This is a genomic window from Candidatus Competibacter phosphatis (assembly GCF_012939995.1).
Classification (GTDB): Bacteria; Pseudomonadota; Gammaproteobacteria; order Competibacterales; family Competibacteraceae; genus Competibacter; species Competibacter phosphatis.
The window spans coordinates 1-57,671 of the sequence record NZ_SPMZ01000025.1 but is presented as its reverse complement, the minus strand read 5'-3'; the positions used below and the strand labels follow the sequence as shown (position 1 = coordinate 57,671).

Sequence of the window (57,671 nt, the reverse complement as noted above, 5' to 3'; positions counted from 1 at the left end):
GCATCGACCGTCGCCTCCGCCAAATCGGTCAGATCGCCCAGCGTTTCCGCTAAACTCGCCAGCCCGGCCAGATCGCGCCAGGCGATGCGGATCATTTCCCGACGGCGGAACTGGCGCAACAAAACCCCGAGTTGAGTCTCGTCGACCACCTCCGCCAACTGTCGTTCCAACCGTGCCCGGCACTCGCCCGACGCCTGGACCCGCGCCAGCTCGCCGCTGGTCCACAACTCCGCCAGCAACGCCGGCTCGCCGATGCAGGCGCGGGCGACGAACTCGCTGCCGGCCCAGACCGGGACCAATTGCCTCGGCAGCAGCCCGTCGGCGGGCGGCTCCAGACCTGCCGCGCGGGCGGCGGCGGCGAATGCCTCCCAGTACTGGCCAACTTCGGGTCGCAGCCCAGGCGGTAGGCGCCGCAACTCCACGTCAATGCTGGTCATGGCCGCTGCGGCTCATTGCGGGGTCGGTTTTTCCTGGGACGGCTTTTCGGCGTCACTACCCGGCGCCGACGGCATTTCCTCTTCCTTGACGCCGTCATCCGGCATCAGCGGCATCGTTTCCACGTCATTGGAACTTTCCTGGTCCACCGGAGGCGCCAGCGGAATTTCCTGATCGTTCACAAACAACTTGCCACCCTCGAACCGCGCGGTGGTTTGGTAGCGATCGCCTTCCAGTCGAACGAAACCGGCGGCCATCAATCCCTGAAGCTGCTGTGCAACCTGCTGCTCGGCCATGGTTTGCACGGCCTGTTCGCCCGCTTCCTGACCCTGTTCCTTGAGCTGCGCCTGCAAGTTCTGTTTCGCCTGACCGATCAGCATGGTTTCCACCAGCGGCTTGGACGCCGTGATGTCGGCCAATCCCTTTTCCAGCGCACCCAACAAGCTCATCGGATCTTGCGCCGGATTGATCGCGCCAGGGTCCTGGAAATTCAGCGTCAGCTTGCCTCGCCACTCGCCTTGGACCAGGGTGGCCTGAGTGTCGAGCACGAATTCCGGCTTGCCGCGCAGCAACGCTTTCATCAGTTCCAGCAAGTCGTCGAGCGCCTGCGGATCGTCGAGCTTGCCAGCGGTTTTTTGCTGCCACTGTTCGATCCGGGCAGCGGTGGCCCCATCCAGCTTGCCTAACGCCAGCCGCACGCTGCCGGTGCCGCTTTGCTCGCCCACGGTCACCTTGTCGGCCTTGAATATAACTTCGCCGGCTACCTGTTCAGGAGTCGTCTGACTCAGATTCCCGGTCACGCTCAGGTTGTCGATCGCAAATGGCGTTTTCGCTGGTTGATCCTGGCCACGCAGTTCGCCGATCTTGAGGCTGGACTCACCGAACATCAGATCGAAGGCTCCCTTGCGCTGATTCACCGTTAGGGTGAGATTGCGCAAGCCAAACTGGCCGATCCCGACCGGCTGATCAGCGCCGGCTTCCATCGGTTTGCCGACGACTTCCAGGCTGTCGGCGCTCATGCCGCCCTGGATCGCGGCGTTATGAGGGGCAACCTGAAACTGGCCTTGCAGCCCGGAAAACTTCAGGCTTTGCAGATCGTCGCCCACTTGTTCGAGATTCAGCGGCGGTACGGTGATGGAGGTATCGCTGGCGCCGTCGAAACCGACTCGTGAAATGGCCACCATTGGCTCTTGGTCGCCATACCACTTGGCCAGTTCGCGGGTCCAGGCGCTGCTGTTCGGGTCCAGCGTGGCGCGCACCACCGCGCCGCCCCATTGCATCGGCACCCCCGGCACACCCCGACCCGCCAGCGGCAGTGGGCCGTGATAGACCTCCTGCCGGATCGTGAAAGAGGGGTCCGGCTGGTTCGGATCGTGCTCTTCCGGCAGCGTAAACTGGACGCGGGTTTCGATTTGCGACGAGAACAGGCCACGCTGGTAACTGGCCGTGCTGAGCTTGATGTCGGGATTGTTCGTGCCTTGCGCCAAGGCATCCTGGTACCAGCGTTCCGCCTGCCGGCCCGACCAGTAGGCCGCGCCGACGAAGCCCGCCACCGCCAGTATCAACACGACCACGATGATGCCGAGTAACTTTTTCATGCCTGTTGTCCTCCAGGGTTCCAATGGGCGGCATTATTCCACAAACCGCCCATAAAGCAGCCCTGACGAAGCAGGGCGTTTTCGAATTTCGCTTGCGGCGGGCAGGGCGTCAACCGCATCGCCGACGGCCCCGGCTCGCTCCATCGCCCGCCAGTGTCAGATGGCCCCGCGCCAGCAACCGGCCATCCTCTCCCAGGCAGTCGAAGCGGACCTCATCGCCGCCGGATTCCTTCAGACGGATCGTGAATGGCTGCTCCGGGCGCAGCGGCGCCAGAAACTTCACCTGTGGGACGCCTGTCGGTCGGTCGGCCGGTCGCCAGGCCGCGAACGCCCGCAGCACCTCATCCAGCAGCACGACCCCCGGCACGATCGGGTTGCCGGGAAAATGCCCGGCCAGACCAGGGTGATCGGCAGCGATCAGACCGCGCCGTTCGAAACTCATGAGCGGCCTCGGCGAACGGTCGCGGCCGAACCGAGCGCCCGCAAGGCATCCCGCGTGACCTTGCCGGTTTCGTTGCGCGGCAGGCGATCGACCTTGAGCAGCGGGCGCGGCAGAAACACCGGATCGAGGCGCTCGGCCAAGGCGACAAGTATCTGGCGCTCGCTCAAATCCGGCGCGACGGCTGCGGCCACGAGCCGCTGAACCTCGCTTCCGGTGTCGTCCGGCAACCAAAACATGCCTTCGATCACGCCGGCAATCTGGTTGAGATGGTGATTGAGATACCCCAGCGAAGTGCGCTTGCCGGCAATGTTGACCAGATCCTCAATCCGGCCGAGCAGCCTGAATTCGGCCTTGTCGCAGGGTTCAAGCTCGTCGCTCAGGGGAACCGGCTCCGGTAGGTGCGCGCCGGACAGCACACCATCCCGCAGGGAAAAACCGTCGTACAGCCGCCAGCGCTCGCCGTCCAGGGTGCGACGGCTGGCAATGGAACCCGCTTCGGTGCAGCCATAGATTTCCAACACCGGCACGCTGAATGTGGTTTCGGCTCGCCCGGCAAGCGTTGTCGCCAGCGGCGCGGTGGCCGAGATCAAAAAAGCCATTGCCGGCCAACGCAGTTCGGCCTGGACGCAGGCGTGCAGGTGGACGGGGGTGGTCACCAGCACTCGCGGCGGCGGCACCGATTCCAGGGCCGCGCGCACGTCCTCGGGGAAGAACGGCCGACCGGCGTGGATACTGGCACCACTGGCCAGCGGGGTCATGATCGTCGTCTCCAGGCCGTACATATGCTGAGCCGGCACGGTCGCGACGACGGTCATGCCGGGTTCGAAGCCGAAGCGTTGCCGCGCCTGACACGCGCCGCTGACCAATTCACCCCAACGTTTCGGATGCGGTTTGGCGCGGCCGGTACTGCCGGAGGTAAACGCAATCGCCATTACTTGGTCGGCTGGTAACACGGGAACGGCGGGCATCGCGTCGCCATCCATCGCCTCCGGGGTGAGCCAGGACTCGACATCGCCATCCGTGAGGGAATAATTGTCGGGATAATCCTCGGTCAAATCCCGCAGATGCAGGTGGGCACGGCTGGAGGGCAGCAAACTGGTTTGTCCGTTCGCGCCCACGGCGGCGAACGCGACCAGAAACAGGTAGCGATCCTCGCACAGATTGAAAATAAAGCGCGCGGGCGGCAAGCGGCTGGCGACAGCGCCGGCATGGCGCAGAAACGCCGCGCGACCGATGGGTCGATTTCGCCACCAGGCGATCGGGGCATCGGGCGCGGTCGCTGACAGCAAGGGCAGTTTGACTGGCATAATGGCAAGGATGATCCGGTAAGCCCGGAAAAATCGACGAAATCCGCGACGCAAGCACCGCATTCGCCCAGCAAGACGGCAAGGGCCACGCAGAGGGCGACTGTCGTTAATTTAGCAAAGTTTAGAGGAACCCGATGTCTTCCAAACCCGATTCCGACAAGACCGACAACACCTCCACCTCTTCTCCCGGTCCGCTGAGCATCATCCTGAGCGTGCTATCCGCTTTTTTCGGGGTGCAAAGCGAGAAAAACCGCGCGCGGGATTTCCAGCACGGCCGCCCCATTCACTACATTTTGGTCGGGCTGATCATGACCTTGCTGTTGATTCTGGGGGTGCTGATCGCGGTCAAACTGGCATTGCGCTCCGCCGGCGTCTAACCTGAAGCGGCGACTCTCCATCAAAAAACCACAACCCACTGCAATGGGGTTTGACGATGAGCCGCATGGTACTGACCGATGAACTGCGCGACGATTACCAACGCGCATTCGCCACCTGCGTGATCCGCGAGGAGCGGGCCGCCGAGGTGGAAGCATTGACGGAAACCCTGCTCACGCAACGGGCGCGCTACCAAACCGTGGGCGAACGCTTGAACCTACCCTGGTTCGTGGTCGCGGCACTGCACCATGCCGATACCGGTTGCGATTTCGAGGTTCACCCGCACAATGGCGATCCGCTGACCGACCGTACCCAGCACCTGCCGGATGGGCGACCGGTCGAGGGTGAACCGCCGTTCACCTGGGAAGACAGCGCCGCCGACGCTTTGCGCCTGTACCACCTCGATCAATGGCGGGATTGGAGCATTGCCGGGACCTTGTTCATGCTGGAGGGACGCGGTGGTTGGGGCTACCGATTGCACCATCCCGAAGTACCCTCCCCCTACCTGTGGAATTACGCCACCCACTACCGCCAAGGCAAGTACGTCACCGACGATACCTGGAACGAGAACGCCCTCGCCCAGCGCTGTGGCGCGGCGGTACTGCTGCGCCGGCTGGCGGAATGTGGCCTGATCGAGTTCGCCGCGACCGGCGAACCGGTGGCATGGCCGCTGCTGCATTACGACGAAACCGTGGCCTCGCCCTGGATCGAGGCGCTGCAACGGTTTCTGAATACCCTGCCGGGGTTTTTCGTGAAGGTGGACGGCCGGGCCGGGCCGCGTACTTCGGAGGCGTTTCGCCAGTTCACCGGTCTGGATTGGCCCGGCGATCGGCCATCCGGGCATCCAGAGTGAGTGTTCAAGAAGATCGCCCGCGAATGTAACCCAGCCCTTCCAGCTTGAGCAGGATGCGTTGAGCCGCCTCGCTGGGGCTGCAATCGCGGGTATCGATCACCAGTTCCGGGTGCTCGGGCGCTTCGTAGGGATCGCTGATCCCAGTGAATTCCTTGAGAACGCCGGATCGGGCCTTGGCGTATAACCCCTTGCGGTCACGGGCCTCGCAGGTCTCCAGCGGAGTGGCGACGTGGACCTCGATGAATCCACCGAGCGGCGCGATCATCTCGCGGACCTCGCGGCGGGTGACGGTGTAGGGCGCGATCGGGGCACAGAGGGCGATGCCGCCGTTCTTGGTGATCTCGCTGGCCACGAAACCGATCCGCAAGATGTTGATGTTGCGGTGTTCCCGCGAAAAGCCCAGTTCGCTGGACAGGTGCTTGCGAACGATGTCGCCGTCCAGCAGCGTGACCGCCCGGCCGCCCAGTTCCAGCAATTTGACCATCAGCGCGTTGGCGATGGTGGATTTGCCGGACCCGGACAGGCCGGTGAAGAACACCGTGAACCCCTGCTGGCGGCGCGGTGGATGGGTGCGGCGCAGCTCCGCTACTACTTCGGGGTAGGAGAACCATTCGGGGATATCCAGCCCTTCCTGCAAGCGACGGCGGAATTCGGTGCCGGAAAGGGTCAGCATCGTCTCGCCGGCGCGCAGATCGTCCGCCGGAACGTACTGGGCGCGCTCCCGCACATAGACCATTTCTGGAAACGCCAACATCCGAATACCCAGTTCGTCCTGATGATGGGCAATCAGTTGCTGGGCAGCGTAGGGTTCGTAGAAGCCCTGCCCGAACTGATCCCGACCAGGGCCGGCGTGGTCGCGGCCGACGATGAAATGGCTGCATCCGTGGTTCTGGCGGATGATGGCGTGCCATAACGCCTCGCGCGGGCCGGCCATCCGCATCGCCAAGTTGAGCAGATGCAGCGCGGTGGTCGGTTCGGGATAGGTCGTCAGCAAATGCTCGTAGCAACGCACCCGCGAGTAATGGTCGATGTCGCCCGACTTGGTCAGGCCCACCGTGGGATGAATGAGCAGATTGGCCTCGGCCTGCTGGACGGCGCGCAGGGTCAATTCCTGATGGGCGCGATGCATGGGGTTACGGGTCTGGAACGCCACTACCCGCTGCCAACCCAGTTTGGCGAAGCTGGCGCGCAACTCACGCGGCGAGCCACGCAACTGGGGAAAATCGTAGTGGGTGGGCGGTTCAATGCCATACAACCGGCCACCGACATAAACCGGACCGGTTCGATGCAGCAGGTGGAACACCCCCGGATGTCGCTCGTCGGCGTCGCCGAAGATCTGTCGAGCCTCGTGCAGCCGATCCGGTTGCCATACGTCGCCCACCTCCAACACCGCGATCAACACACCCTCGGGATCGCGCAGCGCCACCCGGTCGCCGCGACCGAGCTGGCCGGCAAACTCCTCGGACACGTCCAGTGTGATCGGCATCGGCCATAGCGTGCCGTCAGCCAGCCGCATGTCCTCGACCACTCGCTGGTAATCGGCCCGATTCAGAAAGCCGTCCAGCGGCGAGAAGCTGCCGTTCAACAACAGTTCCAGATCGCAAAGCTGGCGTGGCGTCAAATCCCAGGATGGATAGTCCTGGGCCTTGGCCTTGAACGGAGCCGCGTCCTCGACGCTGAGATAAAGTTCCTTGAGGACGCCTCCGTGAGGCTCGGTCAGATGAATCATGGCGTTCGTTTCGGATGGAATGATGAGAGTATTGGTTGAGGTAGGACTCTATTTTCCAGCATAAAAAACCGTAATCCCAATAATGATTGGCTATAAACATAGTCGTGGAAAACCGGTCTGGATCTCGAAGCTCCGGGATAAGGCTCGATCCGACGATTCGGTCTTGCGGGGTTTCACCCGCGCTCACCCAGCGCCGCGCTCTTGCGATCACGCTCCGATCAGGTTCCGCAGTTCGGCGACGCGCCGGTTGAGCAGCTCCGGGTCGCCGCGCGTTTCAACGTTCAGACGCAACAGCGGTTCGGTGTTGGAACAGCGCAGGTTGAACCGCCAGTCGGCGAATTCGACGCTGACGCCGTCGGTTTCGTCCACCACCGGCATCAGGGGTGCATAAGCGGCCAGAATTTTCTGGATCGTGGCCGGGGCGTCGTTGACCCGAAAATTGATCTCGCCGCTACATGGGAAGGACTGCATGCGCTGGTTCACCAGCGCCGATAGCGGCTGGCCGGAGCGACAGAGTCGCTCGGCGACCAGCAGCCACGGGATCATGCCGCTATCGCAGTAGGCGAAGGGGCGGAAATAGTGATGGGCGCTCATTTCGCCGCCGTACAACGCGCCTTCCCGCCGCATCCCTTCCTTCATGAAAGCATGGCCGGTTTTGTTCTGGACCGGCACACCGCCGGCGGAACAGACCACATCCAGGGTATTCCAGGTCAACCGGGGGTCGTGGATGATCTTGGCGCCGGGATGTCGGATCAACAGGGTTTCCGCCAACAGTCCGACCAGATAATAACCCTCGATGAAACGGCCCGCTTCATCGAAGAAGAAACAGCGGTCGAAATCGCCGTCCCAGGCCAACCCCAGGTCGGCCCGATGTTCACGCACCGCCTGTGCCGTGGCATCCCGGCATTCCGGCAGCAGGGGATTGGGAATACCGTGCGGGAAGGTACCATCCGGCTCGTGGTGGATTTTGACGAATTGGAATGGCAAGTGCGGCTCCAGGGCATCGATGATCGAGCCGGCGCCGCCGTTGCCGGCGTTGACCACGATCTTCAACGGTTGGAGCGCGGCACCTTCGAGATAACTCAGCAGGTGATGGACATAGGCATTCTTGCTCTCGCGCCGCAGCAACTGGTGGCGGCGGTTGGCAACCGCGAATTCGGCATCGGCGGCCAGATCGCGGATGGCGAACAACCCGCTGTCACCGCTGATCGGCTTGGCCTGCTCGCGCACCAGCTTCATGCCGTTGTAATCCATCGGATTATGGCTGGCGGTCACCATGATGCCGCCGTCGAGCCGGTAATGAAAAGTCGCGAAATAGATTTCCTCGGTGCCGCACAGCCCGATGTCCCAGACCTCCGCGCCACCGTCCAGCAAACCCTTGGCCAGCGCCGCGCTCAACGCCGGGCTGGTCAAGCGCACGTCGTGACCGACCGCCACTCGGCGTGGCTGGAGAAAAGCGGCATAGGCTCGGCCAATGCGATAAGCCAGATCTTCGTTCAGTTCGTCGGGAATCCGCCCGCGAATGTCATACGCCTTGAAACAGCTCAGCTCGCCACTCATCGTTGCCGCACGTCCCGCAGGGTTATATAGGTAGTCGTTGGGTTGTGCTGATAACTGTAGACGATGACGACGTTTGCTTCCGTCACGGCTATTCGCGACGATGCCGCGCTCGATTCGTTCAGACCAAGCCCAACAATCGCGCCGCCACGGGCAGCACCCGGTCCGCCCGCGCCGCATCCACCTCGGTTTCAGCCGCGATGGCGGTCCGCGCCGCGCCGCCGTGCTTGACCCGTTCGCCGATCTGGCGCCGTTCGGGCGCGGGGAAGCTGGCGAAAGTGCGGCGCAACAGCGGCAGCAATTGGGTAAACGCCTCACCGGGCAGGCTGCTTACCCAAGCGTCCAGAATCCCCCACAGCATCTCGTTATGCAGCAGTAACAATCCGCTACCGTGCAGGAAACCTTCCAGCCAGGCCGCCGCCTGGGCTGGTTCGCCGACCGGGGATAGCGCCAGCCCCATGCGCCGAGCGGTTTCCGGCGGCGACAGCACCTCCTGTTCGAACAGCAGCCGGCAGGCGTAACCGGCCAGCAGTCCGTGCAATCCCGCCTGATCGGCCAGTTTAGCCAGCGCGTCCCGCCAGATAGCGGCCTGTTCCGGGTTTTGCAACAAACCGATGGCGGTATTCATGACCCGCAGCTTGTCGAACATTACCTCCGCCGCCTCGTCGTCCAGCGAACCGCAAGCGGCCGGGAGACCGATGGCGACACGGGTGATCAGCCCGTCGACCACATGCCCAACCAGCCCGGCATCGGTCTGCCGGACATTGCCGTAGCGCAATACCCGCGCCAGTGCCGGCAGGCTATCCATCAGGTGCGGGATGTCGCTGGTCAGCGCGGCGACGTTTTGCAGGCGATCCATGACCTGGCTGATGGCGTCCGGCAGTTCGGCCAGCAGGGTTTTTTCGACCAGATCGGTCAGCGGGCTCAATTGCTCGCTGCGTTGGGCCAGATCGCGGGCACGAACGGTGGCGGCGTCCAGCACGGTGTTGCCCCACAGGTTGGCTTCGATTACCGCCACCGCCAGTTCCGGCTGCCATTGCAGTCGCCAGTGCTCCTTGAAGGTGCCCTTGCCGCTGGCGCGTTCGGCCTTCCCCCAGGAAATATCGAGCAGGTTCAAGCGGTGCAGCAGTTGACTGCGCTCCAGATCGTTCGGCTTGCGCAGATCGAGTTCCAACAGACGCTGCCCGGCCTCCGGTGGCAACCGCAGCCGTTTCTGCTGACGCTGCATATCCTGCTGCAACGGCAACATCGGCGTCCTATCGGGTACTTCGCCCAGCCGTTCGCCGATGGTCAGTTGTTCCTCGATCAGCCGCAGCGGCGCGGCCTCTCCGTGGCAGAGCACGGCCAGCGCCGCCTCATTCAACTCCTCCAGCGTCGGCCGGGGCCGGTCGCGCAGGGCGGCCAGCGCCTCGGCCAGCCGCGCCGCTTCGATCACGCTGGCGGTGGATGCGATCAGATCGTGCTGGCGCAGCAGTTGAGCGATGCGCGCCAACCAGCGGCTGGTCGGCTCGCCGGCGCTGTCCCACAGGTGTTGATAAAACCCCGGCGCCTCAACCCCCGCGCCGTAGCCGCTGGCATGGGTCAAGCGGCCATGCGTCCACGGCACCCAGGTCGCGGCCAGTTTGCGCTTGGGCAATCCCTTGAGGCGGGCATTGTCCTCGCGGGCCGGCGGCAAGTCGCACAGGGCCGGGACGTGCCAAGCGCCGCAGATGACGGCAATGCGTTCGAATCCCTCCTTGCGCGCCACGCGCAACTGGACCCGCATCGCCGCTTCGCGTCGTTGCTCCTCTTCTTCCGATGGCGACTGGGCGTCGGCCTCGGTCCGCAATGCCGTCATCAGTTCTCGAATCGCCTGGAACAGTTCGCGGCTGTCCTGACGCTGCTCGACCAGATGCTCCCACCAGCGCTCGCCGTCGCCGTAACCGGCCGCTTCGGCGACCCAGCGCAATGGATCGCGGTGCAGGTCGGGCAACGCGGCAGTGCTGTCCTCCGTATCGTTCTCGGTCGTCTCGTCACCGTTTTCTTCCGCGAGGGTGACTGCTGGAGATTCGGAAGTGGCGGCCTCGTCCATCGGCTCGACAGGTTCCGCCGCCGATTCCGCTTCGCTTTCCAGCGCCAAGCGGATCGCCTGTGGCAGATCCATGAGGCGCACCGGGATGTCGTTTTGCAAGCCGTGGCGGATCGCCTGCCATTCCGGGGAGAATTCGGCGAAGGGATAGTAGACGGCGCGACGCGGTTCGGTGGGATCGTACAGCAGCAGCGCCACCGGCGGTTTCATGTCGGGGTCGGCGGCCAGCGGCAGCACGCCTTGGGCGTCGGGCGGACCTTCGACCAGAATCAGATCCGGTCGCAGCTCCGCCAGCGCCTTCAGCACGCTGCGCGCCGAACCCGGTCCATGATGGCGGATGCCGAAAATCGCGGGGTCGTTCATGGTCGCCCGCGTTACGAGACGTCGCGGCAGGCGCGATAGAGATCCTTCCAGCCGTCGCGTTCCTTGACGATGGTTTCCAGATACTCGCGCCAGACGATGGCATCCTGCACCGGGTCCTTGACCACCGCGCCGATCAGGCTGGAAGCGAGATCACCGGCCTGCAAACGCCCGTCGCCGAAATGCGCCGCCAGCGCCAGGCCGTTGTTCAGCACCGAAATCGCCTCGGCCACGCTCAGGGCGCCGCTGGGCGATTTCAGCTTGGCCTTGCCGTCCAGCGTCACCCCGGCGCGCAGTTCGCGGAAGATGGTCACCAGCCGGCGGATTTCCTCCAGCGCCGGCGCTTCGGCCGGCAACTCCAAGGCCCGGCCCAGCGCGGCCACCCGCTGCTGGACGATCTCGACTTCCTCTTCCAAGGTATCCGGGGTCGGCAGCACCACGGTGTTGAAACGCCGCTTCAGGGCGCTGGACAGTTCGTTGACCCCCCCGGTCGCGGTCGTTGGCGGTGGCGATCAGGTTGAAGCCTTTCAACGCCTGCACTTCGGTATCCAGTTCCGGGATCGGCAGGGTTTTCTCGGACAGCACGGTGATCAGCGCATCCTGCACGTCGGAAGGAATGCGGGTCAGCTCCTCGACCCGGGCAATGCTGCCGTCTTGCATGGCGCGCATGACCGGACTGGGGACCAATGCCGCCAGCGACGGGCCTTCGGCCAGCAGGCGCGCATAGTTCCAACCATAACGGATGGCATCCTCACCGGTACCGGCGGTGCCCTGCACCAGCGCGGTGGAGTCACCGGAGATCGCCGCCGCCAGATGTTCCGACACCCAGGTCTTGGCGGTGCCGGGCACGCCCAGCAGCAACAGGGCGCGGTCGGTGGCCAGCGTGGCGACGGCGACTTCCATCAGCCGGCGGTTACCGATGTATTTGGGGGTGACGGCGAAACCGCTGTCCAGGGTACCGCCCAGCAGATACATCGTTACCGCTCGCGGCGACAAATGCCAGTTGGGCGGCCGAGGGTGCCGGTCGGTCTCGGCCAGTACGTGCAGTTCCTCGGCGAACTGCTGTTCCGCGTGTTCTCGTAGCAGGGTGCTCATGAAGTATGGATTCCCGATGAAAGGTTTGAGCCTATTGTGCGATGGCTTCCCGCATCGCCCGCCGAAAGCGTAGCCGGTCGAGAAACTCGTTCACGGCGGTTTCCCATTGCGACCATTGTCGGGATTCGGTCGGCCAGCCGGCGGCGGCTTCCTCGCTGAATTCCGGCGGCAGCCAGCGGGCGAAACCGCGCAAGGCGCTGGCCAACCACCAATCCGGCTGTTTGTCCTGGCGGATTCGCTGGCGGACCTGTTCCAGTACCGCCCGACTCAGTTCGACGCTCCAGAGCCGTTCGACGTGACTCAACACCACCAGCGCCGATGCCCGGCCGCCGCCCGAAGCCTCGCGCAACAGTGTCAGCACATAAGCCTCGAATCGCGCCGGCGGCAGAACGTCGGCCAGGGTGGCGGTCAAGGTGGCGTGGTCGGGATGGAGCGGCAGCAAGGCTTCCGCCCAGTCGGCGTCGCGATGCCGTTGCGTCGCCAGCACCCATCCGTCCAGCAAGGCATGCCGCCACTCGCAATCGCGGCTGGCGGCCAGAATTTCCGCCGGGGTTCGCCGCCACTCCCGACACCAGGTCGCTGGCGGCGTCGCGGCGACGATCTGGCTGAGCCGCCAAGCTTTCTCGCCCAGTTTCACGTTAGAGGGCGGATCGGTGATGCCGTCGCGGCGCAGCACGGGCTCGTCCTCCGGCAAGTCCGCTTCCAGGCGGTCGCGCTTCAGCAGACCGGCGGGTTGAAACCGCAGCAGCCGCAAGGCTCGCGCGGTCAGTTCCCGGCTCAGTCTGGATTGCGGCAAGCGCGCCAGCAGATCGGCGGCGGCGCGAGCGACTTCGCTGTTGCGGTCGTCGAGCGCGATTTCCAGTAACGGTTCGTCGGCCGGATTCAGCCCAGTGGCCAGCACCAGGATGAATTCGCGCCGGTGGCGGACCAACTCCTCGCCCCAGGTCGCGGCCAGCAGTTCTCGCCCTCGTTCCGGCTGAAACGCTCGTAACTGGTGCAGCAAGGCCAGCCGTTCCTCGAAACGGCCGGTTTGCCAAATGGTCTCGTCAATGGTCCCGATGGCGTAGCTCCAGTCCGAATTGTGCCGGGCCAACCAGTGCCCGCGCCGACCCAGCACCGGCAACAACGCCGGGCGGAGCGCGGTCTGTTTCGCCCCGACATCCAGCAGCGCCGGCAGCCATTCCTCGGGCACGCGCCGTCCGGCCGCGCCCAGCGCTTCCAACCATTCCGGCAGCAGTTCCGAGTCGTGACCTTGCAGCAGCAGGGCGAGATGCTGGCAAGCCAAGCGACCGCAACCGGGCGCGGCATCCGGTTCGCAGGGTGGGGGTGGAGACTGAGGATCGTCGGCGAGCCGCCGCCCCGCCCGCCGCCATAACGCCACCACGCCCGCCGCGCGCAGCAGCGCGCCTTCGCGGTCGTCCTCATCCAGCCGGCCAAGTACCTGCCCCAGCGCGTCTTCGTCGCCGGCAACGGACGGGGCTTGCCGTTCGGTGCCCAGCAGGGCGCAAGTCACCAGTTCCCGCCATGCCATCGTCGTGCCTCCGTCAAAAGGCCGTGAGCTGGCCATCGCTCCAGCTACTCAGTGGCCAGAATTGCTGGCCGTTCCATTCGCCGAACACGGTCAGGGGCGATCCACCGCTACAGGCCAACAAGCGCCAAGTCTCGATGAAGCCGGGATGACACGGCAGCAGCTTCGCGGCGGCGTCGCGCAGGAACCAGGTATCGGACTCGCGCCGCACCGGCAGAGCCTCGGCCACGGCCGCCGGCAACACCGCCAGCCAAGGTTGCCGGGCCAGCGCCGCGGCATAGCGGTCCAGCAGCGCCGCGCCATCGGCCAATCCAGTGGGCATTTCCTGATCTTCGACGGCGACGGCATGACGCAATAAAGCCCGTTGCGGATATTCGCTGGGGAAAAAACCGAGTTCCGCCTCCAGCCAGCTTCCCGGCGCGGCCATGGGCGGCATGGGCTGGCTCTGATGGGCGAAGTCCAGCACCAGTGCCAGTCGATCATGATGCCGGCTCCACAACCAACTGCGCCGCACCCGCATCTGTTCTTCCTCGTAGCCGCGCTGACCGACCAGCAACCAGCGATCGCGCAACCAAGCGTCCGCCGGCAAATCCGCCTCCTGCCAGCTCCAGCCGATGCGGGAGCGAATGTCGGCCCGCAATGGTTCCGGCAGGACATCGAGCCGGCGGTGGCCCTCCAGCAGCAGATACAGCGACCCCAGTTGCGCCAGCAGGCGTTCACCCCAACCTTCGCCGCTGGCCGGAATGCTGGCCAGCTCCCGCAGCCAGTTGGCCAATCCTCGCGCCTGCGCGTCCCACAAGCGTTCGGCCATGCCGTCCCAGTAACGGGCGGATTGTTGCTGGGCGTGGGCCAGCCCCTGCCGGACCAGATCGCGCAGCCAGCGCTCCAGTTCCTCCAGTCCGATCTCGACCTTGCGCTGCCGTTCGGCGACTCGCTTATCCTTGGCCGCCGCTCGCTTGGCCTGCTGTTCCGGGTCGAGGTCGCTGTCGGCGCCGGCCCTGGCGGCCTTACGGCGGGCGGTTTGCTCCCGTTTGGCCAGCCATTCGCTCAACCAGACGGGCGGCTCGCCAACGGAAACCACGTCGGGTTGGGTGGCGGCGAACAGCAATAGTCCCAGTGCGTGCTTGCAGGGAAACTTGCGGCTGGGGCAGGTGCATTTGAACGCGGGTTCGGTCGGATCGACGCAGACCTGATAGAGGGCGCTACCCTTGCATTCGCCCCACAGCGCCTGGTCGTTTTGCCCGACCGTTGGCCATTTCCCGGGCCGCGCCAAACCCCGCGCGGCTTTCACCGAGGCGGCATCCGGGGCCAGAGCGATGACTTGTTCGGTGGTCAGGAGAAGCATAAGGGGTACTCTGCTTTTGGAAGCGACATTACATTATAAATGTATCATTCGAGTTGGGAACGATGGCACGCTGTTCCATGCCGGAGAGCGCTTGCAAGTCGCTGGGAACCTATTGGGGTTCGCAAGCCACTCATGAAGAATCGCCGCTCACCGTCTCGCCCTCGGAAATCCGCCATGACCGAACAGCCGCACAGCAACCGCCTCATTCACGAAACCAGCCCCTATCTGCGCCAGCATGCCCACAACCCCGTGGATTGGTATCCCTGGGGCGAGGAAGCGCTCGACCGTGCCCGCCGCGAAGGCAAGCCGATTCTGCTATCCATCGGCTATTCGGCCTGCCACTGGTGCCACGTCATGGCCCACGAATCCTTCGAGGATGAGGCCACCGCCCAAGTGATGAACGAATTGTTCGTTAACATCAAGGTGGACCGGGAAGAGCGGCCCGACCTCGACAAAATTTACCAAACCGCCTTTCAGATGCTGCACCGGCGGGCCGGCGGCTGGCCGCTGACGATGTTTCTGACCCACGACGATCATGTACCCTTCGTCGGCGGCACCTATTTCCCCAAGACGCCCCGCTACGGGATGCCGGCCTTTACCGACATCTTGCGCCGGGTCAGCACCCATTACCGCCAGCATCAACCGGAACTCCGCCAACAGAACCAGGCCCTGCTGGATGCCCTGCGCGCCGAAATCGCCGCGCCCGCCGCAGCCGACGCGGCGGTGTTGAACGACGCGCCATTGCGGGCGGCACGGGACGCGCTGATCCACAGCTTCGATCCAATGCACGGCGGCTTCGGTGGCGCCCCCAAGTTCCCGCATCCCACCAGTCTGGAACATCTGCTGCGGTGCTGGGCCGCCAGTGTCCAGGGCGTCGAACCGGACCGACCGGCGGAAACCGCCGTGCTGTCCACCCTGCGAAAAATGGCGCTGGGCGGTATTTACGATCACCTGGGCGGCGGTTTCTACCGCTATTCGGTCGATGCCGAATGGCAAATTCCCCATTTCGAGAAGATGCTGTACGACAATGGTCCATTGTTGGCGCTGTACGCCCAGGCATGGCAAGCGACCCAGGACCCACTGTTCCGCACGGCCGCCGAGGAAACCGGTGCCTGGCTGCTGCGGGAAATGCAGGACCCGGCCGGCGGCTACTACGCCACGCTCGATGCCGACTCCGAGGGCGAGGAAGGCAAATTTTACCTATGGACTCCCGACCAGGTCCGCGAGCTGCTGAGCACCGAGGAATACGTCGCCTTCGCCGTCTGTCATGGCTTGGAGCAACCGCCCAATTTCGAGAATCACGCCTGGCATCCGCGGCGGATCGCCGAGCCGTCCGAACTGGCCAGCCGCTTGGCGGTCGCGCCGGAGCAGGTCGATGAATGGCTGGCCGCCGCCCGGCGCAAGCTGCTCGAAGCCCGCTCGCAACGCATCTGGCCGGGCCGCGACGAGAAAATCCTGACCGCCTGGAACGGCCTGACGATTCGCGGCATGGCCATCGCCGGCCGTCATCTCGGGCGGGCCGAGTTCGTGGCCTCGGCGGAGCGTGCCCTGGATTTCATCCGCGCCCGGCTGTGGCGGGACGGTCGGCTGTTGGCGGCCCACAAGGACGGTCAGGCACGCCTGAACGCCTATCTGGACGACTACGCCTTTCTGATCGACGGCATTCTGGAACTACTGCAATGCCGTTGGCGGGATGGCGATCTGGATTTCGCGCTGGCCTTGGCCGAAGTGCTGCTCGACCAGTTCCAGGACCGGGAAGCGGGCGGTTTCTTCTTCACCGCCACCGATCACGAGACCTTGATCCAGCGGCCCAAGCCAGCCCACGACGACGCCTTGCCGGCCGGCAACGGTATCGCCGCGCAGGTGCTGTTGAAACTGGGCCATCTCACCGGTCGGGCGGATTATCTGGAAGCCGCCGAGCGAACCTTGCGTTGGGCTTGGCCTGTGCTCGAACAGATTCCCAACGCCTGCAACGCCCTGCTGGCGGCGCTGGAGGATTTTCTCGAACCGGCGCAAACGATCGTGCTGCGCGGCCAACCGGAGGCGTTGGCGGAGTGGTGGGAACGATGCGCCCGGCCTTACGCCCCGCGTCGGCTGACGCTGGCCATCCCCGCCACGGCCACCGTCCCCACCGGTTTGCTGGTCGAGCGACGAGCAGGCGCGGCGCCGGTAACTGCCTACGTCTGCACCGGACTGGAATGCCGATCGCCGATCACGACCCTTGATGCCCTGGAGCGGGAATTGGCCCAATGACCGACCTCTTCGCGCCGAACGCCGATATTGGAGTGAAAAGACACCCGCGCGACGGTTGGTCGCGCCTATAATTGCAAACATGATCTTCGGATCGAAGCCAAAACCTAACATGCTTCCTGGCAATCCGCCGGTTTCCAAGGAGGCACGCATCAAAACCATGACTTGTTTGAAGAGGGCACGCGACCATGACCGCTTATATGTACTTCTCGCTGATTCCCGAGGCGCTGATCGTATCCATGCTGCCACCGGAACAGTTCGGGCAATATTACGCGACCGGCCACAAATACAAATCCAAGGGACAAGCGATCTTTTTCGAGGTCGACCCGGCTTTCCGCAACGAATTTTTTTGAGATCGACGATGGGCTCAAGCGCTGTGTGCCGCATCCGGATGGGGCACCGAAGAATTCGGTTTACATTTCGATCTACCGAGTACTGGAACACATTCCCATCAACGCGCTGGGCAAGCTGTATCTGAGCACCGCCTACGGCCATACCCTAGGTTTGGAGCGAGGCCCGATCGCGCCGCGCGAAGCGCCGACCCTGCACATGTTCCAGGATCTGGCACCGGTCAACAGTCTGGTGGTCAGCGCACAGGACCCGGTGAGCTACTACCAGGGCGTCACCAGCAAGCCGGCTAAGTTCATTCGCTTCCCCGCATTGTGCTTCGTCGAACTCGGCCTGGGCGCGCTGGCGAGCGACCCCGCAAACGGGCCGGTCGGCGACCTGCCCTACTCGTTCATGCATCACCTACGCGAGGCGTTGATGGAGCTGGAACCCAACAGCAAGCAAAGCAAGTTGGTCCATCGGGTACATTCCCTGGAATTTCCGTACCGCATGATCAAGAGCGGTTTCTACATCGGCAACGGCGACGATCTGGCTTTCTACCCGATGCCGTCGCACGAAGCGTTGCGCCGCGAACACAACAGTTGGTGGCGTTCGGCCAACCTGTAAACGGACGGCCGCCGTCGGGATTTCCGGCGGCGGCCCATCCAGCTAGCCCGATGGCCGGCTAATGTTGCAGATCCAAGCCGATCTGCGGGCAGTACGCCACCAGTTCCGCCAACGGACGCGGTTTACCCACCCCATAGCCTTGGGCGTAGTTCACGCCAATGGCGCGCAGTTTGGCCAGGATCTGGTCGTTTTCCACGAACTCGGCGATGGTTTCCATGCCCATCACATGACCGACGTCGTTGATGGAACTCACCATGGCCAGGGATACCGGATCGTTGGCGATGTCTTCCACGAAGACGCCATCGATCTTGAGAAAATCCACCGGGAGTTTCTTGAGATAGGCAAAGGACGACAAGCCACTGCCAAAGTCGTCGAGGGCGAAGCGGCAGCCGATGCTCTTAAGGGCACCGATGAAATGCAGTGCGTTGTTGAAGTTGGCGATCGCGGCGGTTTCGGTCACCTCGAAACAGAGCTTGCCGCTCAGGTTCCGCCGGTGCTTCAAGCGCTCCACCAGATAATCCAACAAGGGAACGTCGCCGAGGGAAAGGCCGGACAGATTGATCGAACATAGCGACAGGTTCCTGAGGTGATCGGGATTGTCGGACAACCAATCCAACGCCGTGCTCACCACCCAGCGATCCAGCTTGACGGCCAGATGATAATGCTCCGCAGCCGGCAGGAAATTACCCGGCAGCACCAGTTGCCCGATCTCATCCTCCATGCGCAGCAGCAGTTCGTAGTGATGGCCATCGGACCGGCCCAGGGTGGGCACGATCGGCTGAAAAGCGAGTTGGAAGCGGTTCTCTTCCAACGCTTGGTTGATGCGCGCCACCCAGCACATTTCACCCTGGCGACGGGAAAGCTCGATATCGTTTTCGGTATAGAGGTGCGCGCGGTTGCGACCGGCGTCCTTGGCGGCGTAACAGGCGCTGTCGGCGGCGCTGAGCACGCTGTCGGAACTCTCGCTGGCGGCGGTGATCGACACCACGCCGATGCTTGCCCCCACATGGAACGTCTTGTCGCCCCAGGCAAAGCGAAAATCGCTGACCGCGCCGCACAGCGAATTGGCCAGCCGCATGGCGTCTTGCAGCGAACAGTACTCCATGAGCACCCCGAATTCGTCGCCCCCCAACCGCGCCAACATGTCCTGCCTGCGCACCCGCGCCTGCAGGATGCGCGAAAGCTGGAGCAGCAGGGCGTCGCCGGCCATGTGCCCGCAGGTGTCGTTGATGATCTTGAACTGGTCCAGATCGAGGTAGAAAAGGGCGTGCTCGACATTCTGCGCGCGACTGCATTCCAAAGCTTGCTGCAAGCGCCGCTCGAACGCGCGGCGGTTGGGCAATTCGGTGAGCGAGTCGTGGTTGGCCTGATGGCTGAGCTGCTCGGAAAGCAGTTGCGCTTCGGTGTTGTCCAGCCACGAGCCCACCAGTTCCACGGGATAGCCTTCGCTATCGCGGATCAGACGCACGGTATCCCGAATCCAGCGCCAACCGCCCTCGCGGTGGCGCAAGCGGTATTCGCAACTGGTCTGGACGTACTCATCCTCGCAGCTCTGGCTGCGCTTGAAGCGCGAGCGATCCTCCGGATGCACCAGATGTTCCCACAGGTGCTCGTCGGCAAGCAGATCTTCCGCCCGATAGCCCAGTAGATCGTTTACGTTGGAGCTGATGAAGTTGAGCGGTCGACTGGAATGGGGATCACGAGAATAGATGACCGCTGGGCTGGCGCTGACCACATGTTCCAAACGGGCGCTGGCTTGGCGCAAGGCTTCCTCGGCTCGGCGGCGACTAGTGACATCGCGAGCCACCAGATAACTACCGGTGAAGCGGGATTCCGAACCGTTCCCAGAAATGATCGGAAAAGCGGTCACCTCGGCGATCATAAAAAGATCCAGGGTCGGGCGGTCGTGATGGAAAGCCTCTTGGCGGAGAAAATGCCACTCCGCAAGTTGAGGTTCCGTCACTCCCGCAGCCAAACGGTGCAATAGCGTCGCCACCTTGTCCCGATCCGGCGGAGCCACCAAACAGGCCAGAGGTTGCCGCACCAACGCATCGGCTCCGAAACCGAGCAGCGTTTCCACCCGCTTGTTGAGATAGGAGAAACGCCCCTCCACATCTAACATGAAAATGAGATCGGGAGAATTGTTGACCAGGAAGCGATGCAGACGTTCGGATACCTCGACGCGGTCGCGCATCAACCGGTTGGCCCGCTCCAGTTGCAGCTTGCGGGTCGCGTTGGCAATGCTGGCCAGCAATTCATCCGGACCAAACGGTTTGCGCAGATAATCGATGGCGCCCCGACGCATGGCGGCGGTTGCTTCGACCACCGAGGTGGTACCGCTGATCACGATCACCGCCATGTCCAGGCAGCGCTCGATCGTAAAATCCAATACCGCCGCGCCCCCGATTCCCGGCATCCCCAGGTCCAGCACCAGCAAGTCGTAGCGATTCTTGGCCAGCTGCGTCAAGGCCGCCGTGCCGCTGACGGCCACCGCAACCACATAACCATGGGTTTCAAGCAACCGTTTGAGACTGGTCAGAAGACCGAGTTCATCGTCCACGACGAGAACCGAAAACGGCTCGTCCGGTTCCTCTTCACCACTATCGGCGCTCTTCAGCAGCTTAATCAAAGCAGCACTCCCGGCACCTCTGTGGGCGCTTGCGTGGGAACTGGAAGCTATCTGGCAACAAAGTCGGAGTTGGTTTTAATCTTCTTCACAGCACACAATCACCGGCGCGCGATCAACGATCGTACAAACACTCAAAATTAGGTTACACCAAAATAAAATGATTGTATCCCGTCGGAATCGATGAATGGGATTATGCAGGGCACGCCAGACGGACAGAATTCGCGGAGATCGAGCCAGATAGCAACCATTTACAATCACGTGTCAATTTATTGGCAGCAACACTATGAATATGGAGCCACCGCCGCCGTTCGGGCGACAAAGGGCTTGCCCACCCAATTCCTCGGCCAAGCTCTTGACGATCGCAAGACCCAGTCCGGCATGCCCGCCGCCTTTCGTGCTGACGGTAGGCTGAAACAACTTGGCGCGCACATGATCGGGCAAGCCTGGACCGTTATCGGCGACAGCCATTTCCACGTACTGACGCCCGTTCAGGTTGATCCGATCCTGGATGGATACGGTAATCGCTCCACCTGACCCCAACGCCTCGGCGGCATTGCGGATCAGGTTGAGCAGTATCTGCCGGATAACGTCGCGGCCACGCGGCAACACCAGAGGAACATCCGCCAGATTCAACTTCAGGTTGATACCGTGCGGCCGGCATAGGGCGTCGTCCAATACCCGCGCCAGATCCCGAACAATCTGAGTCAGGTTGACGCCGGCATCATCCAGCTCACCGCCGACCGGCTCGGACAGGCGCAGCAGAATGCGGCCGATTCGTTCCATCTCCTCTTGCAGTACTTTCAATTCATCACGGGTCACCTGCTCCTCCAGCCTGGTCGCAAGCAAAGCCAAGTAGTTGCGCATTATGGTCAGAGGGTTGGAAACTTCGTGCAGCACGGCGCGCACCTGTTGCCGCTCCAGCAGACGCTGATCGTCCTGAGCACGCTGTCGATTCATTTCGCGCTGTCGCAATCGTTCGAGTTCGGTAGCCGCAGTGACCGCGAATAGCCGTAGTAAGCGGGCGCGGGCTTGCAGACGTGGTAGTTGTTGGTGCGAAACCCCCATGGCCAGCACACCCAGTGAGCGATCGGCGACCGACAACGGCAAGCACAACGTTCCTTGCGTTTCCCACAGCCGGCTCAACTGGCGATCGACCACGCTGGCGGGTATTTCCGTGTCCAGGGAGTGGCTGATCCGCTGCTCCCGCCATGCCCGGTTGACCGCGTTGGCGGCTCCGTCGGGATCAATGACGATCTCGTGCAACAGGTCTTCAAATGGGCTGCCCCGCAGCATTCCGGTTTGCGGGTCTCGCAGGAAAAGGTGATTCTCAGGCACATCGAACAGGATCGCCGCGCAGCGCGAGATCGCTCGCAATAGCGCCGCTTCGTCATCGGCACTGTGCATTTCGCCTCGTACCTCGCCCATCAGGGCATGTTCGTGGACCGCCTGCCCCAAGCGATCCTGGGCGACCATGGCTTCCAGCAAGACCGACGGGTCGCCGGCCTGTTCAAGCTGGCCGCTCGTTCCGTCGGTCAGCATTCGCTCGCGAGCCGCCTGAGCGAATGAAATTTCGCCCGAGACCTCGGTCGCCTTGCGCCGGCTGCCGGTCGTCGACATATCGATCCCCAGATCCGCAGCCAGATTAATGACTTCGCGTTCCGCCTCGAACCGCGCTTGGCGCAACGAGTTCCGGTTCAAACCCAGCAAACTGTCCGCGCGAGCAAATGCTTCTTCCTGGGGATCTTCCGTCTGGCTCAAGGTATTGGCCACATGGAGCAGGCGCGACAGTGGATGGGCGCCGCGCAAATCGTCCGCATCCATATGATGGAAGCGAATAGCGTCCGCGAAAAACGAGCGTAGCCGCCAGGTTTCCACCAGCGCCGCACCCAACTCGCAGTGGTCTGTGTTGAACAACTGCTGCTCCAGCTCCGGTATCTCGTGCGGCGAGCGAGCAAGATGGCGGATCTCCTGCATGATCGTAAACGCCCTGCCGTGGCGGACACCGATGACCAGTTTGCCTAGATCGTGTAGTAGTCCACACAAATAGGCTTCCTCGGGTTCCGAATAATCGATGGTGACGGCCAGTCGTCGGGCCAGATGAGCGCAGGTTAGCGAGTGAAGCCAGAATTGATCCAGTGCCGATGCGGGGATGTCGCGTAAGGGCGCAAGCGATTGGTGGATCGCGGTCGTGGCAATGATGCTTCTGGCGGTTTCCTCGCCCAGTACCGCAAGCGCGGATTCCAGATTCGCCTGACGCGGCGCCCCATCACGACACGCGGCCGAATTCGCCACCGCCAGCATGCGCGCGCTCAGAATTGCATCGTAACCGGTCAGCCGAGCCAGTTTCTGGATACTGGTCTCCGCGCTTTCGAAAGCGTCCAGCAGCTCTCCCACTACAGCCGGCAAAACTGGCAACGCCAGCAGATCGCTGCTATCGAAGAGAGGATGGGAAGCAACGGCTGCTGGCATGGTTTGCGATACCCCTTACTTTGAGTATTTTTTCGTATACAGTGCCAAAAAGTACCGTTACTGAAATTTCTCACTAAAATACGAATGCACTTCTATAATTCATGTTTTGATAGATAATGCATAAATCTTGCCATTAACCTATTAGATTGTTATTTTTTTAACTATATGTTTTTTAAACGAGGAAAAAATAAAAACGCCTACCAAGCAAAACTCATTGATAAATAAAAAATAATAGCTATTGCTATAAATTTAATACATAAGAAATCAATTAGTGACGATGGCCCGATCTAAATCGGGCCAAAGTGAACCGACCGAATGGGAAGGCAAAATAGAGATGGCGGGGGAAAAACTTGCAACATTCCCCTCAAGCGAAGCACGAGCGTTTCAACACACTGGGTCTTGCGAGAGGTTAAGGCGTCGAAGCGAGAATGAGGCAAGACACGACGAGACGCTTGCCATCGGAGAGGTCGGATCGGATGGAGTTCTGGTGAGCGGATAGGCGCGCGCAAGCCGCACTGGTTGGCGGGGTGCTTGGCTTTATAATCAGTCTGATTTTACAGGGATTTTATCGAAAATTGGACAACATGAGATTACGGTGGGAGTAAAGAGGCCTATCGCCATCGCAAATGATCCGCGCGGTCACGGGCATGATCGACTTATAACCATGCCCACCCGCTCAATAATCAGGGGCGTAATCGTCTGGATCACCACTGTCGTAGGCGGGCGCGGAGTCATAATAATTCGAGGCGGAGGGACGATAACGGTTGGGAGGCGGTGGCGCAAAACCGGCATCGTCATCGTAATATCCTTGATGCGATTGCAGATACTCGATTTGCTGGTCGCGGTAATCCATCTGGCTGCCGATCGCGCTACCCACCAGTGCGCCGGCCACGCCACCGACCACGGCACCATCGTGACGATCGATCTGATGGCCGATGACCGCACCCGCCGTCGCACCCACCAATGCGCCATTCTGGGTGTGGTAATACGGCGCGTCCGGTGGGACACATGCCGTGTTCAAGCCCACGGTCGCTGTCAAAATGGCGATCTTGAGTGGCAAGCGCATGAAGGTTCTCCAAACAACAACGATGAGGTAAAAAAAAGACGGCGGTCACCGCCGTGAATAATGACCAGCGATACCGCCGTCACAAAGCACCCACATTCACCCACTCGGAGTGGAAATCAGTATCTTCCCGATAACATGAATATTGCCTGAACTTCATGCTGCCTGACGCTGGTACGCGAGTCCCGCATCAACGATCAGGTGCGGCTTGCGGGTTGGAGTCCGCGGTCAATCGCGCCAGCAGTTCTCGCCCGACCATCGCCGCCCGCCAACCGTGGAGCAACGGCGAATCTTCGCCCAGCAGCAATTTTTCCACATCCCACCGGTCAGCGAGACACTGCGATGGAATGCGATTGTGGTCCGCGCGAGCAGCGATCAACCTCAGCATCTCGTCCACCTTCGCGGCCTGCTCGGGCGAAACATGAGACCGGGCGGTCCGAACCGGCCATTGTTCTGGAGGTTCGGCGCGGGCAGTGGCAATCCGCGCCAGTAGGGCTTCACCCTGTCGTTGCACGGTGGTCGCCGGCAGGCCGCGAATGCGCGACAGTTCGTCCGGGGTCTTCGGCATTCGCCGAGCCAGTTCGAGCAGTGCCGCATCATCGAGAATCCAGCGACGTGGCCGATCGTGAGTGCTAGCTCGCTCCTCGCGCCAGGCGGCCAGCGCCCGTAACACTGCCCGCTGCACACCGCGCAATCGATTGTGCTCCCGAACCCGTCGCCAGGCTTCCCACGGTTGCAATCGGTAACGATCGGGGACGGCCAGCGCGGCAAAGTCCTCGGCTAGCGCATCCAGCCAGCCGCGCGCCGCCAGCGCCGCTTGTTGCCGCAGGTACAACTCCCGCAGATAACGCACGTCGGCGGCGGCATAAGCCAGCCATTCCGGCGCCAGCGGTCGGTGGCGCCAGTTGGCGCGAGTATGGGTCTTGTCCAGTTCCACGCCGAGTAGTTGTTGCACCAGGGCCGCGTAGCCGATTTGGCTACCATGCCCCAACACCAGCGCCGCCAGTTGGGTATCGAACACGGGCGTCGGCACCGCGCCGCGCAAATGGTAGAAGATTTCCAGATCCTGCTGCGCGGCGTGCAACACCTTGGTGATCGCCGGGTCGTAGAGCAGGTCCAGCAGTGGGTCCAGGGAAGGCAGCGCCAGCGGGTCGATACAGGCCACCCGGTCGGCGCTGGCAATCTGGATCAGACAAAGCTGGGGGGTAATAGGTCTGCTCGCGGATGAATTCGGTATCCAGCGCCAGCCAGGACACGCCGCGTAGGTCGGCGCAGAAATCGTTCAGCGCCGGCTGATCGACGATGTAGAGCAGGTCGCTCATGGACGCCGCCAAGCGCCGGATCGACCGCCGGTCTTTTCCAACAGGCGAATATCGGTCAGAGTCATGCCGCGATCCACCGCCTTGCACATGTCGTAGATCGTCAGTAGCGCGACTTGCACTGCGGTCAGGGCTTCCATCTCCACCCCGGTGGAACCCCGGGTTTCCACGGTCGCTTGGCAGCGCACCGCGTTGCGCTCCAGCAGGGGCTGTAAATCCACCGTCACCCGAGTCAGGGCCAGCGGGTGACAGAGCGGAATCAACTCGGCGGTACGCTTGGCGCCCATGATGCCGGCGATGCGCGCCACGCCCAGCACATCACCCTTGGCGTGCTCGCCCGCGACAATCCGTTCCAAGGTCGTCGATTGCATCAAGATACAACCCTCGGCGACCGCGGTCCGATGGGTGATGGCCTTGTCACCGACATCCACCATGTGGGCTTCGCCGGCGGCGTTGAAATGCGTCAGGGACATGGCAGGGAAAGGAAGAAGCGGTAGCGGAGAAAAGTATGGGGCGAGGATGGTTCCTCGCCCCTCATCAAAGATACTTTCGGGAGAGCGGGCTTTCCGCCCGTTGCGACACGGGCGGAAAGCCCGTGTCGCACAACCCTACATGGCCGCCAGCAACGGCACGATCAGCAACGCAACGATGTTGATGATCTTGATCAGCGGGTTGACCGCCGGACCAGCGGTATCCTTGTAGGGATCGCCGACGGTGTCGCCGGTAACCGAGGCTTTGTGGGCCTCGGAACCCTTGCCACCGAAGTTGCCATCTTCGATGTATTTCTTGGCGTTGTCCCAGGCGCCGCCGCCCGCTGTCATGGAAATCGCCACGAACAACCCGGTAATGATCGTTCCCATGAGCAAGCCACCCAACGCTTTCGGACCGGCCTCTGGACCCATCAGCCAAGCCATGCCGAACGCCACCACGATCGGCGTCAATACCGGTAACAGCGACGGCACGATCATTTCCTTGATCGCCGACTTGGTCAGCAAATCGACGGCCCGCGAATAATCCGGCTTGGTCGTGCCTTCCATGATGCCGGCGATTTCCTGGAATTGTCGGCGCACTTCCATCACCACACTGCCCGCAGCGCGACCGACCGCTTCCATCGCCATCGCTCCGAACAGAAACGGGATCATGCCGCCGATGAACAGCCCGATGATCACCACCGGGTCGGTCAGCTCGAAGCTGACCTTAATGTTCGCCAGCGCCAGCTTATGCTCGAAATCGGCGAACAGCACCAACGCCGCCAACGCCGCCGAACCAATGGCATAACCCTTGGTCACGGCCTTGGTGGTATTGCCCACCGCATCCAGCGGGTCGGTGATGCCGCGAATCTTCTCGTCCATGTCCGCCATTTCGGCGATGCCGCCGGCGTTGTCGGTGATCGGCCCATAGGCGTCCAGGGCGACGATGATACCGGCCATGGAGAGCATCGAGGTCGCGGCGATGGCGATGCCGTACAGCCCGGCCCAAGAGTAGGACAGACCGATGCTCAGGCAGACCGCCAGCACCGGCAGCGCGGTGGCCTTCATCGATACCGCCAGACCGGCGATGATGTTGGTGGCGTGACCGGTGGTGCAGGCTTCGGCCAACTTTTGCACGGGGCTGAATTCAGTGGCGGTGTAATACTCGGTGAAAACCACCATGGCGGCGGTCAAACCCAGTCCGATCAGCGCCGAACCGTAGAGACCCCAGGGATGCTGATCGCCCATCAGCACGAAGATGACGGGCAGGAAGGCCACCGCGGCGATACCGCCGGCCACGCCCAAACCGCGATACAGGGCGTTCATGATCTTTTCGCCTTCCCGGGCCTTGACGAACCCGCAGCCGATGATCGAGGCAATGATCGACACGCCGCCCATCAGCAGCGGCAGGACAATGGCGTTCTGGGTGGAATCGCCGGTGAACATCAGACTGCCGACCAACATGGTGGCGATGATGGTCACCGCGTAGGTCTCGAACAAGTCGGCGGCCATGCCGGCGCAGTCGCCCACATTGTCGCCCACGTTGTCGGCGATGACCGCTGGGTTACGCGGATCGTCTTCGGGGATACCGGCCTCCACCTTGCCGACCAGGTCGCGCCCACGTCGGCGCCCTTGGTGAAAATGCCACCGCCCAGACGAGCGAAAATCGAGATCAGCGAGCTACCGAAGGCCAGTCCGACCAGCGGGCCGAGATCGGAAACCGCGCCGCTGAACCCACCCAACAGCATGTAATAGCCGGTCACGCCGAGCAGGCCCAGACCAACCACCAGCAGGCCGGTGATCGCGCCGCCGCGAAACGCCACTTCGAGCGCCGCGTTCAGACCATTGTGAGCGGCTTGCGCGGTGCGCACGTTGGCGCGCACCGAAACGTACATACCGATGTAACCGGCCACACCGGAACAGATCGCGCCAATGGCGAAGCCGATGGCCGACAACGCGCCCAAGGTGAAGAAAATCACCACGCCGATGACCACGCCGACGACGGCGATGGTGGTGTACTGCCGGTTCAGGTAGGCACGGGCACCTTCCTGGACGGCGGAGGCGATTTCCTGCATCCGGGCATTGCCGGCATCCTTGGCCAATACCCATTTAACCGACTGGACACCGTAAACGAGCGCGCCGATGGCACAGACTAACGCGATGATCAATCCTACCGCCGCCATGACAAGGTTCCTCCAGGGTGTGAATAACGTATCCGCATGATATTCTCCCAATTATTGTACGATATTTGTTCGTTTATTCGCGCGACCGGCCGAATGAACCCCGAAACCCGGTTTGGACGCGACGCCATGTCCAAGTCACCGGGTGGAGGAATCCAGAACGACCTTTCACACTATCTCTAAGGATAGGTCAAGGAGAGCCATAACATACAGCTTCGATCATCGGCGACCATCAGCGCTCGACCCGACGCGATCGCGCGGCGCGCGATGGTGACGGGCAAGCACGGGGGCCGCATTTTACTGGTCTTTTTCCTGATTATAGAGTTCCACACTCTTCAAAACCTCGGCCTTGGCCTCTTCCAGGTTGCCCCAGCCATCGAGGCGAACCCACTTACCGGTATCGAGATCCTTGTAGTGCTGGAAAAAATGGGCGATCTGGTTCAACTGCGCCTTGGGCATCTGTTCGACCGACTCGACATCGTCGTACAGGGCGCATTCCTTTTTGATGGGTACCGCCAACAACTTGGCGTCTCCACCCCCTTCATCGGTCATTTTCAGCACGCCCAGCGGCCGGCAGCGCACCACGCAACCGCTGATGACCGGCAACGGGGCCACTACCAGCACGTCCAGCGGATCGCCGTCCTCGCAAAGGGTGTTGGGAATGTAGCCGTAGTTGCAGGGGTAGTGCATCGCGGTGTTCATGAAACGGTCCACGAACAGCGCGCCAGACTCCTTGTCCACTTCGTACTTCACCGGGTCGGAGTGCGCGGGGATTTCGATGATGACATTGAACTCGTCTGGGAGATTGTGACCGGCACCTACTCTATCCAGAATCATGGAACTTGCCTTTTGTAGTCATGCTGAATGGATGAAAGGGAGGGAGCTTATACTACAACAAGGCCAGACACTTGGCAGCATGGCGGCGCCAAGCGCGTGTGGACGCTAGGCAACGGGCGGCGGCATGGTCGGATGCGACGCTGGCTCCAGACGCTCAACCGCCCAGATAGGCTTTGCGAACCTCATCGTTGGCCAGCAGGTTGGCGCCGGTGTCGGCCAGCACGATGCGGCCGTTCTCCAAGACGTAGCCGCGATCGGCCAGTTGCAGGGCGCGGTGGGCGTTTTGCTCGACCAGAAAGATGGTCACGCCCTCCTCGCGGATCTCCCTCAGAATCTGAAAGATCTGGGCGATGATGATCGGCGCCAGCCCCAACGAGGGCTCGTCCAGCAGCAGCAGGTTGGGCCGGCTCATCAGGCCGCGACCGATGGCCAGCATCTGCTGCTCGCCGCCGGACAGAGTGCCGCCGCGCTGGCCGCGGCGCTCCTTGAGCCGGGGAAACAGGGTGAATACCCGCTCCAGATCGGTTTCCAGCCGCGCCTTGTCGGCGAAGAAACCACCCATTTGCAGGTTTTCCCGCACGGTCAGGCCGGGGAAAATGCGCCGCCCTTCCGGCACCTGCGCCAGTCCGCACTGCATGATGACATGAGTCGGCTTGCGGGTGATATCCTGCCCTTCGAAGATGACGCTGCCTTTCGTTGCCTGTGGCGAGCCGCAAATGGTCATGAGCAGCGTGCTCTTGCCGGCGCCGTTGGCGCCGATCAGGGTGACGATCTCGCCGGGATGCACCTCCAGCGAGACCCCCTTGAGCGCCTCGATCTGGCCATAGAACGTATGGACCTTGTCCAGCTTCAGCATCGTCACTCTTCCCCCAAATACGCCTTGATCACCCGCGGATCGCCGCGGATTTCATCCGGCGTACCGGTGGCGATGGGCCGACCGTACTCCATGACCAGAATGTCGTCGGAAATGCCCATGACCAGACTCATGTCGTGCTCGATCAGCAGCACCGCCACCCCGTGCTCGGCGCGCAGATTGTTGATGAGCAGGTCCAGGTCGCGGGTTTCCTGCGGGTTAAGGCCGGCGGCCGGTTCGTCCAGCATCAACAGCTTGGGGTGGGTGATCATGCAGCGGGCGATCTCCAGCCGGCGCTGCTGACCGTAGGCGAGGTTGCCGGCCTCGCGGTTGGCGACCTGAAGCAGTCCGACCTTGTCCAGCCAGAACGCCGCTCGCTCCAGCGCCTCGGTCTCGGCGCGACGGTATTTGGGCGTCTTGAACAGGCCCGGCAACAGCCGCGTTTCCAACTGGGTGTGCTGCGAGACCAGCAGATTTTCGACCACGGTCATGGTCTTGAACAGCCGCACGTTTTGGAAGGTGCGCACCAGCCCCAACCGGGCGATGCGATGGCTGCTCAGGCGATGGATCGGCTGGCCATCGAGAGTCACGCTGCCGCTGGTCGGACGATAGAAGCCGCCGACACAGTTGAACACCGTGGTCTTCCCCGCGCCGTTGGGACCGATGATGGCGAAAATCTGGTCGCGGCGGACGTCGAAATTCACATTGTCCACCGCCAGCAGGCCACCGAAACGCATGCTGAGATCGCGAACTTCCAGCAGCGGGGACGCAGCCGGTTCGGCGGTGGGGGCCTGGTCGGGAGCGCGGTTCATGGCGTCGGCTCCGCGCGCTCCGGCAGTTCCAGCCGCGGCCGGGTAGCGGGCACCAATCCTTGCGGGCGCCAGATCATCATCAGCACCATCACCAGGCCGAAGGCCAGCATCCGGTATTCGTTGAACTCGCGCGCCAGTTCCGGCAGAGCGGTAATCGCGATGGCCGCCAGCATGACACCAAGTTGCGAGCCCATTCCGCCCAACACCACGATCGCCAGCACCATGGCCGACTCGATGAAGGTGAAAGACTCGGGATTGATGTAGCCCTGACGGGCGGCGAAGAAAGCGCCAGCGAGACCAGCGAACGCCGCACTCAGCGTCAGCGCCGACAGCTTGATCACGGTCGGGTTCAGGCCCAGCGAGCGGCAGGCAATCTCATCCTCGCGCAGCGCCTCCCAGGCCCGGCCCAGCGGCATGCGCTGCAAGCGATTAATGACAAACAGGATCAACACCACCAGTGCCAACCCCAGCAGGTACAGAAAAATCACCGCATGTTCGCCGCTGTAGTCGATACCGAAAAATTCGTGGAAGGTGGCATTGCCTTCGCTGGCCCGGCGGCCGAACTCCAATCCAAACAAGGTCGGACGGGGAATGTTGCCGATGCCGTCCGGGCCTCCGGTCAGGACATTCAGATTATTGAGCAGCAGGCGGGTAATCTCGCCGAAACCGAGGGTAACGATGGCCAGATAATCGCCGCGCAACCGCAATACCGGCAAGCCGAGCAGAAACCCGGTCAGCGCCGCCAGCACTCCGGCGACCGGCAGGCTGAGCCAGAACGACAGTCCGTAATGCTGGGCCAGCAGGGCATAGGTATAGGCGCCGACCGCATAGAACGCCGCATAGCCCAGCACCAGCAACCCGGCGAAGCCGACCACGATATTCAGCCCCAGCCCCAGCATGACGTAGATCAGCGCCAGCGTCACGACGTCCACCGCGCCGCGCGAGGCGGTAAACGGCCAGATGACGGCGGCGATCAGCAATAACATCCACAGTAGCGTCCGGTAGCGCGGCTGCTGGCGCGTACGCCGCAAAACATCGGCAAGGGGATTGCGCCAAGCGGCCGGCGGGCGTGCCCGCGCCCAGGCGGCGCGCAGCGGTCCCTGGAACAAGCGCAACAGAAATACGATGACGACCGCGACGACGACCGGCGTCGGGGTGCGATCCAGCGAAACATCAATGCCGTCCACATGGATACGCAGACCGAAAATCGGCACGGCCAGCACGGCGGTCAACATCGCCGCCAGCAGAGCTTCAGGCAGGGCGCGGCGCATGGCTCACACCTTCTCCACATCCGGGCGGCCCAACAAACCGCTGGGCCGCACCAGGAGCACCCCGATCAGCAGGGCGAACGCCACCACATCCTTATATTCGGTTCGCAGGTAAGCCGAGGCGAAACTTTCGGCTAGCCCGAGCACCACCCCGCCCAGCATCGCCCCCGGAATACTGCCGATGCCACCCAGCACCGCCGCGGTAAACGCCTTCAGGCCGGCGATAAACCCGATGAAGGGATTGACCAAGCCGTAATACATGGAAACCAGCACGCCCGCCACCGCCGCCAGCGCCGCGCCCAACACGAACGTCAGGGCGATCACTCGGTCGGTATCGATACCCAGCAGGTTAGCCATGGCCCGATCCTGGGAACAGGCCCGGCAGGCCCGACCCATCCGCGAGCGGGAGATGAATAGAGTCAGTACCGTCATCGACACGACGGTGATCAGCGCGATCAGCACCTGCATGTAAGACAAATAGACCTGGAACCCGTCTTCGGGCCCGAAGCGCCAACCACCGACCAACACCGGCTGCATCGACACGTCGCGGGCGCCCTGGCCAAGCTGCACGTAGTTTTGCAGAAAGATCGACACGCCGATGGCCGAGATCAGCGGCACCAGCCGGGGACTGCCACGCAATGGACGGTAGGCCAGCCGCTCCACGGCCCAGCCGTAGGAACCGGTCACCAGGATACTGACCGCCAGGGTCGCCAGTAGAATCAGCGAGATGCTATCCACACCGAACAAGCTCAGCACGGTGATGACCAACAAGCCGACATAGGCGCCGATCATGTAAATCTCGCCGTGGGCGAAGTTGATCATGCCGATAATGCCGTACACCATGGTGTAGCCGATGGCGATCAGCGCGTAGATGCTGCCCAGAGTCAGGCCGTTGATCGTCTGCTGAATGAATTCGAGGAGGGGGGAACCGGACATGAGCGCCGTATCTGGGGTGGTGAGGCAGGGGGGATAGGAGGCGGGTGTTTTCCCACCTCCCTGAACTCTATTGCTTGACCGGCGTCTTGGTGGCGTCGGCGTGCCACTCGAAGATCACGAACTCGAATTCCTTCAGATCGCCGTTTTCCTTGAAGGCCACCTTGCCGATCGGCGTCGGGAAGCTGTGCTTGCGGATGTAGTCGGCCAGCTTGACCGGGTCCTCGGTTTTAGCGCCCTGAATGGCATCGACAATGATCTGCACCGCCGAATAGGACGGCATGACGAACGGGCCAGAGGGATCCTGACCCTTATCCTTGAAAGCCTTGACCAGACTGGCGTTGGCGGGATCGGTGCTGAAATCGGCGGGCAGGGTCACCAACAGCCCTTCCGAAGCCGGCCCGGCGATGGCGCTGATGTCTTTGTTGCCCACGCCTTCCGGCCCCATGTACTTGGCGTCGAAGCCCTGTTCGCGCGACTGACGCAACAGCAGGCCCAGTTCCGGGTGATAGCCACCGTAGTAGACGAAGTCCACTCCTTCCTTCTTCATCTTAGTGATCAGAGCCGAAAAGTCGGTCTGGCCTTTGCTGACGCCTTCGAACAACACCGGTTTGATACCGGCGGCCTTGACGGTCTTGTCGACTTCCTTGGCGATACCTTCGCCGTACTGCTGCTTGTCGTGGAGAATCGCCAGCTTCTTCGGCTTGATCGTGGTGGCGATGTATTTTCCAGCGGTCGGCCCCTGCTGATCGTCGGTGCCGATAGTGCGGAACACCATCTGGTAGCCCTGTTGAGTGATCGCCGGATTGGTGGCCGCCGGGGTGATCATCAGGATGCCTTCTTCCTCGTACAGCTTGGAGGCGGGCTGGGTGGAACCGGAACACAGATGGCCAACCACGTATTTGATCTTATCGTTGACGATCTGGTTGGCGACGGCGACCGCCTGCTTGGGTTCGCACACGTCATCCATGATCACCGCTTCCAGCTTCTTGCCATCGACGCCACCCTTGGCGTTGATCTGCTCGACCGCCATCTGGGCGCCCATCATCTGCATGTCGCCATACTGGGCGACCGGGCCGGTGGTGGGACCGGCCACGGCGATCTTCACGGTATCGGCGGCGTGCGCCACCCCGCCCAAAACCAGAACGACCGCGCCGACGGCGGCACCGAGAACATTACGGCTGAAGGTGTTCATCAAGCGACTCCTCTCCTCGTGATGATGGCTTCAATGGGTTCGACTGAATCCGCCACGGATGGGCGTTTGTATTTAACCGTTTAAAGAATTAACTAAATTCCCAGAGAGAACAAGCCGGCATGGAAAAATCGACGCCGGGAACGGCGAAAAGATACCAGGGTATCCAGCGCGAAAGTCCAAGCCGCGCGACCCTCGCGCAAACCCTTCCTTCCCGCCGCTGGCATCACTCCCGCAAAGTGTCCAGGATCGCCCGGGCGGCGTTCGACAAAGTGCGGCCCGTGTGCCGCACCACCCCCAAGGCGCGCTCCAGCCGCAGCCCGTCCACGCTCAATTCGACCAGATCCGCATCGCGCATGGTGCGTGGCAATATGCTCCAACCCAGCCCAACCGCCACCATCATTTTTATGGTTTCCAGATAGTTGGTGGAAAATGCCACCAGCGGCGTCACTCCCAGCCGTGCCAGACCCTCCTCGATGATCCGCCGGGTGAAGGTCGCCTCGCTTGGCAGGATGGCGGGATATTGGCTCAAGCTTTCCGGCGTGACGGTGGCCGGTTCCGCCAGCGGGTGCGCGGGCGAAGCGATCGCAATCAACGGGTCCGGCCAAAGCGGCAGCACTTCCAGCGGCGGTTCGAGCCGTGGCGGCAGGGTGATGACCGCCAGATCCACCTCGCCGCGCAGCACCGCCGCGCCGGCCAGCTCCGAATCCATGAACCGCATGTCCAGGCGCACCTGTGGATAGCGGCTGGAAAAGATCCGTAAGACCGGTGGCAAACGATGCAGGCCGATGTGATGGCTGGTGGCGAGGGTCAGCGGCCCGGTGACGACTCCCGACAGATTGCGCAGTGCCCGTCTGGTGTCGTCCAGCTCGGCCAGGATGCGCAATGCCCGCGGCAGCAGCACGCCGCCGGCCTCGGTCAGCCGCACTGCCCGGCCCAGCCGGTCGAACAGCCGCGTATCCAGTTCCGCTTCCAAAGCCGCCAACCGCTTGCTGACCGCCGGTTGGGTCAGGTGCAACCGCCCGGCGGCCAGCGAAAAGGACCCGCTGTCGGCAATGGTGACGAACGCTTGCAAGCCGGCGATATCCATGGAGATGGGTGTTGTTCTGGCGATGGTAATGGATGCTTTTATTTTATATGAATTATGAAAAATATGAATTTGTGTTATCCGTCAACGCGCCTTAAGCTGAACGATATCTTGAGGCAGGAGATAAGGCATGGCCGGCAAGACCCTTTACGACAAGCTCTGGGACACTCACTTGGTACGGACCGATTCCGGCGGCACGGCGCTGCTCTACATCGATCGCCATCTGGTGCACGAGGTCACCTCGCCGCAGGCGTTCGAGGGCCTGCAACTGACCGGCCGCCGGCCGTGGCGCCTGGAATCGATGGTGGCCATGCCCGATCACAACACCCCGACCGATCCCGGATTCACCACCATCGCCGACCCGGTGTCCCGCTTGCAGGTCGAAACCCTGGACGTCAACGCCCGAGAGCATGGCCTGCGCTACTTTCCCATTGGCGACGTCCGTCGCGGCATCGTTCATGTGGTCGGACCGGAGCAGGGTGCCACCTTGCCGGGCATGACCGTGGTCTGTGGCGACTCGCACACCTCGACCCACGGTGCGTTCGGCGCGCTGGCCTTCGGCATCGGCACCTCCGAGGTCGAACATGTGATGGCCACCCAGTGCCTGATCCAGAAAAAATCCAGAGCGATGCTGGTGCGAGTGGACGGGCGGACCCGGCCGGGCGTAACCGCTAAGGATATCGTGTTGGCGATCATCGGCCGGATCGGCACCGCCGGCGGCACCGGTTACGCCATCGAATTCGGCGGCGACGCCATCCGGGCGCTGAGCATGGAGGGACGGATGACGGTCTGCAACATGGCCATCGAGGCTGGGGCCCGCGCCGGCATGATCGCGGTGGACGACACCACGCTCGCCTACATCAAGGATCGGCCGTTCGCGCCCCAAGGCGAAGAGTGGGATCGGGCGGTCACGGCCTGGCGCGAGCTGCACAGCGATCCCAACGCCGAATTCGACCAGGTGGTGACGCTGGACGCGACGACGATCCCGCCGCAAGTGACCTGGGGAACCTCGCCGGAAATGGTGGCGGCGGTGGGGGGACGCATTCCCGATCCCGCCCAGGAAGCCGACCCGGTCAAGCGCGACGGCATGGAACGGGCATTGCGTTACATGGGCTTGCGGCCAAACATGCCGATCACTTCGATCAAACTGGATCGGGTGTTCATCGGCTCCTGCACCAACGGCCGCATCGAGGATCTGCGCGCGGCGGCGGCGGTGATCAAGGGCCGCAAGGTCGCGCCAAACATCAAGCAGGCGCTGGTGGTGCCGGGTTCCGGCTTGGTGAAACAGCAGGCCGAGGCCGAGGGGCTGGATCGGGTGTTCAGCGCCGCCGGCTTCGAGTGGCGCGAGCCGGGCTGTTCGATGTGCCTGGCGATGAATGCCGATCGCTTGCTGCCCGGCGAACACTGCGCCTCGACCTCCAACCGCAACTTCGAGGGACGGCAGGGACAGGGCGGGCGCACCCACCTGGTCAGCCCGGCGATGGCGGCGGCGGCGGCGCTGGCCGGCCATTTCGTGGACGCACGGATATTCTGAGGAAGATAGCGATGCAAGCCTTTAACCGACTCGACGGTCTGGTGGTCCCCTTGGACCGCGCCAACGTGGACACCGACGCCATCATTCCCAAGCAGTTTCTGAAATCGATCAAGCGCACCGGTTTCGGCCCCCATCTGTTCGACGAATGGCGCTATCTGGATCACGGCGAACCGGGCATGGATTGCGCGCGGCGCCCGCCGAACCCGGAATTCAACCTGAACCAGTCGCGCTACCAGGGCGCGAGCATCCTGCTGGCGCGGGAAAATTTCGGCTGCGGCTCCTCGCGCGAGCACGCGGTCTGGGCGCTGGACGAGTTCGGTATTCGTTGCGTGATCGCGCCCAGCTTCGCCGACATTTTTTTCACCAACAGCTTCAAGTCGGGCTTGCTGCCGTTGCGGTTGCCGGTCGAGACGGTCGACCGCTTGTTCAAGGCGGTCATGGCGCAACCCGGTTATCGGCTGACTGTGGATCTGCTGGCGCAGACCGTGCTCACCCCTCAGGGCGCGGTGCTCGGTTTCCAGATCGATCCCTTTCGCAAGGAATGTCTGCTCAATGGCTGGGACGACATCGAGCTGACCCTGCGCCACGCCGACGAAATCCGTGCCTACGAGGCGCGGCGGCGCCAACAGGCGCCCTGGCTGTTTTCCTGAACTCCGCGGAGGGAGCGAACGCGCATGACCCATAAGATCCTTGTCCTGCCCGGCGACGGCATCGGCCCGGAAATCGTCGCCGAAGCGGCGAAAGTATTGGAATGCCTGCGCCAGGAACACGGTCTGGATGTGGTGCTGGAATACGGCCTGCTCGGTGGTTGCGCGGTGGACGAGCTCGGCGAGCCGTATCCCGAGGCCACTCGTCGCCAGGCGCGCGAGGCCGACGCCATCCTGCTCGGCGCGGTCGGCGGCCCCCGATGGGAGCGGATCGAGCGACCGTTGCGCCCGGAGCGCGGCCTGCTGGCGATCCGCGCCGACCTGGAACTGTTCGCCAACCTGCGCCCGGCGCTGCTCTACCCGCAACTAGCGTCGGCGTCGGCGCTCAAGCCGGAAATCGTCGCCGGACTGGATATCCTGATCGTGCGCGAGTTGAACGGCGATATCTACTTCGGTCAGCCGCGCGGCATCCGTACCCTGGACAGCGGCGAGCGCGAAGGTTTCAACACCATGCGTTACAGCGAGCCGGAGATCGAGCGTATCACCCGAGTCGCGTTCGAAGCGGCCCGCAAGCGTCACCGCAAGCTGTGCTCGGTGGACAAGGCCAACGTGCTGGAAGCCTCCGAATTGTGGCGCGAAGTCACTGGACGGGTGGCTGGGGATTATCCGGACGTGGAGTTGTCGCATATGTACGTGGATAACGCCGCCATGCAACTGGTCCGCACACCCAAGCAATTCGACGTGATCGTGACCGGCAACCTGTTTGGCGATATCTTATCGGATTGCGCCGCCATGCTGACCGGTTCGATCGGCATGCTGCCATCGGCCTCGCTGGATCGCCAGGGCAAGGGGTTGTACGAACCGATTCATGGTTCCGCGCCCGATATCGCCGGCAAGGGCCTGGCCAATCCACTGGCCACCATCCTGTCGGCGGCCATGTTGCTGCGCTATAGCCTGAACCAGCCGCAACTGGCCGGACGGATTGAGGACGCTGTTGGCCGGGTACTGGATCAGGGTCTGCGCACGCTGGACATCACCACGTCCGGCATGACCCCGGTCGGCACTCAGGCGATGGGCGACGCGGTGGTGGCGGCGCTGATGGAGTAAAAAGGCGCGGATCAAGGATGCGATCTTTTCCGGCGGGGATTCCTCGCTTTTGGCAACTGTTTGGCGATGATCTACTCAAGGTACGGCGATGATGAAGCGAGTGGGTTTGGTCGGCTGGCGCGGCATGGTGGGTTCCGTGCTGATGGATCGGATGATGGCGGAAAACGATTTTGCCCTGATCGATCCGGTGTTTTTCACCACGTCCAATGTGGGCGGCCAGGGGCCGGCCATCGGCAAGGATACTCCGGCGCTGAAAGACGCGCGATCCATCGCCGACTTGCAGGCGCTGGATGTCATCGTCACCTGCCAGGGCGGCGATTACACCAATGAGATTTACCCGCGACTGCGCGCCGCCGGCTGGCAAGGCTACTGGATCGACGCCGCCTCGGCGCTGCGGATGCAGGACGACGCGGTCATCATTCTCGACCCGGTCAACCGCGAAGTGATCGAGAGCGCGTTGGCGCGCGGCGCGAAGGACTACATCGGCGGCAACTGCACGGTCAGCCTGATGCTGATGGGGCTGGGCGGGCTGTTCGCGCACGGCTTGGTGGAGTGGGCGAGCATCATGACCTATCAGGCCGCTTCCGGCGCCGGTGCCCAGAACATGCGTGAGTTGATCCAACAGATGGGCGCCGTGCATGCCGCCGTGGCCGACCGGCTGGAGCAGCCGGCCTCGGCGATTCTGGAAATCGACCGCATCGTGGCCGACACGCTGCGGTCAAGCGCTTTCCCGACCACCAGCTTCGGCGTACCACTGGCCGGCAGCCTGATCCCCTGGATCGACAAACAGCTCGATAACGGCCAAAGCCGCGAGGAATGGAAGGGGCAGGCCGAAACCAACAAAATCCTGGGACGCACGGACCATCCCATCCCCATCGACGGCCTTTGCGTGCGAGTCGGGGCGATGCGCTGCCATAGTCAGGCGCTGACCATCAAACTGACTCGGGATGTCCCTCTGGACGAACTGATCGAGATGATCGGCGCCGCCAACGATTGGGTGCGGGTAGTGCCGAACGAGCGCGAGCTGTCCATGCGTGAGCTGACTCCCGCCGCCGTCACCGGTGCCCTGGCCGTGCCGGTCGGCCGGCTGCGCAAGCTCAACATGGGATCCCGGTATCTGGGTGCTTTCACTTGCGGCGATCAGTTGTTGTGGGGGGCGGCCGAACCGTTGCGCCGCATGCTGCGCATCCTGCTGGAAGCGTGATTTCTCCCCATCGATCGTTTTCCGCCCGCGTGCCGGTTCTCGAAACTACATCCAAATCGCGGAAATCCTCTGCATTAAGGAGTATCTTTAAGGGGAAGCTTCGAGAGATCTCGAAGCGGGAAGGCCGCCGGCTCGATGCGCCGGTGGCGACATCCAAGCCAATCCCGCCGGCACCGCGACGCTCCGGCGGCGGAATGGAGACAGTCCATGCCGACCAGGATATTAATCCGACTATCCCTTTTGGCCGGGCTGGTAGCACCGTTGTGCGCCTTTGCCCTGGGTGTCGGCCCTCTTGAGGTACGCTCGGCGCTCAATCAGAACTTCGAAGCCGAAATCCCCCTGATCAGCAGCAACCCCGTCGAATTGATCGGCCTGACCGCCCAGGTCCCGCGCCAACAGGAGTTCGACTGGGCGGGGGTCGAGCGCTATGAATTTCTATCGAAGCTGCGCTTCTCGGTTCAGGCGCCGCCCGGCGGTCCGAACGTTCTCAAGATCACCTCGATCGAGCCACTCCGCGAACCCAACTTTACCTTGCTACTGGAACTGGCGTGGCCACGCGGCCGGTTGCTACGGGCCTTTCCAGTCCAACTTGATCCGGCACTGTATGCCAACCGTCGGTTGCCGCCGCCACCGCCGCCACCGGTCATGGCGCCACCACCGGTCGCGGCCGATCCCACCGCCGCTGCCTCACCGGTTCCGGGGCTGCCGCCGGCCCCACCGGTCAGCTTCGAGGGGGCGACGTCTTACGGGCCAGTCAAATCCGGTGAAACGCTGATGGGGATTGCCAGCCAGGTTCGCCCCTCGACCACCATCAAGCTGCCGGAAATGATGGCGATCCTGGTGGCTGGCAATTCGGAAGCATTCGTCAACGGTAACCCGAATGTCCTGCGAGCGGGTTCCGTGCTCAAGGTGCCGACTCCGCAGGCGCTGGGCGTGCAGGGCGGACCCACGCCACCCGTTCCGAATGTGGCCGCAGCGGCACCCACCGAGTCCGCCCCAACCCAACCGCAACCACCGATCGAGCCGCAACCGGTCGAGCCGCAACCGGTCGAGCCGACCGCGCAACCGGCGGCCATCTCGCCACCGGAGCCGGCTCCGCCGCTTGCCACGATACCGCCGCCCGTGGAGCCTCAACCGTTACCGGTGCCGGCCGAACCGTTGCGGGAGATCATTCCTCAAACCAGTATCCCTCAAACGGAGGGAGAGACGTTACCAGCGCCGGCCGGCGCCACGTCCGAGGTGCAACCGGCCGCGCAGCCGGAACCCCCACCTCCCGTGGCCCAACCGGAACCGGCGCTCGTCCGGCCGCCGCCGGTGGCCAAACCACCGGTGGTGCAACCGGAGGAAAGCGAATTCAGTTGGCTGGCCAACCCAGTGGTCTGGATCGCCCTCGCCATGATCGTGCTGGCGGTGGCCGCAGTGGTGCTACTGCCGCTGTTGCGGCGTCCCGCCAAGCCGAAACAGCCGCCGATTCAACCACCGGAAGCGATCGCCGAGCCGCAGCCCGCGCCGGAGGAATCTTCCGCGCCGACGACTCGCACCCAGATCCGCGAATCTCGTTCCGTTCGGCCGAGGCCCGCCGTCGCCAGTTCGGCGGTCCCCCCGGCCCCGACCCCGACCGAGACTGAGACCATGCCGGCAGCATCCAAACCCGCCGTACCTAAACCGGCGGCAACGCCACCCAAACCCATTGATGAACTGCTCAAGGACATCGATTTCGGGCTGGGGGACCCGCCGGTGGGCGGAAAAGACGCTGCCTCGACGCAGAAACTGGAAACACCGCGCTTGCCGGATACGGAGCCTCCCACGGCTTCGGTAACCCGCACCGCCACCAATCCATTCCTGTCGGCGGAACTGGCGTCGGACAAGGCGCCTGCTCAATCCCCCCAGGCAGACCTGCCTTCCGAACTGCGGCTGGACAACTTGGATTTCGACTTTGGCGACCTGGGGTTGGAAAATACCGCGCGGTCGAAAACCGACTTGCCGCCATTGGAACTGAGGCCGACCGAATCGGGCGCAACAGTCAACCCGCCGCAGGCACCCGGCGTGTTCGATCTGGTGAGTGAGCCAACGGCGCGGCCGCCGGCAACGCCTCTCCAGATCGAACCGCTGTCCATGCCGCCACCCTCCCGGAAATTCGAATTCACCGACATCACCCAGGAACTGGAGCAGCCCGGCGCACCCATCGAACCGCTGAAGCTGGACGAGGAGTTGCGGGGGATCGACGACGGATCGCTCGATCTTGGCAAGATGGGGGCTGACAGCGTGTCAACCCCCGGCGGCAATCGGGAAACAGTCGCCGATTACGTGGAAACCAAACTGGATTTGGCCACGGCCTATCTGGACATGGGCGATCAGGTGGGAGCACGCAGCCTGCTGGAGGAGGCACTACAAGAGGGCACCGCCTCCCAACAGCAACAAGCCAGGGAATTGCTCAAGAAATTGGGTTGACGTCCCGCCTTGGCGTTATCGGAACCCCCTCCCCACAGGAGGGGTTTTTCATGGGAGGAAACCCGGGCGTTATCAGCGCAGACGAACGGTACTGACGGGTTCGGCCAGCGCCAGCGCCCGGTCAGCGGTGCCACGCTGGGTCAGGCGCAATACCGTCCCGGCCGGCAGCCAAACCATGGTTCCCGCCGGCAGCGCAACCCGTCCATCTTGCGCCGCGGGTTTCCATGCCTTGTTCAGATCGATCAATTCCCACGAGTTAACTTCGTAATAACTCGCTAACATTGGCATGGATACCGATTGCCGCAACCGGACCCGATCCAGGTTGAGGGGAGGTTCGTAGCTGACGCCCTCCGGGAAAAACCGCTGGGGATTGCGGGCGACATTGCGGGCCGCCAGAAATTCGGTATAGAAGTTCCGCGACGCGAACCCGAAATTGGACCCCGAGTAGCTCCGCACGATGGCGCCAATATCGTTGCCGAAAGCCTGCTGAGCGCGTTGCATGCCACCAACGCCGTGATTGTACGAAGTCAGCGCCAGCGGCCAACTACCCAGGCGGTCGTAAGCATCCCGCAGATAGCGAGAGGCACCCTGCGCCGATGCCACGGGATCGCGCCGCTCGTCCACGGCCGCGTTCAGCATCATGAATTGCCGCGCGGTGCCCGGCATGAACTGCCACATGCCCACCGCGCCGACCGAAGAAGCGGCATGGTTCTGAAAAGACGACTCCACATGCGGCAGATAGGCCAGATCCTCGGGCAAGCCGGCCTCGCGGAACACGCTGCGGAACGCCGCATCGTAGCGGCCACTGATTTCCAGACCCTGCTTAAAGCGCTCGCGCAGACCACGCTGGCTACGCAACCGTTCGCTGGCGCCGACGATGGCACCGGGTCCACCACTGCTTTTGCGGATGTAATTCGCCAAGGACTGCTCGGCCGGCGTCAGCGGGATGTTGGCCGCCGACTTGAACTCCACCTGGCGCAACAGCTCCTTCAGGGTTTCATAGTGCTCCTTGGCAAAGTTCTTTTGTTCGGCGGTTTGGCCTTCGTCCACTGGACCGGGCAAGGTAATCACCCCGTAGATGACATCCATGTAGCGGTCGTCGTGCAGGGCGATCTGACCGCGCCCCCCAGACTCCATAGACCTTGCTCCAAAATTCAACCTGCGGTTGTAGTTCCGGTGGCGCTGGAAATGCCGCATCGGGGGGCTTGCTCGCGCTGGCTGGAAGCCTGATCGGAGACGGTGCTGGCTCGGTGGTGGCGCAGGCAGCCAACATCAGCAGTGCCAGAAGGGCCAATAATCCGCGCAGTCGTGGTTGCATCGACGTTTTCTCCCTGGTTGTTGCTTTGCGATCGCGTGATTGGAGCGTGCTTGCGGGATCGAGGGGAATAAACCGCTCCCGTGGCGGCGGGGCCTACTTGGCCAGGGTACCCGAAAAGTCCAGCTTCCAGCGGCCGTCGCCACCGGGCGGCCCCAGCAGGTTCAGCATCTGGCGTAGAGCCTGGTTGCCGGCATCACGGACAGCGGCCGACCCGCTGAAACGATAACGACGGTCGGGCGATACATTCAAGATGCCCGCCAGATCCAGCGGCGCGTTGTTGTCCTTGACCACGCCCTGGAGGCCTTCCGGTGTTGCCGGACTCAGTTGCACCACGAAATCGCCAAGATTCAGCGGTTGGCCCAGCATGATATGTAAGTTTAACAAATGAACCACGCCAGCGGCCGATTGCGGCAGGCCGGCGGCGTTCAGCTTCAATTCCCGCAGGTCGAATTCCACCACTCCCCGCAGTGGCGGGGTGGGCTGGCCGGCCAATTCGCTCAGTTTGGCCAGCGGCAGGCGACCACTGAAATCGCGGAACCGCAGTTGGCGATCCCATCCTATCGCGACGTTTCCCATCAGTTTAGCGTCGGGATCATCGGTGTCCAGCCTGAATTCCAGCCATCCGCTCAACAGGACGAATGGCCGCCAGTTCCAATTCAGCTTTCCGATCGACGTATCGCGCCAGCTCACGCCCCAGGCCGAACCGTTGAGCACGGTCCCATCCACCGCTTGCACATTGAGGCCGGGCAATCGCTCGTCGAACAGACCGACCACCAAACCGGCCGGAGCCCGCAGCAACAGAAACAGCAAAAACGCCAGCAACCCCAGCAGGCCGTAACCCAAGAAACGCTTCATGGCCGGGTTTCCCGCAGGATGATGCGAGCATTCACCAGCCCGGTGGCATTGGCGCGATCGATACTCAAATTGACGATGGCGATGCGGTGATCATGCTCCAGCATCCCCAACCAGGGGATCAGTTTGTCGAACTCGACCCCATCCAATTGTGCGCTCAGTTTGTCTTCGCCCTGGGGCGCAACCCGTTTCAGGGCGCTTGCCAACCCCGCCGCCCGCGCGGTCTGATCCACCAGCGTGAGCAGAGAGCGGCCGTCGCGAGTGGGGCTGGTACCGGCATTGCCGCTCAGGCGCTTGACCTCCCGCGCGGCCTGCCGCATCCAGATTAGATCGGCGCGCTGCTCGGCGACGCGCTGCTGGAGTTGGCGATGGCTGGTCCGAAACGGCTCCCACACCAGCGCGTAACCCAGCAGTGCCAGCGTCAGCCCCAGTCCCCCGATGACTAACAGGCGCTCGCGAGCGCTCAGGGTTTCCCACCACGCTTTCATGAGGACGCTCTTTTCACCGTGATCTTGCTCTCCATCTGGCCTTCCCGCTGGGTGGTACGCATATCCATGCGCAGCCCCGGTTGCCGTTCGAACTGTTGCCGGAGCCGATCCAGCACCGCCGGGTCGCCTCCTTCCAGCGCCAGGTCCAATTGCCCGTCGCGGTAGCCGAGACCGCGCAAAGTGACGTTCGGAAAATGGGCCAGTGGCTGTGCGCCTTGGTAGAGCAGTTCCAGGAAACCACTGCCACCGCTGGGCGCCAGCTCCCGCAGGCGGGTTTCCATCTGCACCTTGGGATTGACGATCCGAGTCGCCTCCGGCAAGGCATCCTTGAAGGTCCGTTCGATCTCGGTCCGCAGCGCCGTAACCTCCCGTTGCAACCGCCAATGGTCGTACACCTGCCCGGCGATCTGCACCAGCAGCGTCATTCCCGCCAGCGCCGCTGCCGCCCGCCAGGGCCGCAGCCAGCGGCCCCAATGCGCTTGCCGGCTGTAACCGCCCTGCAGCAGGTTCAGAACGGTGGCTGGCTGGTAACCCGATGCGAACAGCGCCAGCGGCTCGCTTGGCGTATCTTCCAGGCTGGGTTCGACTTCTGTTTCAGCCAGTTCGGTTGCGGGAGCTCCCCAGACGCGCAGGCATCGAGGCTTGGTTTCGCCGGCTTCGGCCAGCGCCTGCGCGAGCAACAGCGCCAGATTGTCGCGCTCGGTGGCAAAGCCTTCCCAGCGGCCGGTACGCACCAGCGCCCGCCGCGCTTCCAGCAGCACGCTCCACTCGTCGTTTTGCCAAGGCAGCAGCAACGAGTCCGGCACGACAGCAGTCGGCGTCAGGCCAGCTTGATCGCAAGTTTCCAGCCAAGCGCTCAGCAAGATCCGATCGACGACCGCCACCGGCAGATAGCCACCATCCACCGCGCCGCCCAGCGCAAAATGCAGCGTCTCGATATCCTCGACCAGATAATCCTCCAGGGCGAATGGCACGGCCCGCGCCCAAGTGGAACGCTTGCGGCTGGGTAGGGCCAAGCGATGCAAAGTGACCGCTTCGCTCGGCGCGACCAGTATCTGGCGCGCGCCGTCGCTCTGGCTGGACAGATCGGCCAACGGACCGCGCTGGACCTCGCCGTCGGGACGCAGCCATTCCGCCTCATCGGCGGAAACGAATCGGAAAAAACAGAGCGGGGCAGGCACGTCGTCTCAATCCTGGTTGCCGAAACCGCGCCGCAGGACACGGACACCTTTTTCGTCGCGGAATAACATACTGTATAGCATGGCTCGGCCGTCGCCCACTCGCGCCTCGGCCCGTAATAGAAAATACTGGCTGGCGACACCGAGTTGGGCTTTCAGCTCCGCGTTCACGGTCAGATTGGCCGCGTTCAAAAAATCGTCCACCTTGTCATAACCCTCGTCGGGTCGGGTTTCCAACAGACGTTTCAGTTCGGTCACGTCCACACCGTCGTCGCTCAGCGCCGCCAGCACCGGTGCCAGCGCGGTGTTGACGTTCAGCGTGGTGCCCGGCGGCAGGGCACAGACATAGGGGGCCAGTTTATCGTAAATTTCCCGGTCCACGCCCTTGACCAGCCGCAGTTCCGAAACGCTGGTAAAGGGCTGGTTCGCGGCCAGGTACGCCGGATTCAATACCGTGTAATCGCTGTCCTCGGCCCCGTTTGGAAATAACGGGTCCCGGTCGGGATCAATCCAATCGACGATCGCCTGAGCCAGTTCCGGTTTCAATTCGAGGCTTTCCAGCAGACGTTGCAGCGCTTGCACCTGCGGTTGGTCGATCTGCCCTTGTTTGGATTGCGATTGCTTGGGTTTGGCGGGCGACTTGGGTTCGACGGGTGACTTGGGTTTGGCGGACGACGATTCCGCAGCGGGGTCCTCCGTCGCCGTTTGCGATTCCGTCTCCTGCTCCTCGCCTCCATCGGCGGGGCGCTCCCGATCATTCGCGTCGGGGTCGGGCGACTGTCCACCCGATGCCGGTTGCCATAGGTTGTTGAGGTTGAAACAACCTTGCAGGTCGCTGATCCGACCGGAAAGCTCGCCGCCCTCGACCGGCAGGACCAGCGGCAGCTTGGCCCATGTTTCGTTGGGATGATCGATTTTGTTTTCCTGACGGTCGCGCGCCAAAATGACCATCGCCCACTGTTCAAGGCCGAGCGTGTACAGCCGGGCCTGCTGCTGGTGCTGGAGCACAGTGCTACGACGGATCGCCAATTGCTGCAAGGTAGCCAAACTGGTGGCGGTGACGCTGGCAAGAAAAACGATCAGCAGCACGGTGATCAGCGCCACACCGGCTTGATGACCGGTGCGCGCGACACGGTTGCTCGGCGGCACGACCGATCCAACGCCGGGATCAGCCGGCCAAAGGAAACAGCCGAGTGATTTCACCCCAGTCCTCCAGCGTCAGACTTACTTCCACCGCCCGAGGCAAGACCACGGAATCACGTCGTTCGGTTTCGCCATCGTCGCTGGCGGCGGGCGGTGGCCAGTCGTCTTGCCAAGCGTCGTCCGCATCCAAGAACCGCACCTTGAGTTCTTGCACCTGGTCCAACAATAAGGTCTCACGCGGCTCGATCAGCCCTCCTCGGTCCAAGACTTGCCAGTGTAGCCGCCATAGCCGGCCCTCGCGCAGCCGGTAGGCGACCCGTTGCAGGGTCGCGCGCGACTGGCCGAGCGGGTTATCCCAACCGGCGCGGGTCAGGGTCAGCGCGTCGCTGGCCAACGCGCCGCCTTGCAGAGCGGGCTGAGGATCACCGTATTCGTCGCGAATACCGCGCGCCAGGGTTTGCTCGACGTCCTGTTCCATGCGGTAAACCGCCAATTGAACCGCCGCCAACCGGCGGCTTTGTTCCTCTACGGCGGCTCGGGTGAACAAGACGTTGCGCAAGCCGCCGTAAGCGGCAATGGCCATGATGGCAAACACCGCCAGGGCGACTAGCAATTCCAGCAGGGTGAAGCCGCGCGCCGCGATCTTCATGAGGGGGTAACGGCCGTCTTTGGCGATGCGGGCGAGGGACGCTCGCGCTCGGGGGTCTGGCCCTCGGGCTGGGTCCGATCCGCCGGGGGCTTTTTCGGCGGTCGACCCTTGAACGCCACCAGCTTGCCCAGAACTGGTCCACCTTCGCCGGCCCACACCGTGACCTCAAGGCGGCGCATGTCGGGATCGTCGGTCTTGTCGAAACGAGCTTCCCAGCGCCAGACGCGATTCGCGAGTTCGGTCTCGCCCTTACGCGAGCCTTCCTCAGGCCAGGCGGTGGGGGCAAGCAGTAGTTCGTTGACCTTATTGAGGGCGACCCAACTGGCGAACGTTCGATCGCGCAGCACGCCGACGGTGTTGACGCTCTGAGTGGTCGCGCCGATGACCGCGCCCATGGCGATGGCCAATACCGCCAGCGCCACCAGCACTTCCAGCAGGGTAAAACCAGTCGCGCGCTTCATCGCTCCACCGCGCCCGCTGTTAGCCGCCCCAAAGCGTCGCCGGCAACTCGGTACAAGGGTGCATCCGGTCCCTGGTCGTCGGCGAAACCAAATACCGCGACGAATTCGGTGGCTTCGCCGCTGGCCAGCAGCAGCACCTGCGGCAACCGGTCAGTGGCGGCGAGTGCCGCCGGCCGATCGTCAATCCAAAGCCCAAGGACGATGTCCTTGGGTAGTTCGCGCTGAACCAGGGTGGTCGCGGCGGCCGGTGGTTGCCATTCGCCCTGTTCGTTCAGGCTCAGGATCGCGTAACCGGTGCGAGTAAAGCGAATACCGCGTACCTCACCGCGCAGGATGGCCTCTTGCTGGTGCAGTTCCACCAGCGCCGCCAACCGTTGCCCTTCCTCCGCCAATCGTTCCTTCGGCCCACCGCCCACCGACAGCAGGGCAAAGCCGGTCATGATGCCGATCAACAACATCACGACCATGACTTCGAGCAGGGTGAAACCGCGCGGTGGCAACGTCATTCGCACGGCTGGCATCGCAACACTCGGCTCCCGCCATCTCGCCGCTGACGACGCTTATTCGTCCAGGTTCCAGTTGCCGATATCGGCGTCCACGCCCTCGCCACCCGGCTGTCCGTCGGCGCCGAGCGAGTAGATGTCGAGGTCGCCGTGCTGACCGGGGCTGAGATATTGATAGGGTTTGCCCCAAGGGTCATTGGGCAGCTTGTCCAGATAGCCGCCCTCTTGCCAGTGCGCGGCCTCGGCCGGCTTCTGCACCAACGCTTCCAATCCCTGTTCGGTGGTCGGGTAACGGAAATTGTGCAGCCGGTACAAATCGAGTTGATTCTTGATCACCCGGATGTCCTGCTTGGCCTTGACCACTCGCGCCTTGTCGGGGTTGTCCATGATGCGAGGCACCACCACGGCGGCCAGGATGCTGAGGATCACCACCACGACCATGACTTCGATCAGGGTGAAGCCACGCCGGCGGGCGGGTCGGTCTTGTCGCCGAAGGCGATGGACTGCGAGTACGGTTGCGAACATTGAATCTCCCCGAAATCCGATCCTGACGTTGGCCGGCGGGCGCATCAGGCGCGACCCAGCCGGTAAAGGGCGATTTCACCCAACAGATTGGGCCACAAGCGCGGTCCCAGCCGGGGTTGGTGAGCGTGGTCCAGCACCATGCGCTGCAAGATGTCGATCCGTTTGTGCCGACACAATGCCTCGAAATCGCGAATGGTAAACAGATGCACGTTGGGCGTGTCGTACCACTGATAAGGTAACGCCTTGCCGACCGGCATCAAGCCATGCAGGGCGACCTGCAACCGACCGCGCCAGAAGCCGAAATTGGGGAAGGTCACGATACCTTGCCGGCCCACCCGCAGCATTTCGTCCAACAACCGTTCGGTGTGCCGAACGGCCTGCAGGGTCTGGGTCATGATGACATAGTCGAAGCTGCTGTCGCCGAAATCCTCCAGGCCCGCTTCCAGATCGGCGTGAATCACGTTCACCCCCGCCCGAATGCATTTGACAATGTTGGCGCTGTCGATTTCCAAACCGTAGCCGCCGACCTGCCGGCGCTCGTGCAGATAGGCCAGCAGCGCTCCGTCGCCGCAACCCAAATCCAGCACCCGCGTACCGGGACGGATCCATTCGCTGATCAGTTCCAGTTCAGGCCGCATGGGCGTTCACCTCGGTTGCGGCGGGCACGGCGGTGTGGGCGGGTTCGGAAGTTCGGCCGTTCACCTCACGAGCGACCCGACTCAGGTAGCCGTGCAGCGTTTCATGATACAGCGGGATCGGCATCAGAAAAGCGTCGTGGCCAGACTCCGAGGCAATTTCGCTGTAGCTGACCTCGCGACCGGCCCGGACCAGTGCCCGCACGATCTCGCGCGAGCGGGCCGGCGCGAACCGCCAGTCGCTGGTGAAGGAAACCACCAGGAATCGCGCCTGCGTTCGATGGAAAGCCGCCGACAGATCCTGATCGAAACTCGCCGCCGGATCGAAATAGTCCAGGGTCTTGGTCATCAACAGGTAGGTGTTGGCATCGAAACGGTCGACGAAGGCCTTGCCCTGATGGCGCAAATAGCTCTCCACTTGGAATTCGGTGTCGAAATTGAAGTTGAAGTTGGGCGTGCCTTCACGCAGCTCGCGGCCGAACTTGGCGCGCATGCCTTCGTCGGACAGATAGGTGATATGGCCAAGCATCCGGGCGATCATCAATCCGCGGCGCGGCACCACCCCGAATTCGTAATAGTGCCCATGATGAAAATCGGGGTCGGAGATGATCGCCTGACGCGCCACTTCGTTGAAGGCGATGTTTTGCGCCGACAGTCGCGGCGCGGCGGCGATGACCAGCACATGGCGCACCCGGTCGGGATAGCTGATCGCCCATTGCATGGCCTGCATGCCGCCCAGACTGCCGCCGATCACCGCCGCCCACTGCCCGATGCCGAGCCGGTCGGCCAAGCGGGCCTGGCTGCGCACCCAGTCCTTGACAGTGACGATGGGAAAATCCGGGCCGTAGGGCTTGCGGTTTTCCGGGTTGATCGAGGTGGGGCCGGTGGAACCCTTGCAGCCGCCCAGATTGTTGCAGCAGACCACGAAGAATTCCCGGGTATCGAACGGCTTGCCGGGGCCGATGCAGTTGTCCCACCAACCCAGCTTGTTCGGATCGGTGCCCTCGTGACAACCGGCGGCGTGATGGTCGCTGGAAAGGGCATGGCAAATCAGCACGGCGTTGCTGTGATCGGCGTTCAGCGTGCCATAAGTCTCATAAACGAGTTCGTATTCCGCCAGGGACCGGCCGCAATCCAGGGCCAGCGGTTCTTCGAACTGGAGGATCTGGGGCGTGACCAGACCGACGGAATCCGGGGGAAAGTGATGCGGCATAAGCTCCTGACCGTTGTGGTAACGTCCTTAGGGGGTAGTGTCATGAAAAATCTAGTCTAATCGGCCCGACGCTTAGCGGCAACCGAGCGAGAATCGGCGCTCGGGGCTATCGCGTCATGGGGAAGGAATATTGACAACCAGTTGTAACTAAATAATTTCATGACTGTTTCTCAGGCGGATCGCTCCTGGTAACTTCCTCTTCGCAGGTCGGGATCGCACAGATTTCCGGATGCCCGGCACAGCAATTCTCGGTCAGATACCCCAGCACGGCGTTGATGGCACCGAAGTCGGCGGAATAGATCAGCGAGCGGCTTTGCCGAACCCGTTGGATCAAACCGGCATGTTGCAGCGTTTTCAGATGAAACGATAGGGTCGGCAACGGCAGACCGAAGCGTTCGCCGATCTGTCCGGCCGGCACGCCGACGGAACCCACTTCCACCAGATAGCGAAAAATATCCAGGCGCGTTTCCTGGGCCAACGCACTAAGCGCGGCCAATACGGCTGATTTTTTCATCATGTCGTCATCTTGGGAACAAACACTACGCTATCAAGAATCGCCATTGGGCAATGCTCAGACAAGACATCGCGCGACATGACTCACCCGATTCGCAGCGCGCGCTCTAACAAGGGTTCTTCGGCTCAGCAATTCAGTGATGTTGATTTCGATTTATAATTTTCATTATTATGAAAATATAGAATTTAAAGGCACCCATCCATGCGCTGGATAACATCGAGTTGCAGTCCAAGCTGGATGAGATTGGCAAAATCTGTATTGGAGAACAATGAATGAGCGCAGCCTGCGAGGTCGCCGCCCAACAGGCGGAAGGTACCCGACTCGGGGTGTTCGAGCGTTACCTGACGCTGTGGGTGGCGCTGTGCATCGTGACCGGCATCGTGCTGGGGCACTTCCTGCCGGGCGTGTTCCAGGCCATCGGCAAGTTGGAAATCGCCCAAGTCAACCTGCCGGTGGCGGTACTGATCTGGCTGATGATCATCCCGATGCTGGTCAAGATCGACTTCGCCGCGCTGCGTGAGGTCGGCCAATACTGGCGCGGGATCGGCGTGACCCTGCTGATCAACTGGGGCATCAAGCCATTTTCGATGGCGCTGCTGGGCTGGCTGTTCGTCGGCGGGCTGTTCGCGCCGCTGTTGCCGGCGGATCGGATCGAATCCTACATCGCCGGCTTGATCCTGCTGGCCGCCGCGCCTTGCACCGCGATGGTGTTCGTGTGGAGCAATCTGACCACGGGCGAACCGCATTTCACTCTAAGTCAGGTGGCACTCAACGACATCATCATGGTGTTCGCCTTCGGCCCCATCGTCGGCCTGCTGCTAGGCATGACCTCAATCGTCGTGCCGTGGGATACCCTGTTTCTGTCGGTGGTGCTGTACATCGCGATTCCCCTGATCATCGCCCAAGTCGTGCGTGGCACGATCCTGAAATCCCAGGGTCCAGCGGGACTGGCGCGTCTGCTCGACATGCTTGGCCCAAGCTCGCTGACCGCGCTGCTGACCACCTTGGTGTTGCTGTTCGGCTTCCAGGGCGAGCAGATCGTGAAGCAACCGCTGGTGATCCTGCTGCTGGCGATTCCGATCCTGTTCCAGGTGTTCTTCAACGCCGGGCTGGCCTACTGGCTCAACCGTCAGGTCGGATCGCCGCATTGCGTGGCCGGTCCCTCGGCCCTGATTGGGGCCAGCAATTTCTTCGAATTGGCGGTGGCGGCAGCCATTGCGCTATTCGGCTTTGAGTCCGGCGCGGCGCTGGCCACCGTGGTGGGGGTCCTCATCGAAGTGCCGGTGATGCTGATCGTCGCCGGGATCGTCAATCGCAGCCGCGCGTGGTACGAGCGGAGGCCGAACCAGCCGGCAACGGAGATCGTTTAGCTACTTTTGGCGATTCCAGCGCGGCTGACAGGTCATCCCATCGCCTTCGTTCAGCCGCCGCCATGCTCCTCAACCCGACCTGAAAGGCTGCATCATGAACGTCCTGTTTCTCTGCACCGGTAATTCCTGTCGCTCGATTCTGGGCGAAGCCACCTTCAATCATCTGGCGCCGTCGGGTTGGAAGGCGCTGAGCGCCGGCAGCCATCCGACCGGCCAAATTCACCCGCGTTCGCTGGCCCTGCTGGCGCGCGAGGGTATCTCGACCGAGGGCTATCACAGCAAATCCTGGGACGATCTGCCCGTCACGCCCGACATCGTGATTACGGTCTGCGCCAGCGCGGCGGGCGAAACCTGCCCAGCGTATCTGGGACCGGTGCTCCGAACGCACTGGGGCGTGGACGACCCGGCCCACGCCACCGGCGGTGATGCGGAGATCGATGCGGCTTTCCTGCACGCTTATCGGATACTGCGCGCCCGTATCGAAGCTTTTTTCGCGCTGCCGTTGGCTGAATTGCAGAATGATCGCGCCCGTCTGAAGGCCGAGATGGGCCGTATCGGTACTCTGCTACCGTAACCGCCGATCGAGGCGCCACCATCCGAGTGGCGCCCACTCTGCCGGCCCTTGCAATTACTCTGGATCGTGATATATATGGATATACGAATATGCGGATTAAAAGCCTCATGCCTCATGCTCATCGCTTTTTCCAAGCCCTGGCCGACACCACCCGGCTGCGCTGCCTGATGCTGATGGTGGCGGAAGAGGAAATCTGTGTCTGCGAGATGACGCACGCTCTGGGTGAAATCCAACCCAAGATCTCGCGGCATCTGGCGGCGCTGCGAGCGGCCGGTTTCATCCTCGACCGCCGCGAAGCGCAGTGGATTTACTACCGCCTGCACCCCGATCTCCCCGCCTGGATGCACGAGGTTCTATCGACCTGCCAGCGGGCGCTGGCCGAGCAAACCCCGTTTTCCACCGACCGCGCCGCGCTGGCGGACATGCCCAATCGGCCCCAGCGGCGCTGCGCGGCCTGAACGAGGAGTTCCGCCATGGCAACTCTATCCACCTCCCCCGCGTCGACGAATGCGTTCGCCGACGCACTGAATCGGCTACGCGCCATGGCACGGGACTACCCTGCCGAATTCAAATGGCTGGGCGGCATCGTCGCCGTGTTCCTGCTGGTCTTTTTCATGCCGGTGGGCGCGGCTCGATTCGACAACGCCATTCTGGAAGGACTGGCGCTGCTCCATTGGTACGCTCGCGAGCATGTGATGCTCTGCCTGGTGCCGGCCTTCTTCATTGCCGGAGCCATCGCGGTGTTCATCAGCCAGAACGCCGTCATGAAATATCTCGGTCCTGCCGCCCACAAGGTCGCCGCCTATGGGGTAGCCTCGGTGTCCGGCTCGATCTTGGCGGTGTGCTCCTGCACCGTACTGCCCTTGTTCGGCGGCATCTATCGACGCGGCGCGGGACTCGGCCCAGCCATTGCGTTTCTCTATTCCGGCCCCGCGATCAATGTGCTGGCCATCGTGCTCACCGCCAAGATCCTCGGCGTGGAACTGGGCGTGGCGCGGGCGGTGGGCGCGGTGAGTTTCGCGCTGGTGATCGGGTTGATCATGCACTGGATTTACCGCTGCGAGGAGCAAACGCGGGCGGCGAATCAGCAAGGGTTTGTACTAGGCACTGACCAAGGCCGACCGCTGGGCGACACCGCCACGTTTTTCGCCTTGCAGGTGGCGGTGTTGGTGTTCGCCAACTGGGCGCCCGCCAGTGCCGAAGACAGCGCGGTGTGGCACGCGATCTTCGCCTGGAAGTGGCCGCTGACCGCGCTGGCGGGTCTGAGCCTGGCCGGATTGCTGGTCTGGCGCTGGCGGTGGCGCTGGCCGCCGTTGGCCGCGACCGTCGTCGTCGTCGCCGTCTTGTCGATACTGATTCCACGACATCCCGAACTGGCGTTCAGCGCCGGTTTGATCGGTTTGACCTTGGCCGCCGCGACGCAAGTCGGCGATGGCGAGGAATGGCTAGGCCAGACCTGGAGTTTCGCCAAGCTGATTTTGCCGCTGTTGCTGGGGGGGCGTGCTGCTGGCGGGATTTCTGCTGGGGCGCCCCGGCCATGAGGGCATCATCCCGTCCGAATGGGTGGGCGCGGCGGTGGGTGGCAATTCGCTGGTGGCCAATGTGCTGGCCGCGCTGGTGGGAGCGTTCATGTACTTCGCGACCCTGACCGAAGTGCCCATCGTTCAAGGTCTGCTCGGCGCCGGCATGGGTAAAGGACCGGCGCTGGCGTTGCTGCTGGCGGGACCGGCGCTGTCCTTACCGAACATGCTGGTGATTCGCGGTATTCTCGGCACCGAAAAGACGCTGGTTTACTGCGCGCTGGTGGTGGTCATGGCGACTCTCTCCGGCGTGCTGTTCGGTATGTTCTATCCATAGGGGAATCAGGATCATGATGAAGTTGCAAATTCTGGGTAGCGGTTGCGCGAAATGCGCCACTCTCGGCCAGCATGCCAGCGATGCCGCTCAGGCGCTGGGCCTGGAGTATGAGTTGGAGAAAGTGACCGACATCAACGCCATCATCGACGCCGGGGTGATGACCACGCCGGCGCTGGCGGTGAACGGGGAGATCAAGAGCACCGGCAAGGTGTTGTCGGTGGAAGAGATCAAGAAGCTGTTAAGCGCCTGACGCCGCTTGCCCAGCCCAGCCGTGAACCTCGCCCACAGCACCAAGGTTGGCGAGAAACGATCAGAGCATCCATGATCGTCTGACAGCATTCCTCCTCCAGACCATGGAGTCTGGGTGGGCGTGGCCATGCCCGCCGCCTAGACGTTGAAGCGGAAGTGCATGACGTCGCCTTCCTGGACCATGTAGTCCTTGCCCTCCAATCGCCACTTGCCCGCCTCCCGTGCGCCGGATTCGCCGCCGCAGGCGATGTAATCGGCATAGGCGATCACCTCGGCGCGAATGAAACCGCGCTCGAAATCGGTGTGAATCACGCCCGCCGCTTGCGGCGCGGTGGCACCAGCTCGAACAGTCCAGGCCCGTACTTCCTTGGGACCGGCGGTAAAGTAGGTTTCCAGCCCAAGCAACTTGTAGGCGGCGTGGATCACCCGATCCAGCCCCGGTTCGGACAGGCCGTAGTCAGCCAGAAATTCGGCCTTGTCGGCGTCCTCCAGTTCCGCCAACTCCGCTTCGATCGCCGCGCACACCGGCACCATCTCGGCGCCTTCCCGCTCCGCAATGCCCCTGACCTGATCCAGCAACGGGTTATCGACGAAGCCGTCTTCGGCAATGTTGGCGATGTAAAGCACCGGCTTGGCGGTCAGCAGGAACAACTCCCGCAGTTGCTCGCGTTCCGTCGCGGCCAGCGCCAGGGTCCGCACTGGTGCACCCGTATCCAGATGGGCTTGCACCCGTTCCAACAGCGCCTTGCGTTCCAGTGCTTCCCGTCCACCGGCCTTGGCCGCCTTCTCGGCACGCAGCAACGCTTTTTCCACGGCCGCCAGGTCGGCCAGCGCCAATTCGGTATTGATGGTCTCGATATCCTCGCGCGGATCGACCCGCCCGGACACATGAATCACGTCGTCGTTCGCGAAACAGCGCACCACCTGGGCGATGGCATCGGTCTCGCGGATATGGGCCAGAAATTGATTACCCAATCCCTCGCCCTTGGAAGCGCCCGCCACCAATCCGGCGATATCGACGAACTCGACCGTGGCCGGCACGATTTTCTGGGGTTTGACGATGGTGGCCAGGGCCTCCAAGCGTGGATCGGGCACCAGTACCATCCCGACATTGGGGTCGATGGTGCAGAACGGGTAATTCTCGGCCTGGATACCCGCCTTGGTGAGCGCATTGAACAACGTGGATTTGCCGACGTTCGGCAACCCGACAATACCGCATTTGAGAGACATAATGACCTTTCAGTTGAATTTCTGATGGCGGATTCGCCAGATGCTCGCAATTGCCGTACTCGAACGGTCATCGAAGAATAATTCGGCATCTGACCTCATCCCTGACTGCTGCAGGGGCGTCATGATAAGGCTTTTGTCGGCAAACGCTAAGTACAGGACAAAAAATCCAAGTCATTGATGGATAATCATGTTCAAGAATTTCTTGGCGACCGCGTTCACTCCCAATGAATGAATCCGTTTCGGTCCTTCAGGCGGTAATGCCTACAACGCTTTTTTCGCTCTTTCGAGATCGACCACGACGTTCTGGCCTGGAGACCCTTGGCTTCGAGAAACTGCGGGTCGTCTCAGTCCCTGATCTGCTGGGTCGCGTCTAGACGTGACGTTCCACCCACTGGGCGAAGGACTGCATGAACTTGGTCAAAAATTCACGCGTCGCTTCATTGCTCAATGCGCCCTGTTCGTCGAACAGCGCGGCCGCGTTGCCGATATAGGCTTCCGGCTGCTGCATCGCCGGCATGTTCAAACTGACCAAGGGTTGACGAAGATGATGGTTCGCGCCGAATCCGCCGAGTGCGCCGGGAGACTGGCTGATCACGGCGCAGGGCTTCCCGATCAACGCGCCCTGACCATAGGGACGTGAGCCCACGTCGATCGCGTTCTTGAGCGCGCCCGGAATCGATCGGTTGAACTCGGGCGTGATAAAGAGCACACCTTGCTTCGTCTGGATCTGTTGGCGGAAGGCCAGCCACTCCCAAGGTGGCGTGCCTTCGTCGAGATCCGCGTTGTAATGGGGCATCGCGCCAATCTCGACGATTTCCAAATCCAACGAGGCGGGCGCCAGGGCACTCACCGCATGAGCCATCTTCCGGCTGAGCGAATCTCGGCGCAGGCTACCGATGAGTACGGCAATGGGGTAAGTCGTAGACATGTGAATTCCTTGGTCGAGGGATGAGAGGATGAT

The 57,671-nt window shown here is 62.6% G+C and carries 49 protein-coding genes and 3 pseudogenes (1 of these 52 running past the window's edge); 15 read left to right on the top strand and 37 right to left on the bottom strand.

What is annotated here, in order from left to right; all coding sequences use genetic code 11:
• From glnE to E4P82_RS09430, 4 genes are all read right to left on the bottom strand, one after another.
• Window positions 1-437, bottom strand: partial view of a bifunctional [glutamate--ammonia ligase]-adenylyl-L-tyrosine phosphorylase/[glutamate--ammonia-ligase] adenylyltransferase gene (gene glnE / locus E4P82_RS09445; RefSeq protein WP_169248645.1) — the 5' portion only. It extends 2,452 nt beyond the left edge of the window; only the first 437 of its 2,889 coding nucleotides appear in the window; it begins with the start codon at window positions 435-437; the stop codon falls past the left edge of the window.
• A gap of 12 nt (window positions 438-449) precedes the next feature.
• Window positions 450-2,033, bottom strand: coding sequence for a YdgA family protein (locus E4P82_RS09440; protein ID WP_169248644.1), 1,584 nt, complete (start codon window positions 2,031-2,033; stop codon window positions 450-452).
• A gap of 109 nt (window positions 2,034-2,142) precedes the next feature.
• A complete protein-coding gene (locus E4P82_RS09435) occupies window positions 2,143-2,475 on the bottom strand; it encodes an ApeI family dehydratase (protein ID WP_169248643.1) in 333 nt (110 codons plus the stop codon).
• Window positions 2,472-3,782 (bottom strand): AMP-binding protein, encoded by a 1,311-nt coding sequence (locus tag E4P82_RS09430; RefSeq protein WP_169248642.1) that lies wholly within the window; start codon window positions 3,780-3,782, stop codon window positions 2,472-2,474. Before E4P82_RS09430 ends, E4P82_RS09435 begins: the two co-directional genes overlap by 4 nt.
• Window positions 3,783-3,916: 134 nt before the next feature.
• Here E4P82_RS09430 and E4P82_RS09425 point away from each other — a divergent pair, with 134 nt between their 5' ends.
• Together E4P82_RS09425 and E4P82_RS09420 are read left to right on the top strand one after the other, a co-directional pair.
• Window positions 3,917-4,159 carry a DUF2970 domain-containing protein gene (locus tag E4P82_RS09425; protein ID WP_169248641.1) on the top strand — a complete coding sequence of 81 codons (243 nt, stop codon included), beginning with the start codon at window positions 3,917-3,919 and terminating at the stop codon, window positions 4,157-4,159.
• 65 nt (window positions 4,160-4,224) lie between these two features.
• The gene (locus tag E4P82_RS09420) at window positions 4,225-5,010 is read left to right on the top strand and encodes a hypothetical protein (RefSeq protein ID WP_246327473.1); all 786 of its coding nucleotides are present in this window, start codon (window positions 4,225-4,227) and stop codon (window positions 5,008-5,010) included.
• A gap of 4 nt (window positions 5,011-5,014) precedes the next feature.
• Here the strand turns inward: E4P82_RS09420 and E4P82_RS09415 are convergent, their stop codons facing one another.
• From E4P82_RS09415 to E4P82_RS09390, 6 genes and pseudogenes are all read right to left on the bottom strand, one after another.
• Window positions 5,015-6,736, bottom strand: a complete 1,722-nt coding sequence (locus E4P82_RS09415; protein WP_312914570.1) for a bifunctional sulfate adenylyltransferase/adenylylsulfate kinase — start codon at window positions 6,734-6,736, stop codon at window positions 5,015-5,017.
• A gap of 210 nt (window positions 6,737-6,946) precedes the next feature.
• Window positions 6,947-8,299: a phosphohexomutase domain-containing protein gene (locus E4P82_RS09410; RefSeq protein ID WP_169248638.1), complete on the bottom strand. Its 1,353-nt coding sequence runs from the start codon at window positions 8,297-8,299 to the stop codon at window positions 6,947-6,949.
• A 118-nt stretch (window positions 8,300-8,417) separates the two neighbouring features.
• Complete coding sequence (locus E4P82_RS09405; protein ID WP_169248637.1) at window positions 8,418-10,727, bottom strand: DUF5682 family protein; 2,310 nt, start codon at window positions 10,725-10,727, stop codon at window positions 8,418-8,420.
• Window positions 10,728-10,738: 11 nt separating this feature from the next.
• A pseudogene (locus tag E4P82_RS09400) lies at window positions 10,739-11,819 on the bottom strand (ATP-binding protein).
• A gap of 31 nt (window positions 11,820-11,850) precedes the next feature.
• Window positions 11,851-13,350 carry a DUF5691 domain-containing protein gene (locus E4P82_RS09395; protein WP_169248636.1) on the bottom strand — a complete coding sequence of 500 codons (1,500 nt, stop codon included), beginning with the start codon at window positions 13,348-13,350 and terminating at the stop codon, window positions 11,851-11,853.
• A 13-nt stretch (window positions 13,351-13,363) separates the two neighbouring features.
• The gene (locus E4P82_RS09390; RefSeq protein WP_169248635.1) at window positions 13,364-14,692 is read right to left on the bottom strand and encodes an SWIM zinc finger family protein; all 1,329 of its coding nucleotides are present in this window, start codon (window positions 14,690-14,692) and stop codon (window positions 13,364-13,366) included.
• 174 nt (window positions 14,693-14,866) lie between these two features.
• Between E4P82_RS09390 and E4P82_RS09385 the strand changes: the two genes are divergently transcribed.
• The 3 genes from E4P82_RS09385 (at window position 14,867) to E4P82_RS09380 (ending at window position 17,896) form a co-directional block, all read left to right on the top strand.
• On the top strand, window positions 14,867-16,945 hold the full coding sequence (locus tag E4P82_RS09385; RefSeq protein ID WP_169248634.1) for a thioredoxin domain-containing protein: 2,079 nt from the start codon (window positions 14,867-14,869) through the stop codon (window positions 16,943-16,945).
• A gap of 185 nt (window positions 16,946-17,130) precedes the next feature.
• Window positions 17,131-17,295, top strand: coding sequence for a hypothetical protein (locus tag E4P82_RS22010; RefSeq protein ID WP_246327472.1), 165 nt, complete (start codon window positions 17,131-17,133; stop codon window positions 17,293-17,295).
• A 25-nt stretch (window positions 17,296-17,320) separates the two neighbouring features.
• On the top strand, window positions 17,321-17,896 hold the full coding sequence (locus E4P82_RS09380) for a hypothetical protein (protein ID WP_246327471.1): 576 nt from the start codon (window positions 17,321-17,323) through the stop codon (window positions 17,894-17,896).
• A 58-nt stretch (window positions 17,897-17,954) separates the two neighbouring features.
• Here E4P82_RS09380 and E4P82_RS09375 read toward each other — a convergent pair whose 3' ends face one another.
• The 13 genes and pseudogenes from E4P82_RS09375 to E4P82_RS09315 all read right to left on the bottom strand — a co-directional run bounded on the left by E4P82_RS09375 (window position 17,955) and on the right by E4P82_RS09315 (window position 35,011).
• Window positions 17,955-20,525, bottom strand: coding sequence for an EAL domain-containing protein (locus E4P82_RS09375; protein WP_169248633.1), 2,571 nt, complete (start codon window positions 20,523-20,525; stop codon window positions 17,955-17,957).
• A 261-nt stretch (window positions 20,526-20,786) separates the two neighbouring features.
• Window positions 20,787-22,994 (bottom strand): HDOD domain-containing protein, encoded by a 2,208-nt coding sequence (locus tag E4P82_RS09370; RefSeq protein WP_169248632.1) that lies wholly within the window; start codon window positions 22,992-22,994, stop codon window positions 20,787-20,789.
• Between the two features lie 676 nt (window positions 22,995-23,670).
• On the bottom strand, window positions 23,671-24,060 hold the full coding sequence (locus E4P82_RS09365; protein WP_169248631.1) for a glycine zipper 2TM domain-containing protein: 390 nt from the start codon (window positions 24,058-24,060) through the stop codon (window positions 23,671-23,673).
• 187 nt (window positions 24,061-24,247) lie between these two features.
• Window positions 24,248-25,222 carry a ribonuclease D gene (locus E4P82_RS09360; protein ID WP_169248630.1) on the bottom strand — a complete coding sequence of 325 codons (975 nt, stop codon included), beginning with the start codon at window positions 25,220-25,222 and terminating at the stop codon, window positions 24,248-24,250.
• A 153-nt stretch (window positions 25,223-25,375) separates the two neighbouring features.
• Complete coding sequence (moaC, locus tag E4P82_RS09355) at window positions 25,376-25,849, bottom strand: cyclic pyranopterin monophosphate synthase MoaC (protein ID WP_169248629.1); 474 nt, start codon at window positions 25,847-25,849, stop codon at window positions 25,376-25,378.
• Window positions 25,850-25,984: 135 nt separating this feature from the next.
• Window positions 25,985-28,029 (bottom strand): annotated as a pseudogene (locus E4P82_RS09350) (sodium-translocating pyrophosphatase).
• A gap of 294 nt (window positions 28,030-28,323) precedes the next feature.
• The gene (gene ppa / locus E4P82_RS09345) at window positions 28,324-28,863 is read right to left on the bottom strand and encodes an inorganic diphosphatase (RefSeq protein ID WP_169248628.1); all 540 of its coding nucleotides are present in this window, start codon (window positions 28,861-28,863) and stop codon (window positions 28,324-28,326) included.
• 154 nt (window positions 28,864-29,017) lie between these two features.
• Window positions 29,018-29,719 carry an ABC transporter ATP-binding protein gene (locus E4P82_RS09340; RefSeq protein WP_169248627.1) on the bottom strand — a complete coding sequence of 234 codons (702 nt, stop codon included), beginning with the start codon at window positions 29,717-29,719 and terminating at the stop codon, window positions 29,018-29,020.
• Window positions 29,720-29,721: 2 nt separating this feature from the next.
• Window positions 29,722-30,528, bottom strand: coding sequence for a high-affinity branched-chain amino acid ABC transporter ATP-binding protein LivG (gene livG, locus E4P82_RS09335; RefSeq protein ID WP_169248626.1), 807 nt, complete (start codon window positions 30,526-30,528; stop codon window positions 29,722-29,724).
• On the bottom strand, window positions 30,525-31,799 hold the full coding sequence (gene livM / locus E4P82_RS09330) for a high-affinity branched-chain amino acid ABC transporter permease LivM (protein ID WP_169248625.1): 1,275 nt from the start codon (window positions 31,797-31,799) through the stop codon (window positions 30,525-30,527). Before livM ends, livG begins: the two co-directional genes overlap by 4 nt.
• Window positions 31,800-31,802: 3 nt before the next feature.
• Window positions 31,803-32,732, bottom strand: coding sequence for a high-affinity branched-chain amino acid ABC transporter permease LivH (livH, locus tag E4P82_RS09325; protein ID WP_169248624.1), 930 nt, complete (start codon window positions 32,730-32,732; stop codon window positions 31,803-31,805).
• Between the two features lie 67 nt (window positions 32,733-32,799).
• Window positions 32,800-33,924: a branched-chain amino acid ABC transporter substrate-binding protein gene (locus E4P82_RS09320; protein WP_169248623.1), complete on the bottom strand. Its 1,125-nt coding sequence runs from the start codon at window positions 33,922-33,924 to the stop codon at window positions 32,800-32,802.
• A gap of 223 nt (window positions 33,925-34,147) precedes the next feature.
• Window positions 34,148-35,011 (bottom strand): LysR family transcriptional regulator, encoded by an 864-nt coding sequence (locus E4P82_RS09315; RefSeq protein ID WP_169248622.1) that lies wholly within the window; start codon window positions 35,009-35,011, stop codon window positions 34,148-34,150.
• A gap of 127 nt (window positions 35,012-35,138) precedes the next feature.
• Here E4P82_RS09315 and leuC point away from each other — a divergent pair, with 127 nt between their 5' ends.
• The 5 genes from leuC (at window position 35,139) to E4P82_RS22810 (ending at window position 41,951) form a co-directional block, all read left to right on the top strand.
• The gene (gene leuC, locus E4P82_RS09310; RefSeq protein WP_169248621.1) at window positions 35,139-36,542 is read left to right on the top strand and encodes a 3-isopropylmalate dehydratase large subunit; all 1,404 of its coding nucleotides are present in this window, start codon (window positions 35,139-35,141) and stop codon (window positions 36,540-36,542) included.
• An 11-nt stretch (window positions 36,543-36,553) separates the two neighbouring features.
• Window positions 36,554-37,192, top strand: a complete 639-nt coding sequence (leuD, locus tag E4P82_RS09305) for a 3-isopropylmalate dehydratase small subunit (protein WP_169248620.1) — start codon at window positions 36,554-36,556, stop codon at window positions 37,190-37,192.
• Window positions 37,193-37,216: 24 nt separating this feature from the next.
• Window positions 37,217-38,296, top strand: a complete 1,080-nt coding sequence (leuB, locus tag E4P82_RS09300; RefSeq protein WP_169248619.1) for a 3-isopropylmalate dehydrogenase — start codon at window positions 37,217-37,219, stop codon at window positions 38,294-38,296.
• A 91-nt stretch (window positions 38,297-38,387) separates the two neighbouring features.
• The gene (asd, locus tag E4P82_RS09295) at window positions 38,388-39,500 is read left to right on the top strand and encodes an aspartate-semialdehyde dehydrogenase (protein WP_169248654.1); all 1,113 of its coding nucleotides are present in this window, start codon (window positions 38,388-38,390) and stop codon (window positions 39,498-39,500) included.
• A gap of 207 nt (window positions 39,501-39,707) precedes the next feature.
• Window positions 39,708-41,951: a FimV/HubP family polar landmark protein gene (locus E4P82_RS22810; RefSeq protein ID WP_169248618.1), complete on the top strand. Its 2,244-nt coding sequence runs from the start codon at window positions 39,708-39,710 to the stop codon at window positions 41,949-41,951.
• Window positions 41,952-42,023: 72 nt separating this feature from the next.
• Here E4P82_RS22810 and E4P82_RS09285 read toward each other — a convergent pair whose 3' ends face one another.
• The 12 genes from E4P82_RS09285 to E4P82_RS09230 form a co-directional block, all read right to left on the bottom strand.
• Window positions 42,024-43,088: a lytic transglycosylase domain-containing protein gene (locus E4P82_RS09285; RefSeq protein WP_169248617.1), complete on the bottom strand. Its 1,065-nt coding sequence runs from the start codon at window positions 43,086-43,088 to the stop codon at window positions 42,024-42,026.
• A 274-nt stretch (window positions 43,089-43,362) separates the two neighbouring features.
• On the bottom strand, window positions 43,363-44,124 hold the full coding sequence (locus E4P82_RS09280) for a type II secretion system protein N (protein WP_169248616.1): 762 nt from the start codon (window positions 44,122-44,124) through the stop codon (window positions 43,363-43,365).
• The gene (gene gspM, locus E4P82_RS09275; protein ID WP_169248615.1) at window positions 44,121-44,609 is read right to left on the bottom strand and encodes a type II secretion system protein GspM; all 489 of its coding nucleotides are present in this window, start codon (window positions 44,607-44,609) and stop codon (window positions 44,121-44,123) included. The genes E4P82_RS09280 and gspM overlap by 4 nt, the downstream gene beginning before the upstream one ends.
• The gene (gene gspL, locus E4P82_RS09270; protein WP_169248614.1) at window positions 44,606-45,790 is read right to left on the bottom strand and encodes a type II secretion system protein GspL; all 1,185 of its coding nucleotides are present in this window, start codon (window positions 45,788-45,790) and stop codon (window positions 44,606-44,608) included. Before gspL ends, gspM begins: the two co-directional genes overlap by 4 nt.
• 6 nt (window positions 45,791-45,796) lie before the next feature.
• Window positions 45,797-46,936 carry a type II secretion system minor pseudopilin GspK gene (gene gspK / locus E4P82_RS09265; protein WP_169248613.1) on the bottom strand — a complete coding sequence of 380 codons (1,140 nt, stop codon included), beginning with the start codon at window positions 46,934-46,936 and terminating at the stop codon, window positions 45,797-45,799.
• Window positions 46,937-46,955: 19 nt separating this feature from the next.
• Window positions 46,956-47,579, bottom strand: coding sequence for a type II secretion system minor pseudopilin GspJ (gene gspJ / locus E4P82_RS09260; protein ID WP_169248612.1), 624 nt, complete (start codon window positions 47,577-47,579; stop codon window positions 46,956-46,958).
• Window positions 47,576-48,040: a type II secretion system minor pseudopilin GspI gene (gene gspI / locus E4P82_RS09255; RefSeq protein WP_169248611.1), complete on the bottom strand. Its 465-nt coding sequence runs from the start codon at window positions 48,038-48,040 to the stop codon at window positions 47,576-47,578. The genes gspJ and gspI overlap by 4 nt, the downstream gene beginning before the upstream one ends.
• Complete coding sequence (gene gspH, locus E4P82_RS09250) at window positions 48,037-48,561, bottom strand: type II secretion system minor pseudopilin GspH (protein ID WP_169248610.1); 525 nt, start codon at window positions 48,559-48,561, stop codon at window positions 48,037-48,039. The genes gspI and gspH overlap by 4 nt, the downstream gene beginning before the upstream one ends.
• A 39-nt stretch (window positions 48,562-48,600) precedes the next feature.
• Window positions 48,601-49,068: a type II secretion system major pseudopilin GspG gene (gspG, locus tag E4P82_RS09245; RefSeq protein WP_169248609.1), complete on the bottom strand. Its 468-nt coding sequence runs from the start codon at window positions 49,066-49,068 to the stop codon at window positions 48,601-48,603.
• A gap of 44 nt (window positions 49,069-49,112) precedes the next feature.
• Complete coding sequence (gene metW / locus E4P82_RS09240; RefSeq protein WP_169248608.1) at window positions 49,113-49,706, bottom strand: methionine biosynthesis protein MetW; 594 nt, start codon at window positions 49,704-49,706, stop codon at window positions 49,113-49,115.
• Window positions 49,696-50,916 (bottom strand): homoserine O-succinyltransferase MetX, encoded by a 1,221-nt coding sequence (gene metX, locus E4P82_RS09235; protein ID WP_169248607.1) that lies wholly within the window; start codon window positions 50,914-50,916, stop codon window positions 49,696-49,698. Before metX ends, metW begins: the two co-directional genes overlap by 11 nt.
• A 157-nt stretch (window positions 50,917-51,073) precedes the next feature.
• Entirely contained in the window at window positions 51,074-51,433 is a 360-nt protein-coding gene (locus E4P82_RS09230) for an ArsR/SmtB family transcription factor (RefSeq protein WP_312914536.1), read from the bottom strand.
• 269 nt (window positions 51,434-51,702) lie between these two features.
• Here E4P82_RS09230 and arsB point away from each other — a divergent pair, with 269 nt between their 5' ends.
• The 5 genes and pseudogenes from arsB to E4P82_RS09205 all read left to right on the top strand — a co-directional run bounded on the left by arsB (window position 51,703) and on the right by E4P82_RS09205 (window position 55,481).
• Window positions 51,703-52,800, top strand: a complete 1,098-nt coding sequence (gene arsB / locus E4P82_RS09225; RefSeq protein WP_169248606.1) for an ACR3 family arsenite efflux transporter — start codon at window positions 51,703-51,705, stop codon at window positions 52,798-52,800.
• Between the two features lie 94 nt (window positions 52,801-52,894).
• Window positions 52,895-53,374 carry an arsenate reductase ArsC gene (locus E4P82_RS09220; protein WP_169248605.1) on the top strand — a complete coding sequence of 160 codons (480 nt, stop codon included), beginning with the start codon at window positions 52,895-52,897 and terminating at the stop codon, window positions 53,372-53,374.
• Window positions 53,375-53,481: 107 nt separating this feature from the next.
• Window positions 53,482-53,832, top strand: coding sequence for a metalloregulator ArsR/SmtB family transcription factor (locus E4P82_RS09215; protein WP_169248604.1), 351 nt, complete (start codon window positions 53,482-53,484; stop codon window positions 53,830-53,832).
• Between the two features lie 84 nt (window positions 53,833-53,916).
• A pseudogene (locus tag E4P82_RS09210) lies at window positions 53,917-55,231 on the top strand (permease).
• Window positions 55,232-55,247: 16 nt separating this feature from the next.
• The gene (locus E4P82_RS09205; protein ID WP_169248652.1) at window positions 55,248-55,481 is read left to right on the top strand and encodes a thioredoxin family protein; all 234 of its coding nucleotides are present in this window, start codon (window positions 55,248-55,250) and stop codon (window positions 55,479-55,481) included.
• Between the two features lie 137 nt (window positions 55,482-55,618).
• Here E4P82_RS09205 and ychF read toward each other — a convergent pair whose 3' ends face one another.
• A complete protein-coding gene (gene ychF, locus E4P82_RS09200; RefSeq protein ID WP_169248603.1) occupies window positions 55,619-56,710 on the bottom strand; it encodes a redox-regulated ATPase YchF in 1,092 nt (363 codons plus the stop codon).
• Window positions 56,711-57,080: 370 nt separating this feature from the next.
• A complete protein-coding gene (locus E4P82_RS09195) occupies window positions 57,081-57,638 on the bottom strand; it encodes an NADPH-dependent FMN reductase (RefSeq protein WP_169248602.1) in 558 nt (185 codons plus the stop codon).
• Window positions 57,639-57,671: the final 33 nt, after the last annotated feature.

Bases quoted from the DNA above. Each gene is read 5' to 3' on its own strand.
- E4P82_RS22810 (WP_169248618.1), top strand. From the start codon at position 39,708: ATGCCGACCAGGATATTAATCCGACTATCCCTTTTGGCCGGGCTGGTA.
- E4P82_RS22010 (WP_246327472.1), top strand. From the start codon at position 17,131: ATGACCGCTTATATGTACTTCTCGCTGATTCCCGAGGCGCTGATCGTA.
- moaC (WP_169248629.1), bottom strand. From the start codon at position 25,849: ATGTCCCTGACGCATTTCAACGCCGCCGGCGAAGCCCACATGGTGGAT.
- E4P82_RS09320 (WP_169248623.1), bottom strand. From the start codon at position 33,924: ATGAACACCTTCAGCCGTAATGTTCTCGGTGCCGCCGTCGGCGCGGTC.
- gspH (WP_169248610.1), bottom strand. From the start codon at position 48,561: ATGCCAGCCGTGCGAATGACGTTGCCACCGCGCGGTTTCACCCTGCTC.
- ychF (WP_169248603.1), bottom strand. From the start codon at position 56,710: ATGTCTCTCAAATGCGGTATTGTCGGGTTGCCGAACGTCGGCAAATCC.
- E4P82_RS09230 (WP_312914536.1), bottom strand. From the start codon at position 51,433: ATGATGAAAAAATCAGCCGTATTGGCCGCGCTTAGTGCGTTGGCCCAG.
- E4P82_RS09420 (WP_246327473.1), top strand. From the start codon at position 4,225: ATGGTACTGACCGATGAACTGCGCGACGATTACCAACGCGCATTCGCC.
- gspG (WP_169248609.1), bottom strand. From the start codon at position 49,068: ATGTTCGCAACCGTACTCGCAGTCCATCGCCTTCGGCGACAAGACCGA.
- leuD (WP_169248620.1), top strand. From the start codon at position 36,554: ATGCAAGCCTTTAACCGACTCGACGGTCTGGTGGTCCCCTTGGACCGC.
- E4P82_RS09215 (WP_169248604.1), top strand. From the start codon at position 53,482: ATGCCTCATGCTCATCGCTTTTTCCAAGCCCTGGCCGACACCACCCGG.
- arsB (WP_169248606.1), top strand. From the start codon at position 51,703: ATGAGCGCAGCCTGCGAGGTCGCCGCCCAACAGGCGGAAGGTACCCGA.
- livM (WP_169248625.1), bottom strand. From the start codon at position 31,799: ATGCGCCGCGCCCTGCCTGAAGCTCTGCTGGCGGCGATGTTGACCGCC.
- E4P82_RS09280 (WP_169248616.1), bottom strand. From the start codon at position 44,124: ATGAAGCGTTTCTTGGGTTACGGCCTGCTGGGGTTGCTGGCGTTTTTG.
- metX (WP_169248607.1), bottom strand. From the start codon at position 50,916: ATGCCGCATCACTTTCCCCCGGATTCCGTCGGTCTGGTCACGCCCCAG.
- E4P82_RS09430 (WP_169248642.1), bottom strand. From the start codon at position 3,782: ATGCCAGTCAAACTGCCCTTGCTGTCAGCGACCGCGCCCGATGCCCCG.
- E4P82_RS09390 (WP_169248635.1), bottom strand. From the start codon at position 14,692: ATGCTTCTCCTGACCACCGAACAAGTCATCGCTCTGGCCCCGGATGCC.
- E4P82_RS09315 (WP_169248622.1), bottom strand. From the start codon at position 35,011: ATGGATATCGCCGGCTTGCAAGCGTTCGTCACCATTGCCGACAGCGGG.
- leuB (WP_169248619.1), top strand. From the start codon at position 37,217: ATGACCCATAAGATCCTTGTCCTGCCCGGCGACGGCATCGGCCCGGAA.
- gspI (WP_169248611.1), bottom strand. From the start codon at position 48,040: ATGAAGCGCGCGACTGGTTTTACCCTGCTGGAAGTGCTGGTGGCGCTG.
- E4P82_RS09440 (WP_169248644.1), bottom strand. From the start codon at position 2,033: ATGAAAAAGTTACTCGGCATCATCGTGGTCGTGTTGATACTGGCGGTG.
- livH (WP_169248624.1), bottom strand. From the start codon at position 32,732: ATGTCCGGTTCCCCCCTCCTCGAATTCATTCAGCAGACGATCAACGGC.
- leuC (WP_169248621.1), top strand. From the start codon at position 35,139: ATGGCCGGCAAGACCCTTTACGACAAGCTCTGGGACACTCACTTGGTA.
- E4P82_RS09425 (WP_169248641.1), top strand. From the start codon at position 3,917: ATGTCTTCCAAACCCGATTCCGACAAGACCGACAACACCTCCACCTCT.
- E4P82_RS09410 (WP_169248638.1), bottom strand. From the start codon at position 8,299: ATGAGTGGCGAGCTGAGCTGTTTCAAGGCGTATGACATTCGCGGGCGG.
- E4P82_RS09435 (WP_169248643.1), bottom strand. From the start codon at position 2,475: ATGAGTTTCGAACGGCGCGGTCTGATCGCTGCCGATCACCCTGGTCTG.
- E4P82_RS09395 (WP_169248636.1), bottom strand. From the start codon at position 13,350: ATGGCATGGCGGGAACTGGTGACTTGCGCCCTGCTGGGCACCGAACGG.
- E4P82_RS09285 (WP_169248617.1), bottom strand. From the start codon at position 43,088: ATGGAGTCTGGGGGGCGCGGTCAGATCGCCCTGCACGACGACCGCTAC.
- gspJ (WP_169248612.1), bottom strand. From the start codon at position 47,579: ATGAAGATCGCGGCGCGCGGCTTCACCCTGCTGGAATTGCTAGTCGCC.
- E4P82_RS09220 (WP_169248605.1), top strand. From the start codon at position 52,895: ATGAACGTCCTGTTTCTCTGCACCGGTAATTCCTGTCGCTCGATTCTG.
- E4P82_RS09385 (WP_169248634.1), top strand. From the start codon at position 14,867: ATGACCGAACAGCCGCACAGCAACCGCCTCATTCACGAAACCAGCCCC.
- gspM (WP_169248615.1), bottom strand. From the start codon at position 44,609: ATGAAAGCGTGGTGGGAAACCCTGAGCGCTCGCGAGCGCCTGTTAGTC.
- E4P82_RS09205 (WP_169248652.1), top strand. From the start codon at position 55,248: ATGAAGTTGCAAATTCTGGGTAGCGGTTGCGCGAAATGCGCCACTCTC.
- E4P82_RS09340 (WP_169248627.1), bottom strand. From the start codon at position 29,719: ATGCTGAAGCTGGACAAGGTCCATACGTTCTATGGCCAGATCGAGGCG.
- E4P82_RS09370 (WP_169248632.1), bottom strand. From the start codon at position 22,994: ATGCCAGCAGCCGTTGCTTCCCATCCTCTCTTCGATAGCAGCGATCTG.
- asd (WP_169248654.1), top strand. From the start codon at position 38,388: ATGAAGCGAGTGGGTTTGGTCGGCTGGCGCGGCATGGTGGGTTCCGTG.
- E4P82_RS09365 (WP_169248631.1), bottom strand. From the start codon at position 24,060: ATGCGCTTGCCACTCAAGATCGCCATTTTGACAGCGACCGTGGGCTTG.
- ppa (WP_169248628.1), bottom strand. From the start codon at position 28,863: ATGATTCTGGATAGAGTAGGTGCCGGTCACAATCTCCCAGACGAGTTC.
- metW (WP_169248608.1), bottom strand. From the start codon at position 49,706: ATGCGGCCTGAACTGGAACTGATCAGCGAATGGATCCGTCCCGGTACG.
- livG (WP_169248626.1), bottom strand. From the start codon at position 30,528: ATGAACCGCGCTCCCGACCAGGCCCCCACCGCCGAACCGGCTGCGTCC.
- E4P82_RS09405 (WP_169248637.1), bottom strand. From the start codon at position 10,727: ATGAACGACCCCGCGATTTTCGGCATCCGCCATCATGGACCGGGTTCG.
- E4P82_RS09195 (WP_169248602.1), bottom strand. From the start codon at position 57,638: ATGTCTACGACTTACCCCATTGCCGTACTCATCGGTAGCCTGCGCCGA.